Here is a 57671-nt window from a genome sequence, read left to right on the forward strand (position 1 = left end):
CCCTGCGTGAGCAGGGGCTGGGGCATGTAGACCCGCAATTTGGGCACGTCGTCGTCAGCGAAGAGTTTCAACTGCCTTCGGCGGCGGAGAATTTCTATAGGCCGACGGTTACCCATAGAACGCGACAAACGCTGTTGGCCGCTGCCCTGCATAACTTCGAAGCACACGAAGCTGAACCGTGGCTATTGCGCAAAGCGCACCTGGAGAACGAGAAAGGCGAAAAGCTGGCCATGACCTTCGAGCACTTCGTTCGCCTGTGCCGCTCACTGGACCTGGGCGGCAAGTATCAGACGCTGCTCAGGACGGTGCTCGAGCCCAAGGCTGGCCGTGGCCAGCCGGACGATCAAGCCCGCACGACAATAAAGCACCTTTTTGAAAGCGGCGTACGTACGCGCATGCAGGCAGCAGTTTACGAGGCCCGGTTCAAGGGGCAGCTGGACGAGCGGGATCTGCTTCGGCTGCGGCCGATGCTCGAAGCCCCTGCACTTGCACCCTATGGCAAGGGCACGCTGACAGCTCGCCAACTTTATCTGCTCGGCAAGTGCGTGACGGGGGTCATCACACTTGAGTGGCGCCCTGCTCCGGCTGAAGATATCGACGAAATCATCGTCTGGATACCCGATGCCGCCGAGCAAAGCCTGCGCTTTTACGACAGCTGGGACAGTGTTTACAACGACCTGGCCACTCGCCTCAAGCAGCAGTCATTCCGCCAGTTTTTCCGGCGTTTCATCACGGCACGGGACACAAGCGAGTTCACCAGGGAACTTGCACAACGGCTGGCAGCGTCGCCTGGAGCAATGAAACTGCAGCTCGACGGGCGAAACCTGCCCGTCAAGGGGAATGTGTTCGCATATGTACGGGGGCTATTGCTCGGGCGAATGTTCGATGATGCAGCCTACCTCGCTGTTCCAACGGACCTTGAAGATCGGCTGAGCAGGCACCGGCGCTTGCAGGACATGCTGAGTGCCGGGTTGGACCTGCTGGGGCTGGCAGCTTTGGTCGTACCGGTGCTCGGTGACCTGCTACTGGTCGTCAGCGCGGCGCAATTGCTCGATGAAGTCTATGAAGGCTATCAGGACTGGCAGCTAGGTAACCGCCAAGGAGCGCTGGAGCATTTGTTCAACATAGCCCAGGGCGTGGCGACCACAGGCCTGACTGCAGGGGCTCTGCACACTCTGAGACGAACACCTTTTGTCGACAGTCTTGCGCCAACGGTGTTGCCTGCCGGTGGCATCAGGCTGACCAGAAACCCCCGTTACCTGCCTGCCGAGGAAGATGTCTCGGTATTATTGGAAAGCCTGCAAGGGGAGCACTTTGCCGATACTTTGTCAGATCATGGCCGGATACTTCTACAGGCCACAGGCCTCAACGTGGACCAGTTGCGCCGACTTTGCCTGGAGAACGCTGCACCACCCGCGCGGCTGCTCGATCTCCACGACCGGATCAAGCTGCACCAGCAGGATCCAACCCTGAAAGGACACGCCTTCGAGCAGCAACTTCAGGCGTGGCAAACACCGCAATCTGCCGACCAGGCCAGGCTGATCGGGGTTTTCCGGGGTTTGTCACCAAGGGGTGCCCAGGAAATCATCGACCATAGTAGTACCGCCCAGATAGAACAGTTGCGAGTTTCCGGACGGATGCCACTGAGCATGGCGCAACATGCGCGGTGGTATGAAAGCGCCAGCCGTATTGATCGGGCTTGCCTTGGCTTGCGTCTGCAAACGTTGGCCAACACAGATAGCGACCTATTGGCGCTGCGCCTCATCGAACGGGACGCCCCATGGCCAGACTCCGTGCGAATAGAGTTACGCCAAGGCGCCCAGGATGGATTACTGATATTTGCCAGCCAGAGCGAGACCGCGCAGAACGTACGAACCATTGTCAAAAACACGCAAGGCTACGCCCTGGCAGGCGAAGATAGCCAGGGCAAGCCCTTGCTGGCAGCGGTCCTGGGGTGTCTGGACGACGAGCAGAAAACCCGCCTGGGAAACCGTAACCTGCAGCTCAAGCAATTACGTGACGTACTGGCCATGGCGGCCGAACAGGATCGCAACTCTACGGCTAGCCTGCTCGGCATTTCCGGCATCCGCGCAAATATCAGGCCGCCCCGGCGTTTCGCCGACGGCAGGCTGGCCTATGCACTCAGCGGCGGAGGTGAAAGCAGCCAGAGCGCTATTCGCCAAGGGATCCATCAAATATTCCCCACACTCTCCGAACTGCAACTGGACGCTTATCTGGAAGCGGTGCGCCAGCGCGGTGAGAGCTTGTGGGACCATTACCAGACGCTGCAACGCCAGCTTGCCGACCTGCGCGAAGCACTACAGATCTGGCAGGCCGATTGGCAATCGCCAATCGACGCCATTCGCAGACGCCGCATAGCCGATACCCTTCGCCGCAGTTGGCGGCGCAAACTGGTGGACGGCAACGACCAATATGAACTGACCATCGATGGCGAGCACATCGATGCGTTGCCAGACCTGCCGGAGGGTGTGGAATACCGACATGTGCGCCGGCTGACCTTGCGCAACATGCGCTTGCAACAGATCGACGCGCGGTTCCTCAGGCTGTTCCCCAACGTCGTGGACCTGGACCTCAGCGGCAACCGGCTGACTTTGGTCCCCGAGGGCATCGAGGCTCTCGGCCAGCTACGGCGCTTGAACCTGAGCAACAACCTGATTGCGCTGGATGCCGCAGGCAACAGCCGCCTGGCTCAACTGCGACGGCTGAACACGCTGATACTCAACAACAACCCGCTCAACGGCATGCCCGACCTCTCGGCCTTGGCACATGTGCGGGACCTGCACCTGCGAGCAACGGGACAGGCGGACATTGGCCTGGTCCACCAGAGCGTGGCGCTACGCGCCCATATCGACTTGCGCGACAACAGAATCAGCGAGCTGCAACGCGAGATGCGCGGCTTGCGCCTACGCCTGCAACGGATGAATCTGCACGACAACCCGTTGAGCGAAAGCAGCATCGAGTATCTGGACCAGGCACAAGGAGCCAGCGAAGCAGGTGCCCGGGGCAGCGCGTCGTATGTCCACGAGCCGATCGGTGAGGAGACCCGCGCGAACTGGGTAGCATCCCGAAACGAGCTGCTACGTGCAGAACGTGAGGCAGCCTGGGACCGCCTGAGCGAGGAGCCGGGTTCGGGAGGCCTGTTCAGATTTTTGGCTGACTTCGCCCAGAGCGAGGACTTCGAGGCCCATCCCCGGCATTATCGACGCCGCATCTGGCATATCCTTGAAGCCTGCGAAAACAACGAAGCGTTACGCGAGCAGGTGTTTCGCGAGGCCGACGGGCCGCGTACCTGCGAGGATCGCCTGTTGCTGCTGCTCAACCAGATGGAGGTGGGTGTGCTGGCCTTTCAGGGCATCGAAGGCGTGCCGGTTGCAATGAGAGAGAGCCGCCTGCTGTATCTGGGAGGCCAGTTGCACCGCCTGGACCTGCTTGACGATATTGCCAACCGCCACGTCCAGGCCCTGCGCGAAGCAGGGCGCCGAGTGGATGAAATCGAAGTTCGGCTTTTCTATCGCCTGCGGCTGACAGGGGCACTTGACTTGCCAGCACCACCGGATGAAATGCACTTCGCTTCATTCGCCCACGTGACAACGCGGGATCTGAACGCGGCAGAAATAGAAGTGCTGCAAACCTACAGTACCCTGTCGATGCTGGACGCGCTGGCAGGCCGCCCTTACTGGCAGAACTACTTGCGAGAAACCTATGCTGACCGCTTCGAGGCGATAGCACGGCCTTATCACGAGCGAATGGAAGCGCTCGAGGCACAAGCCATGGCCGGCCAGGAAGCAGGCTATGAAGACCGCGCCCGGAACCTGATGCGCGAACTTGCCGCCGAGGAATCAACGCTGATACGCACCCTCACTACCGAGGCTTGGGCGCGCTGGAACCAGTCGCCGCTAGAGCGGCTGATGCCCCTCTGAAATAGCGGACAGCGCTGCGATCAGGCCTCTCGTGACGGCGGCCTGATCGCCCCAGTGCTTGGTAGCCGGGGAACTGCAAATTCGTTCGGATTTCCGAACAGAAAACAGCAATTCATTCGGAATGGCGGATGAAACGTACCGTCACAAGATGAGCAATAAAGTTTGATTCCCAATGAATCCGCGGCGTTATGATCAATGTCAGGGCTTGGCACGACTCATGCTCTACACTTGGTAGCCGAATGCAATCGTTTATTTCTGTATTCGTTGAACGAAGAGTCCGCCAACGGCTCCATAAAAAAAACAAACACGTCGAGGAAAATTTGATGCGCATCGTTCGTCAATTGCTGGGCGCCGCCATCGCGGCCGCTGTGATCGCTTCGCCGGCCATGGCCGAGGAACTGACCGGCACCCTGAAGAAGATCAAGGATTCGGGCACCATCACGCTGGGCCACCGCGACTCCTCCATCCCGTTTTCCTACCTGGCCGGCAAGCCCGAGCCCGTAGGCTACTCGCATGACATCCAGCTGGCTGTCGTCGACGCCCTGAAGAAGCAGCTGGGCACGGACATCAAGGTCCGCTACAACCTCGTCACCTCCCAGACCCGCATCCCGCTGGTGCAGAACGGCACCGTGGACCTCGAGTGCGGCTCCACCACCAACAACGTCGAGCGCCAGCAGCAGGTCGGCTTCTCGGTCGGCATCTTCGAAGTCGGTACCCGCCTGCTGACCAAGGTCAAGGACGGTCAGCCGGCATACAAGGACTTCCCGGACCTGGCCGGCAAGAACGTGGTGACCACCGCCGGTACCACCTCCGAGCGCATCCTCAAGGCGATGAATGCCGACAAGCAGATGAAGATGAACGTGATCTCCGCCAAGGACCACGGTGAAGCCTTCAACATGCTCGAAAGCGGCCGCGCCGTGGCCTTCATGATGGACGACGCCCTGCTCGCCGGCGAAATGGCCAAGGCTCGCAAGCCGTCGGACTGGGTCATCACCGGTACCCCGCAGTCGTACGAAATCTATGGTTGCATGGTGCGCAAGGATGACGCGGCCTTCAAGAAAGCGGTCGATGACGCCATCGTTGGTTACTTCAAGTCGGGCGAAGTCAACAAGAGCTATGACAAGTGGTTCCAGCAGCCAATCCCGCCAAAGGGCCTGAACCTGCAGTTCCCGATGAGCGACGAGCTGAAGAAACTGATCGCCGAGCCGACCGACAAGGCTGCGGACGAGAAGAAGTCCTGACTCTCAGATAGTGGCCTGGTGCTCAACAGCACCAATCAATACTGCAGGCCACTCATTAGTGTCTAACCTTTCATCCGAGGGCGCCAAGCGCCCTCGGATGCTCGAAGGTGCCCGTGAAACGATCGTCTGAGGGGAAATCCCGATGAATTACAACTGGGACTGGGGCGTGTTCTTCAAGTCCACCGGCGTGGGCAGCGAAACCTATCTGGACTGGTACATCACCGGCCTGGGCTGGACCATCGCCATCGCCATCTCCGCCTGGATCATCGCCCTGCTGCTGGGCTCGGTCCTCGGTGTCATGCGTACCGTGCCGAACCGTGTGGTAGCAGGTATCGCCACTGCCTACGTGGAGCTGTTCCGCAACGTACCGCTGCTGGTGCAGCTGTTCATCTGGTACTTCCTGGTGCCGGACCTGCTGCCAGAAGGCCTGCAGGAATGGTTCAAGCAGGACCTCAACCCGACCACTTCGGCGCTGATCAGCGTGGTCATCTGCCTGGGCCTGTTCACCGCGGCCCGCGTGTGCGAACAGGTGCGTACCGGCATCCAGGCGCTGCCCCGGGGCCAGGAAGCCGCCGCCCGCGCCATGGGCTTCAGCCTGCCGCAGATCTACACCAACGTGCTGCTGCCGCAAGCCTACCGGATCATCATTCCGCCGCTCACCTCGGAATTCCTGAACGTGTTCAAGAACTCGTCGGTGGCGTCGCTGATCGGCCTGATGGAGCTGCTGGCACAAACCAAGCAGACCGCCGAATTCTCGGCCAACCTGTTCGAGGCCTTCACCCTGGCCACGCTGATCTACTTCACCCTGAACATGGGCCTGATGCTGCTGATGCGCATGGTCGAGAAGAAAGTCTCGGTGCCCGGCCTGATTTCCGTAGGGGGCAAATAAATGGACATGGATTTCAGCGAAATCATCCCGGCCCTGCCTGCCCTGTGGGAAGGCATGGTCATGACCTTGCAGTTGATGGTCATGGGCGTGGTCGGCGGCATTGTGCTGGGGACCATCCTGGCCCTGATGCGCCTGTCGTCGAGCAAGCTGCTGTCGAACTTGGCCGGCGCCTATGTCAACTACTTCCGCTCGATCCCGCTGCTGCTGGTCATCACCTGGTTCTACCTGGCGGTACCGTTCGTGCTGCGCTGGATCACTGGTGAAGACACCCCGGTGGGTGCCTTCACCTCCTGCGTGGTGGCATTCATGATGTTCGAGGCCGCGTACTTCTGCGAAATCGTCCGCGCCGGCGTGCAGTCGATCTCCAAGGGCCAGATGGGCGCCGCCCAGGCGCTGGGCATGACCTACGGCCAGACCATGCGCCTGATCATCCTGCCCCAGGCCTTCCGCAAGATGACGCCACTGCTTTTGCAGCAGAGCATCATCCTGTTCCAGGACACCTCGCTGGTATACACCGTGGGCCTGGTGGACTTCCTCAACTCGGCACGCTCCAACGGCGACATCATCGGGCGCTCCCATGAGTTCCTGATCTTCGCCGGTGTCGTGTACTTCCTCATCAGCTTCTCCGCTTCGTGGCTGGTCAAGCGCCTGCAAAAAAGGATCACCGTATGATTTCCATCAAGAACGTCAACAAGTGGTACGGGGACTTCCAGGTACTGACCGACTGCAGCACCGAGGTCAAGAAGGGTGAAGTGGTGGTGGTATGCGGCCCGTCGGGTTCGGGCAAGTCCACCTTGATCAAGTGCGTCAACGCCCTGGAGCCGTTCCAGAAAGGTGACATCGTGGTCGACGGCACCTCGATCGCCGACCCCAAGACCAACCTGCCCAAGCTGCGTTCGCGCGTTGGCATGGTGTTCCAGCACTTCGAGCTGTTCCCGCACCTGTCCATCACCGAGAACCTGACCATTGCCCAGCGCAAGGTGCTTGGCCGCAGCGAAGCGGAAGCGACCAAGAAGGGCCTGGCCCTGCTCGACCGTGTCGGCCTCGGTGCCCACGCCAAGAAGCACCCGGGCCAGCTGTCCGGCGGCCAGCAGCAGCGCGTGGCCATCGCCCGCGCCCTGTCGATGGACCCGATCGTCATGCTGTTCGACGAACCGACCTCGGCACTGGACCCGGAGATGGTCAACGAAGTACTGGACGTGATGGTCGAGCTGGCCCACGAAGGCATGACCATGATGTGCGTGACCCATGAAATGGGCTTCGCCCGCAAGGTGGCCAACCGCGTGATCTTCATGGACAAGGGCAACATCATCGAGGATTGCCAGAAGGAAGACTTCTTCGGCAACCCGAGCGCCCGCCACGAGCGTACCCAGCACTTCCTCAGCAAGATCCTGCAACACTGATTTTGCCTCACTGAAGCGGTCGGCGCCGCTGTCCTTTCGGGCAGCAGGCGCTGGTCGTGACAAGGCCACTGTGATGAAATGCGATCCTTCGCTTCTTCTCCCTGCCAAGCCTGCCGTGAAATCCCGCCTGCTCCGCCAATTGCTGTTGCCGCCGCTGATCATCCTGCTGATGGTCGGCCTGGGAATGGCTGGCTACCTGATCAGCGAGAGCAACGGCATCCGCACCCTCAGCGAAAACGGCGAGCGCCAGCTGGAGCTGCACGCGCGCACGGTCGAGAGCGAAATCAGCAAGTACACCTACCTGCCGAGCCTGCTGGAGCTGGAAGACAGCGTCTCGCACCTGCTCACCGACCCTGACGGTGGCTCGCGGCAGATCGTCAACGAATACCTCGAAGGCCTGAACCGGCGCAGCCGCAGCCGGGCCATCTTCGTCCTCGACACCAATGGCCGGGTCCAGGCCACCAGCAACTGGCGCGATGCCGACTCGTTTCTGGGTGAGGACCTGTCGTTCCGTGCCTACTTCCAGACTGCCGTGCGCGGCGAGCCCGGGCGTTTCTACGGTATCGGCAGCACCACCGGCGAGGCCGGCTATTACCTGGCCCACGGCCTGGAGGAACACGGCAAGATCATTGGCGTGGCCGTGATCAAAGTGCGCCTGGACACCCTCGAGGAGCGCTGGCAGCGTGCCCGCCTGGAAGCGTTCGTCAGCGACGAGAACGGCATCATCATCCTCTCCAGCGACCCGGCCCGGCGCCTGAAGTCGGTACGCCCACTGACTCCGCAGATCAAGGAGCGCCTGGCCCGTAGCCTGCAGTACTACTGGTGGCCGCTGAACGAACTGCAGCCCCTGGCCCGGGAAACCCTGGCCGATGGTGTGGAAAAGCTGACCTTCCCGGCCAACAGCGAAACCGCACAGGGCAAGGCCAGCGAAATGGCCTACCTGGCCCAGACCCGGCGCCTGGTCGACACGCCTTGGCACTTCACCCTGCTGACACCGCTGCAGGACCTGCGCCGCGAATCCATGGTACAGGGCGTGCTGGTGGGCGTTGCCTTCGCCTTGCTGGCGATCCTCGGCATTGCCTGGAACGAACGGCGCAAGGTCATCGCCACCCGCCTGGCAGCCCGCGAGGCCCTGCAGGAAGCCAACAGCCAGCTGGAGAGACGGATTACCGAACGCACGGCCGACCTGCGCGCCAGCAACGAGCGCCTTAAGGGCCAGATTCGCGAGCGCCGGCATGCCGAGCAGACCCTGCGCCACGCCCAGGACGAACTGGTACAGGCCGGCAAGCTGGCCGCCATCGGGCAGATGTCCACCAGCATCGCCCACGAACTGAACCAGCCGCTGGCCGCGCTGCGCACGTTGTCCGGCAACACCGTGCGCTTCCTCGAGCGTGGGGCACTGGAAACCGCCAGCACCAACTTGCGCACCATGAACGACCTGATCGACCGCATGGGCCGCATCACCGCCAGCCTGCGCTCGTTCGCCCGACGCAGCGACGACAGCGGCCAGGCCTCGCTGGCCAAGGCCGTGGACGCTACCCTGCAGGTGCTGGCCAACCGCATCAGCGCCTGCCACCTGCAATTGCACAATCAGTTCGAGGACCAACAGCTGGCCATCGACCAGACCCGCCTGGAGCAGATCCTGGTAAACCTGATCGGCAACGCCCTGGATGCCATGACCGCCCAGCCGCTTCCGCAACTGTGGCTGGAAGGCGAGCTGCAGGGCGACAAGTACCGTTTGCAGGTGCGCGACAATGGCCACGGCATCGATGCCGAGGCGCGCAAGCATCTTTTCGAACCTTTCTTCACCACCAAACCGGGCGAACACGGCCTGGGCCTGGGCCTGACCCTGTCGGCGAGCCTTGCCGCCGCCGCCAAGGGCAGCCTCAACGTCGAGCACCCCGCCAGCGGCGGCACGGCCTTCGTCCTGGCCCTGCCCTTGGTCTCACCCCCTAGCGAATCGGCAGAGCAACCATGAACCAAGCGCCTCTTACCGTCCTGATCGTCGAAGACGACCCGCATGTGCTGCTCGGCTGCCAACAGGCGTTGGCGCTGGAAGACATCGCCTGCGAAGGCGTGGGCAGCGCCGAGCAGGCGCTGGAACGCATCGGCGACGACTTCGCCGGCATCGTCGTCAGCGATATCCGCCTGCCGGGCATCGATGGCCTGGAGCTGCTCAACCGCCTCAAGGCCCGCGACCGCAGCCTGCCGGTGGTGCTGATCACCGGCCACGGCGATATCGACATGGCGGTCGGCGCGATGCGCAATGGCGCCTACGACTTCATGGAAAAGCCTTTCTCCCCGGAGCGCCTGGTCGATGTGGTGCGCCGCGCCCTTGAACAGCGCGGGCTGTCGCGCGAAGTGGTGGCCCTGCGCCGCCAGCTGGCCGAGCAAAGCAGCCTGGAGGGGCGCATCATTGGCCGCTCGCCAGCCATGGAGCACTTGCGCGAACTGATCGCCAACGTCGCCGATACCTCGGCCAACGTGCTGATCGAAGGCGAGACAGGTACCGGCAAGGAACTGGTCGCCCGCTGCCTGCACGACTTCAGCCGCCGCCAGGGCCAGCCGTTCGTGGCACTGAACTGCGGCGGCCTGCCGGAAAACCTGTTCGAAAGCGAGATTTTCGGCCACGAAGCCAACGCTTTCACCGGTGCCGGCAAACGCCGCATCGGCAAGATTGAACATGCCAATGGCGGCACGCTGTTCCTCGACGAGGTTGAGAGCATGCCGATCAACCTACAGATCAAGCTGTTGCGCGTGCTGCAGGAGCGCACCCTGGAGCGGCTGGGCTCGAACCAGAGCATTCCGGTGGACTGCCGGGTGATCGCGGCCACCAAGTCCGACCTGGATGCCATGGGCCAGAGCGGCCAGTTCCGCAGCGACCTGTATTACCGGCTGAACGTGGTTACCCTGGAGCTGCCGCCGCTGCGCGAGCGCCGCGAAGATATCCTGCAACTGTTCGAGCACTTCCTGCAGCAATCGGCACTGCGCTTCGACCGCGAAACGCCTGCGCTGGACAGCCAGACCTTGTCGCGCCTGATGGCCCACGACTGGCCGGGCAACGTGCGTGAACTGCGCAACGTCGCCGAACGCTATGCCCTCGGCCTGCCAGCGTTCAAGAAAGGCCCCAGCGGTGGTGCCAGCCAAGGCCTGGGCTTTGCCGAGGCGGTGGAAGCGTTCGAGCGCAACCTGCTCGGCGATGCCCTGCAACGCACCGGCGGCAACCTGAGCCAGGCCAGCCAGGAGCTGGGCATGGCCAAGACCACGCTGTTCGACAAAGTGAAGAAATACGGCCTCGGCTGACCTCAATCCAACCTGGAAAGACAACGTGGACCTGGTATTCAAAGCTGCCCTGGGCGCTGGCGTGGTGCTCCTGCTGGCGGTGCTGTCGAAAACACGCAATTACTACATCGCCGGGCTGGTGCCGCTATTCCCCACCTTTGCCCTGATTGCCCACTACATAGTTGGCAAGGGGCGCAGCATTACCGACCTGAAGACCACCATCCTGTTCGGCATGTGGTCGATCATTCCGTACTTCGTGTACCTCGCGACCTTGTATGTGCTGGTCGACCGCATGCGCCTGGAGGCATCGCTGGCGTTGGCCACGGTGGCCTGGCTGATGGCCGCCACCGTGTTGGTGACCTTGTGGGTGCGGATGCACTGAGGCCGGTCGGCTGACGCGGTCCGTGTAGGAGCGGCCTTGTGTCGCGATGGAGCGCGTAGCGGCCCCCGATTTCAGCTTCGCCGCGAATATTGCTGGGGCCGCCTTGCGGCCCTTTCGCGACACAAGGCCGCTCCTACAGGGGATCGCATCAGCCTGGAAGCATGGAAATTCACAGCCCTGCGATATGCGTGACATCCTGCCGATGTGCCTGCAGGTAGGGCAACACTGCCCCCAGCAACGGCGCCTTGAACGGCTCCTGAAAGCGGTGCGCCAACCCCGGTATCAAACGCAGTTGGCTACCCCGGATATGCGCGGCCAGATGCACACCATGCATCACCGGCAGCAACGGGTCGGCCGTGCCATGCACCACCAGGGTCGGCACCCGCAACTGGTTCAACAACTCGACCCTGCTCGGCTCGGCCAGTATCGCCATGATCTGGCGCTTGGCGCCTTCAGGATTGAACGCCCGGTCATAGGCCACGGCCGCCTGCTGCAGCAAGGCCGCACGGTCGTCACGCACCTCGGGGCTGCCCAGCGCCGCCAGCAGGTCGGCCTGCTGTTCGATGGCAACCTCGCGGTTCGGCGCGCTGCGCCGGGCCAGCAGCTGCACCAGCGCCGGATCCGGCGCCGGCAACCCCGCCGCCCCTGAACTGGACATGACCAACGTCAGGCTGCGCACGCGCTCGGGCGCCATGGCCGCCAGGTGCTGGGCAATCATGCCGCCCATGCTCACCCCCAGCACATGAAACTGGTGCACGCCCAACGCATCCATCAGGCGCAGTCCATCGTCCGCCATGTCGGTCAGCGTATAAGGCGCAGCTACCGGCAGGCCCAGCTTGTAGCGCAGCAGTTCGACCGTCAGGTTGGCCGACGGTGGCAGCTGGCTCCAGCGTGACAGGCCGACATCGCGGTTGTCATAGCGAATCACCCGAAAACCCTGGCGGCACAAAGCTTCGACCACGTCGTCCGGCCAGTGGATCAGCTGCCCGCCAAGGCCCATCACCAGCAGCAAGGCCGGGTCACGTGGCGCACCGACGCTCTGGTACACCAGGCTGACCGCGCCCAGCTCGGCCCGCTGCACCGGCACGTGGGCGTCACAACGCTGTTCAGCGAAACTCGCAGGTACGCCGAATACAAAGAAAAGAAGAAGCCAATAAGCCCGCATGAAGGAAACACCAGAATGCAAATCCCCAGTAGAGCGCGAGTCTGATGAATTCTGTTCGGGCGCGCTGCCACACTTCAGTGACAGTTTGATGACTCCCGCCAGGCGGTGCGGCCAAACGCCCAGTCGACAGGGGCAGCAACATGAGGGAAACTCAACTCACCCCCTGTTTCCTCAAGCCCACACACCGGAGTCAGCTGTGCTGGAGATCCGTCACCTGAAAACCCTTCATGCCCTACGCGAGGCCGACAGCCTGGTGGAGGCCGCCGAGCGCCTGCACCTGACCCAGTCGGCGCTGTCGCACCAGTTCAAGGAGCTGGAAGAGCGCCTGGGCCTGCCGCTGTTCGTGCGCAAGACCAAGCCAATCCGGTTCACCAGCGCCGGGTTGCGCCTGCTGCAACTGGCCGATGCCACCCTGCCGCTGCTTCGCGGCGCCGAACGTGACATCGCGCGCCTGGCCGGTGGCACCGCCGGGCGCCTGCACATGGCCATCGAATGCCACAGCTGCTTCCAGTGGCTGATGCCGACCATCGACCAGTTCCGTGACGCCTGGCCGGAGGTGGAGCTGGACCTGGCCTCCGGCTTTGCCTTCGCCCCACTGCCGGCCCTGGCCCGCGGCGACCTGGACCTGGTGGTGACCTCCGACCCGCTTGACCTGGCGGGCATCACCTACGTGCCGCTGTTCACCTACGAGGCGATGCTGGCGGTGGCCAACCAGCATCCGTTGGCCAGCAAGCCCTACATCGTGCCGCAGGACCTGCTTGACCAGACCCTGATCACCTACCCGGTGGAGCGCGATCGCCTGGACATCTTCACCCGCTTCCTGGAGCCGGCCGACATCGAGCCCGCCGCCGTGCGCACGTCGGAGCTGACGGTGATGATGATGCAACTGGTGGCCAGCGGCCGAGGCGTGTGCGGCATGCCGCACTGGGCGCTGCACGAGTACAGTTCGCGCGGGTACGTGAAGGGCAAGAGCCTGGGTGAAAAAGGCCTGTTCGCCACGCTTTATGCCGCCGTGCGCACCGACATGCTCGATGCGCCATACATGCGCGACTTCCTGCTGACGGCGAAGGACACCTCGTTCGCCACCCTCGATGGTGTCAGCGCGGTGCGCTGACGGCCTGGCGGTATAGCGGCAGGATCAGGTCGCGGGTCAGGGGTGCCAGCTGCATGGCGGGTACCTGGTCTGCGGCCAGCCACACCACCTCCTCGATCTCCGCAGCCGGCAGCACGGCTGCGGTGCTGTCGACACGGAACAGTTCGGCCTGTACCTCGAAGCCCGGCTCGTTGGCGGCCGGGGCGCTGAACTGGCCCAGGTGCACGGCCTGGGACGGGTCGATGTGCAGGCCCAGTTCCTCATGCAGCTCGCGCACCAGCGCCTGCACCGGGGTTTCGCCAGCATCGATCTTGCCACCGGGCTGCATGAAGGCCTGGGTCCCGCGTTTGCGTACCAGCAGGGTGCGGCCCTGGGGGTCGATCAACAGGGCGGCGGCGATGCGGATGGTGTTGGGCATGGGCTGGGCTCGCTTGAAACAATGGCCGGGGAGGATCCCATGAGGGTCCTGGCCTGACAAGGCCAGTGTTTCCTGCGCCGGCCCTTTCGCGGGCGCGCCCGCTCCCACAAGTCCTCCACAGCTCTTGAGAGCAACGCAGTACCTGTGGGAGCGGGCATGCCCGCGAAAGGGCCGGCACAGGACATAGCCGACCGGCCAGACGAACGGCCCCTTGCCAACCCGCCCCACACCCTCCATAACCAACACATGAACCTGCCCGCCAAACACCACCCGGTGCTCGAGCTGTTCCACCCCGCCGTGAGCACCTGGTTCCGTCGCCACTTCGCCACGGTGACCAATGCCCAGGCCCAGGCCTGGCCGTTGATCCATGCGGGCCAGTCGATGCTGCTGGCCGCGCCGACCGGCTCGGGCAAGACCCTCAGTGCGTTCCTGGCCGTGCTCGACGAACTGTTCCGCCAAGGCCTGGAGCGCCACGGCGAGCTACCAGCGCAAACCCAGGTGGTCTACGTTTCGCCACTCAAGGCGCTGTCCAACGATATCCGCCTGAACCTGCAAGCCCCGCTCGAAGGCATCAGCCAAGCCCTCGCGGACCAAGGCCTGAATGCCCCGCGCATCACCACCGCCGTACGCAGCGGCGACACCCCTCAAAAGGAGCGTGCCGCCATGCGCAAGCTGGCGCCGCACATCCTGGTGACCACCCCCGAATCGCTCTACGTGCTGATGGGCTCGGCTTCTGGCCGTGAAGGCCTGGCCAGCGTGCATACTGTAATCGTCGACGAAATCCATGCCCTGGCCGGCAACAAGCGCGGCGCTCATCTGGCACTGACCCTGGAGCGCCTGCAGGCCTTGTGCAACCGGCCGTTGCGGCGCATCGGCCTATCGGCCACGCAACGCCCGGTCGAGCGGGTGGCACAGTTCCTGGTCGGCAACGGCCGCCCCTGTGCAATCGTCGATGTCGGCCATGCTCGGCAGCGCGACCTGGCCATCGAGGTGCCGCCAGTGCCGCTGGGGGCAGTGATGGCCACCGATGTCTGGGGCCTGGTCTATGACCGCCTGGCCACCCTGGCGCGCGAACACCGCACCACCCTGGTGTTCGTCAACACCCGGCGACTGGCCGAGCGCATCACCCGCCACCTCAGCGACCGCCTGGGCAAGGAGACGGTTGCCGCGCACCACGGCAGCCTGGCCAAGGAGCTACGCCTGGATGCCGAACAACGCCTGAAGAATGGCCAGCTGCAGGTGCTGGTGGCCACTGCTTCGCTGGAACTGGGCATCGATATCGGCGACATCGACCTGGTCTGCCAGATCGCTTCGCCAGGTTCGATCGCGGCCTTGCTGCAGCGGGTTGGCCGCGCCGGACACCAGGTCGATGGCGTGCCCAAGGGGCGCTTGTTCCCGACCTCGCGCGATGACCTCATCGAATGCGTGGCCCTGCTCGACTGCATACGCCGGGGCGAACTGGACGAACTGCACATTCCACGGGCGCCGCTGGATGTGCTGGCCCAGCAGATCGTCGCCGAAGCCAGCAACCAGCCCTGGCACGAACAGGCCCTGTTCGACTGCCTGCGCCAGGCCACGCCATACGCCGAACTCGACCAGCAACATTACCAGGCCCTGCTGCGCATGCTCGCCGAGGGCTACAACGGCCGCCAGGGCGTGCGCAGTGCCTACCTGCACCGCGATGCGGTGAGCGGCATACTGCGTGGCCGACGCGGCAGCCAGCTGACCGCCCTGACCAGCGGCGGCACCATTCCCGACAACGCCGACTACGCCGTGCTGCTCGAACCGCAGGCGCTGAACATTGGCACCGTCAACGAAGACTTTGCCGTCGAGAGCATCGCCGGCGATATCTTCCAGCTGGGCAATGCCTCCTATCGCATCCTGCGGGTCGAGCCGGGCCGGGTGCGGGTGGAGGATGCCCAGGGCCTGCCACCTACCATCCCGTTCTGGCTGGGCGAGGCCCCGGGGCGCAGCGATGAGCTGTCTGCCGCAGTGGCCCGACTGCAGGCGCAGATCGACCAACAGCTGGCTGACAACAACCAGGCCGAGGTGCTGGCATGGTTGCAGGCTACCTTCGAACTGGGCGAAGGCGCCGCTGGCCAGCTGCTCGACTACCTGGCCCGCACCCGCGAAGTGCTCGGCGCCCTGCCCTCGCAGGACACGCTGGTGATGGAGCGTTTCTTCGATGAGTCCGGTGGTACCCAGTTGATCATCCATTCGCCTTACGGCAGCCGCATCAACCGCGCCTGGGGCCTGGCCCTGCGCAAGCGCTTCTGTCGCACCTTCAACTTCGAGCTGCAGGCGGCTGCCAGCGAAGACGCCATCGTGCTGTCGCTGTCTTCCAGCCACAGTTTCGAACTGGACGACGTGTGGCGTTACCTGAATAGCCGCAGCGCCGAGCCGATTCTTGTCCAGGCGCTGCTCGATGCCCCGCTGTTCGGGGTGCGCTGGCGCTGGAACGCCAGCGTGACCATGGCCCTGCCGCGCTTTGTCGGCGGTCGCAAGGTGGCGCCACAGATCCAGCGGATGAAAAGTGAAGACCTGATTGCCGCCGTGTTCCCCGACCAGATCGCCTGCCTGGAGAACATCGTCGGCGAGCGGCAAATTCCCGATCATCCGTTGGTCGAGCAAACACTCGACGACTGCCTGCACGAGGCGATGGACAGCGAAGGCTGGCTGGCGCTGTTGCGGCGTATGGAAAGCGGCACGGTGCGCCTGCTGTGTCGCGACCTGCCCGCTCCTTCGCCGCTGGCGGCAGCCATCCTCAATGCACGGCCCTATGCCTTCCTGGATGACGCGCCGCTGGAAGAACGGCGCACTCAGGCGGTGCTCAGCCGGCGCTGGAGCGAAGTGCAGAGCGGCGACGACCTGGGCGCGCTGGATGCCGATGCCATTGCCGCCGTCGCAGCCGAGGCATGGCCGCAACCGGGCAATGCCGATGAGATGCATGAAGCGTTGATGGGCCTGGGGGCCATCAGTCAGGACGAAGTGCAGGGCAATGCCAGCTGGGAGCTGCTGCTCAGGCAGTTGGCCAAGGCCGGCCGGGCCTTGCGCCTGGTGGATGAAAAACTGTGGCTGGCGCGTGAGCGGTTGAACCTGCTGCAGGTGCTGTATCCCGGCTCCAGGCTTGAGCCTGCGTTGCAGGTACTGCCAGGCTTCGATCAGGCCATCGAGCCGGACATTGCGCTGGTCGAACTGCTCCGAGCCCGCCTGAGCGGCCATGGCCCGCTGACCCGTGCGCAGATTGCGGCAGCACTTGGCAAACCGCTGCCGGCCATCGAACAGGCACTGGCCCACCTGGAGGCCGAAGGCTATGTGCTGCGTGGGTATTTCAGCCCCGGCGCAAGCGAATTGCAGTGGTGCGAGCGCCATTTGCTGGCGCGCATCCACCGCTACACGGTAAAACGCCTGCGCCGGGAGATCGAGCCGGTCAGCCTGCAAGACTTCATGCGTTTTCTGTTCGACTGGCAGCACCTGGCTGACGACACGCGCCTTCGCGGCCCGCAAGCCGTGACCGAGGTACTTGGCCAGTTGCAAGGGTTCCCGAGTGCAGCCGGAGCCTGGGAGGCCGAATTGCTGCCGGCACGTATCAAGGACTACAGCCCACACTGGCTCGACGATGCCTGCCGCAGCGGGCAGTTCGCCTGGAGCCGGCTGGCGGCAACCGTGTCGAGCAACACCTTGTCGAGCACACCGCTGGTGCTGCTGCCGCGCGAGCATCTTGGGTTGTGGCGCAGCCTTGCCCCCCTGCCAGCACTTGATAGCCTCGGCACACGGGCGCAACGCGTCCACGAGGTGCTGAACACACATGGCGCGCTGTTCTTCGACGAGCTGGCACACGACGCCCACCTGCTGCCCAGCGAACTGGAGACGGCGTTACAGGAGCTGGTAGGCGCAGGCCTGGTGGGGGCCGACAGCTTCACCGGCCTGCGCAGCCTGATCAACCCGGCGGCGAAACGCACAGCGCGCAACAGCCGGCGCGGCCACCCGCCGCTGTCCAGCAGCATGTCCCAGGCCGGGCGCTGGGCCTTGCTACGCAGGGGCGCTGTAGACGACAGCCAGCGCCTGGAGCACATCGCCCGGGCCCTGCTTCGGCGCTATGGCGTGGTTTGCTGGCGCCTGCTGGAGCGCGAAAGCGATGTGCTGCCGCCCTGGCGCGAACTGCTGCGCTGCTATCACCGGCTGGAAGCACGTGGCGAGATTCGTGGCGGGCGTTTCATTGCCGGGCTGGCCGGCGAACAGTTCGCCTTGACGGAGGCGGTGGGGCTGCTGCGGCAGGTTCGACGCCGTGAATTGGACGGGGCACTGGTGGTGGCAAGTGCCAGTGACCCGCTGAATCTGGTCGGGTCGTTGCTGCCAGGTGCGAAAGTGCCGGCGGTCAGTGGCAACCGTTTGTTGTATCGCGACGGAGTGCCGGTAGCGGTGCGGGTGGCCGGGCACTATTCGTACCTGGTCGAAGCGCCGGCACAAGAGCAGGAATGCTGGCGGCAGAAGCTGCTGCGCGACTCTATCTGAATCCCTTTATGCTGATTTCAGGCATGCACAGCACCTGTAGGAGCAGCCCTGTGCTGCGAAGAAGCCATTATTGACGAAGACAATGTGTTTCCCTACTGGCCTCTTCGCAGCACAAGGCTGCTCCTACAAAAGCCCGTCTTGGCCTGAAGACTATTGCCAGGCTTGGCGAGAATGATTTTCGCTACCCCGATTTTAATTTGCACAGCCGTGCAACTTGGCTATGTTCGGGGTTTGCCCCAGGCCCTGAGCCTGACCGCGCCATCGCAAGGACCCTGTATGAGCCTGTCACTTCTCAGCCGCTATGCCTTCTTCGCCGCCTGTGTGCTGTTCACCCTGGCGACCCTGCCCTTCATCCACCACGAATGGTTGTGGCCGTTCACCCTGAGCACCGCCATCCTCAGCCTGATCGGCCTGTTCGACCTGTTGCAGCAACGCCACGCGGTACGCCGCAACTACCCGATCCTGGGCAATATCCGCTATCTGGTCGAGGCCATTCGCCCGGAAATCCGCCAGTACCTGCTGGAGGCTGACAGCGACGCCCTGCCGTTCTCCCGCGCCCAGCGTTCGCTGGTGTACGCACGGGCGAAGAACGAAGCCTCGGACAAACCTTTCGGCACCCTGATCGACGTGTACGAGTCCGGCTTCGAATTCATCGGCCACTCCATGCGCCCGGCGCCCTTGGCCGACCCGGCAAGCTTCCGGGTCATCGTCGGCGGGCCTCAGTGCAGCCAGCCGTACTCGGCATCGATCTTCAACATCTCGGCGATGAGCTTTGGCTCGCTCAGCGCCAACGCCATCCGCGCCCTCAACCAGGGCGCCAAGCTGGGCAATTTCCACCATGACACTGGCGAAGGCAGCATCAGCCCCTATCACCGCGAACATGGTGGCGACCTGGTCTGGGAACTGGGCAGTGGCTACTTCGGGTGCCGCACGCCGGACGGGCGTTTCGACCCCGAACGCTTCGCCGCCCAGGCGCGCAGCCCGCAGGTGCGGATGATCGAGATCAAGATGAGCCAGGGCGCCAAGCCCGGCCACGGCGGCATCCTGCCCAAGCACAAGGTAACCCGGGAAATTGCCGAAACCCGAGGCGTGCTGATGGGCGAAGACTGCATATCACCGTCGCGCCACAGCGCCTTCTCCACCCCCATCGAGATGATGCGGTTCATTGCCCGACTGCGCGAGCTGTCTGGCGGCAAACCGGTAGGCTTCAAGTTCTGCCTGGGCCACCCATGGGAGTTCATGGGCATCGCCAAGGCCATGCTGGAAACCGGCATCCTGCCGGACTTCATCGTCGTCGACGGCAAGGAAGGTGGCACCGGCGCGGCGCCGGTGGAGTTCACCGACCACATTGGTGTACCGCTGCGCGAAGGGCTGCTGTTCGTGCACAACACCCTGGTCGGCCTGAACCTGCGCGACAAGATCAAGCTGGGCGCCAGCGGAAAGATCGTCAGCGCTTTCGACATTGCCAGCGTGCTGGCCATTGGCGCCGATTGGGCCAACTCGGCGCGCGGTTTCATGTTCGCCATCGGCTGCATCCAGTCGCAAAGCTGCCACACCAACAAGTGCCCGACCGGTGTCGCCACGCAAGACCCACTGCGCCAGCGCGCGCTGGTGGTGCCGGACAAAGCCCAGCGGGTGCTGAACTTCCATCACAATACCCTGCGCGCCCTGGCCGAAATGCTTGCGGCAGCAGGCCTGGAGCACCCGGCGCAGCTGGAGGCCAAGCACCTGGTACGGCGCATTTCAGCCACCGAGATCAAGCTGTTCTCACAGATGCATGTGTTCTTGAAGCCGGGTGAACTGCTGACTGGCGAGGTGAACGGGCAGTTCTATTCGCGCATGTGGCAATTGGCACGGGCCGACAGCTTCGAGCCGCACAGCGAGGTGGCGGCCTGATTGAACCTGGGGCTGCTACGCAGCCCATCGCGACACAAGGCCGCTCCCACAGGAGTACGCTATCTCTTGTGGGAGCGGCCTTGTGTCGCGAAAGGGCCGCAAAGCGGCCCCAGCCATTTCAGATCAGGAAGCAGTACTGGCTACACCCTGCGCGTCTTTCGGCGCCAGGCGAAACACGTAGTACAGCACCGTCAGCAGCACCAGGAACGCCGGGCCGATGTACAGCGCCACGCGGGTATCCTCGAAGTACGCCATCAGGCCGACCACCAGCACCAGGAAGGCCAGCGCCAGGTACGAGCTCAGCGGCCACAGCCACATGCGGTATTTCAGTGCCTTGCGTTCAGTGGCGCTGAGGCCTGCGCGGAACTTCAGCTGCGCCAGCAGGATCATCACCCAGGTCCAGATCGCGCCAAATGTGGCGATCGAAGTCACCCAGACGAAGACCTTTTCCGGCACCAGGTAGTTGGCCAGCACGCCCAGCAGCAGCGCGCCGATCGACAGCAGCAGCGCGTTGCGCGGCACGCCGTTCTTCGACGTACGGGCGAAGGCCGCCGGGGCCTGGCCGTTCTGCGCCAGGCTGTAGAGCATGCGCCCGGTGCTGAAGATGCCGCCGTTGCACGACGACAGCGCTGCAGTGATGACCACGAAGTTGATGATGCCGGCGGCGGTCTTGATGCCCAGGCGCTCGAAGGTCATGACGAACGGGCTGCCCTGGCTGCCGATTTCGTTCCACGGGTAAATCGACAGGATCACGAACAGCGCACCGACATAGAACAGCAGGATGCGCCAGAATACCGAGCCGATGGCCTGTGGAATGGTCTTTTGCGGGTTGCGTGCTTCACCGGCGGTCAGGCCGATCATTTCCACGCCCAGGTAGGCGAACATCACCATCTGCAGCGACATCAGCACGCCGGTCACGCCATTGGGCATGAAGCCGCCGTTGCTCCACAGGTTGGAGATACCTACTGCCACGCCGTCATTGCCGAAGCCAAAGGCAATGATGCCGATGCCGCCAAGGACCATGGCGATGATGGTGACAATCTTGATCAGGGCGAACCAGAATTCGAATTCACCAAAGGCCTTGACGGCCACCAGGTTGACCGCACCCATGCTGCCCAGCGCCGCCAGGGCCCAGATCCAGCGCGGTACGTCGGGGAACCAGATGCCCATGTAGATGGCCACTGCGGTGATTTCGGCAACGCATGTCACCAGCCACAGGAACCAGTAGTTCCAGCCGGTAAGGAAGCCCGCCAGCGGGCCGAGATAGTCCTGGGCATAACGACTGAACGAACCGGCGACAGGGTTGTGCACGGCCATTTCGCCAAGGGCGCGCATGATCACCAGAATGGCCAGGCCGCCGATGATGTAGGACAGCATGATGGCGGGGCCGGCCATTTCGATGGCCTTGGCCGAACCGAGGAAAAGACCGACACCGATACAGGCGCCCAGCGCCATCAGGCGGATGTGCCGTTCGCCCAGTTCGCGCTTGAGCGGGCCGCCTTCGGTGGCCTGGCCGTGGGCAGGGTGGTTGCCGACTGGCATAGCAATACAACCTCATTTTGTTATTGGATTTGACCTTCGTGCAGCACCGGCCAGGCCGATAGGCATGGCGTTGGCTTGCCGAGCTGGCCTTGTGGGCCGGCCCGTGTGCCGGAATAGAGCGCCCGGCAAGGCGAAGGGGGCGAGCAGTATAGGAAGACCGTTGCAGGGTTTTTCGCTGTATAAACAGGAAAATTCAGCAAGATCTCTGGGGCCGCTTCGCCCCATTCGCAGCACAAGGCTGCTCCTACAAAGGATACGCATTCCCCTAGAAAAGCAGCCTTGTGCTGCGAATGGGGCGCAAGCGGCCCCAAAATCGCCCGGCCAACATAGCAACATCGCCGTATGAAGAAACCCACACCAAAGCCGCATAGCCCTACGCCACTTTCCCGTCTCTTACAAATTTTTCACCTGACCCGCTCAACGTCTAAGCTTCAGACAAGCAAGACGAAAATACCTGGCCGGATAGAAGACTATGGGCGCACTGTGGCAATCGGAACCAAGCAGAACGGAAGCACCCGAGATACCTCCGGCCGAGACGCCACAACCCAAATCCCCCCGTCAGCGTCGGCTATGGTGGCGGCTGATCATCCTCATCCTGCTGGTGGCGCTGGTGGCCATCGGCTTCGCTGCGTATGACGAATTCCGCACCTCCAACCTGCAGTCGCGGGAATTCAGCAAGCTGGCCAGCACCCTCACCTATTCGCTGCAACCAGGCCCCAGCGATGCCATCGTGTACCCCGGCGAAGGGCCGTTCGATAAACGCCTGGGCTACAGCGCCCTGGGCGAATTCCTGCCGCGCCTGCTCAAGCGCGACTACCTGATCAGCGAGCAGGTGAGGTTCTCGCCGGCGTTGATGAACTACGTCGACCATGGGCTGTTCGCCCCCTATATCGAGAAAATCCAGGCTGGCCTGTCGATCACCGACTGCCGCGGCGACATGCTGTACCAGTACAACTACCCGCAACACCTGTACCCGGACTTTGCGGCGATCCCGCCGGTGATCGTCAACAGCCTGCTGTTCATCGAGAACCGCGACCTGCTCGACACCAAGGACCCACGCAACAACCCGGCCGTGGACTGGCCGCGCTTCGCCAAGGCCGCCTACAGCCAGGTGGCCAAGTACCTGGCCCTGCCCGGCCAGTCCGCTGGCGGCAGTACCTTGGCCACGCAGCTGGAAAAGTACCGCCATTCACCAGACGGCCTGACCGTTTCCGGCGCCGAGAAGATCCGCCAGATGATTTCCGCCAGCGTGCGTGCCTACCAGGGTGGCCCTGACACCACGGAGGCACGCCAGCGCATCGTGCGGGACTACCTCAACAGCGTGCCGCTGTCGGCAGTGCCTGGGCATGGCGAAGTACATGGCATGGCCGAGGGGCTGCGGGTGTGGTACGGCGCCGACTTCGACCAGGTCAACCAGGCCCTGAACTCCACCGCCAGCGACCCCGAGAGCATGGCCGCACGCGGCCTGGCCCTGCGCCAGGTGCTGTCGCTGATGATTGCCCAGCGCCGGCCGTCGCACTATCTGTCCAAAGGGCGGCTCGAACTGGCCGAACTGACCGACGCGCACATCCGCGTGCTGGCCGCCAACAAGATCATCGAGCAGCCACTGGCCGACGCTGCACTGGCCAGCAAGGCGGTATACCGCGACTGGGTGGCGCAACCGACCATCGTGCCGATCGTCACCAACAAGGGCATCAGCCTGGCACGCAACCGCCTGGCGGCCATGCTCAACCGCCCCCTGTACGACCTCGACCGGCTCGACGTTTCGGCCACCAGTACCCTGCAGTCCGACCTGCAGCTGCAGGTCAGCCAATACCTGAAAAACCTTGCCGACCCCGAATTTGCAGCGCAGATCGGCCTGATCGGCGAACGCCTGCTCACCGCCAAGACCACCGATCAGGTGAGCTACAGCTTCACCCTGTTCGAGCGCACCGCCGACGGCTCGCGGGTGCGGGTGCAGACCGACAGCACCGATCAGCCCTTCGACATCAACGAGGGCAGCAAGCTGGAGCTGGGCTCCACCGCCAAGTTGCGGGTGCTCACCACCTACCTGGAGATCATCGCCGAGCTGCACGACAAGTACGCCGGCAAGCCTGCCGCCGAATTGAAGAAAGTCGAAGTCGCCGAACTTGACCGTATCAGCCAGTGGTCGCTGGAATGGCTGGCGCAGAACAGCAAGAACCAGAGCCTGGACGCGATGCTCGATGCGGCGCTGGAACGCAAGTATTCGGCCAACACCGGCGAAGCCTTCTTCACCGGTGGCGGCATGCATGTGTTCAACAACTTCCGCAAGGAAGACAACAGCCGCAATCCAACCCTCAAGGATGCATTGCGCGAGTCGATCAACCTGCCGTTCATCCGCCTGATGCGCGACCTGGTGCGCTACGTGACCTACCAGCAACCGTACAACCGCGTGCCGCTGCTCAAGGACGACTCCGACCCGCGCCGCCAGGAATACCTGGCCCGTTTCGCCGACAAGGAAGGCACCAACTACCTGATGCGCTTCTGGAAGAAATACCAGCGCAAGACCTCGCAGCAGCGCCTGGACACCTTCCTCGACAGCATGCGCGTGACCCCACAACGGTTGGCGGCCGTGCACCGCTACCTGTTCCCCGAGGCTGGCCAGGAAACTTTCAACGCCTTCGTCCGCGCCCACCTCAAGGGTGACAAGATCGTCCTGGGCAAACTGACCGATGGCCGCCTGTCGGAGATGTACGACGCCTATGGCCCTGGCAAGTACGACCTGCCCGACCAGGGCTATATCGCCAAGGTCCACCCGCTGGACCTTTGGCTGCTGGGTTACCTGCTTAAGAACCCCGGTTCAACCTTGACCGAAATGGTCAATGCCAGCCGCTTCGAGCGCCAGGAGGTTTACGGCTGGCTGTTCAAGAGCCGCCATCAGGGCGCCCGTGACAGCCGCATTCGCACCATGGTCGAGATCGAAGCGTTCCTCGACATTCACCAGCGCTGGAAGCGCGTGGGCTATCCATTCGACCACCTGGTACCCTCGCTGGCCACCGCCATCGGCAGCTCGGGCGACCGCCCCGCCGCCCTCTCCGAACTGGTCGGCATCATCCAAAACGACGGCGTGCGCCTGCCGACCTTGCGGATCGACACCCTGCACTTCGCGGCCAATACGCCTTACGAGACCAAGCTGATCACCGACCCGGACCGGGGTGTGCGAATTCTGCCGGTCGAAGTGGCGCGCGCCCTCAAAGGCGCCATGTCGCAGGTGGTGGATGCCGGCACCGCGCGGCGTATTTCCGGCAGTTTCAAACTGCAGGACGGCATGCCACTGGTGATGGGTGGCAAGACCGGTACCGGTGACAACCGAATCGAAAGCTTTGGTGCCGGCGGCCGGCTGATCGGCTCACGCTCGCTGAACCGTACCGCCACCTTCGTGTTCTTCCTGGGCGACAACCACTTCGGCACCTTGACTGCGTTCGTGCCGGGGCGCTCTGCGGAGGCCTTCAAGTTCACCTCGGCGCTGCCAGTGCAGGTACTCAAGGGCATGGCTCCGATTCTCATGCCGTACCTGCAACCGGGCAATCCGAACGAGTGCAAGCCGCCGCAGGTGGCCATGCACACAGCCACGCCGCAAGAGGACACATCGAACAACTAGATGATAATCATCTGCAATTGAGGGCTTGTCTTCAGATATATCTTGAGTAATATCTTACGATATATCGCAAACGACGGAGCCCTGCCCCCATGCGCGAACATACCCCCCATGACCCCTTCGAGCGGCGCCCAGGTCGTGGCGAACGCGGCCCTCGCGTCTTCGCACCCGGCGACCTCAAGCTGCTGATGCTGGCTCTGCTCGCCGAGCAGCCAGGCCACGGCTACGACCTGATCCGACAGATCGAAAACCTGTTCGACGGCAGCTACAGCCCAAGCCCCGGGGTGATATACCCCACCCTCAACTTCCTGGAAGAGGCCGAGCTGATAAGCGGCCAGGTGCAGGGCAGCAAACGCCTCTATGCCATTACCGAAGCCGGCCGCACCGCCCTGGCCGAACAGGCCGTAGCACTGGACGGCGTGCGCATGCGCATCGAAGTCAGCAAGCGCGCCCTGCGTGGCCACGACCGCCCACCAGAGATTCATGAAGCGGTCGGTAACCTGCGCCACGCGCTGCACATGCACAGTGGCCGCTGGACACCGGAAGAAATCGAGCGGGTCCGCGACCTGCTCAACCACACCGCAAAGGCCATCGCCTCCGGGCCGGCCGAACCTGTCAGGGAGACACCCCATGAGTGACACCATTCACCGCGTGAACCACGAAATCCGCCAACGCCGCCTGCAGGTGCTGCGGGTCACCGAACTGACCCCACGCATGCGCCGCATCACCCTCGGGGGAGCCGAGCTGCAGGGCTTCACCAGCGTGGGCAGCGACGACCACATCAAACTGCTGTTCGCCGAAACGCCGGAGCAACAGCAGGCCATCGAGGCTCGTAACCTGGGTCGAGAGGGTGGCGCGCGGCCTACTATGCGCGAATACACGCCACGGCGCATCGATCTGGTGGCCAATGAGCTGGATATCGACTTCGTGCTGCACGGCGATGGCCCTGCATCCACCTGGGCCGCCCAGGCGGCCCCCGGGCAAACCCTGGACATCGCCGGGCCGCGGGCTTCGATGGTGGTGCCGGACATCTTCGACAGCTACCTGCTGATCGGCGACGAAACCGCCATCCCGGCCATTGGCCGCCGCCTGGAGGAGTTGCCAGCGGGCCGCCAGGTACTGGCGGTTATCCAGATCGAAGACGAGCAGGAACGCCAGCCACTGCCGAGCAAGGCGCAGGTGGAGGTGATCTGGGTACGTCGCCAACAGGATGACTTGCTGGCTCTGGTGAAGAACCTGACCTTGCCGCAAGGCCGGTTGTTTGGCTGGGTGGCACTGGAAAAAGCCCTGACCCGGCAGGCCAAGGCACTGTTGCTGGAGAAAGGTTTGCCTGAGGATGCGCTCAAGGCTGTGGCCTACTGGCGTGCCGACGGGACTGCGGACGACGAGTGATTGATTATTGCTGCCCCGGCCCTGTCGCCGGCAAGCCAGCTCCCACAGGTACCCCGCAGCGTTCAAGGGCTGCGCAATTCCTGTGGGAGCTGGCTTGCCGGCGATAGGGCCAGTGCAGGTCAACCCAACCTGTGCAGCCCCCGCCACCTGTCCAGCCCCAGCAACACCAGCCCAATCCCCCAGAACCCCGCCAACACCCCCAGGGCATTGAGCAATACCTGCCCATACCCCAGGCTCGCCACATCGATGAACGGGTAGGCATACACACCAATCTCGCTCCCCCGCCACAGCGCGTAGGCAAAATACGCCGCCGGGTACACCGCCCAGGCCAGCAGATGCCATAGCCGCAACCTGCCCTTGGGCACTTCGCACCACCAGTACAAGGCATATAGCACGGGCATCACATCGTGCAGCAACTCGTCCGCCAGCCATTGCCAGCCCTGCGGTTGCCACAAGTGACGCAACAGCACGCTGTAGGCCAATGCCACCAGCACGATGCTGGCGGCTACTGCGGAACTCACCGCAGGCGACAGGAAAAAACGTTTGGCACCGCCTTCCCGGCCAAACGCCGCATAACTGAGCACCGTTGCCACCAGGGTATTGGTCAACACGGTGAAATACCCGAACACATTGATCAGGCCACCTACCAGACTGGCCTGTTCCTGCCAACGTGCCAACAGCACCAGGTACACCTGCACGGCCAGGCCGAACCAACCCAGCACGGCCATGCCGGTCAGCCAGGGACGGCGCGGCATGTCAGGCCTGGCGCTGCAGCTTCACGTACAGCTGCTCGACCTTTTCCCGTGCCCACGGCGTCTTGCGCAGGAAGGTCAGGCTCGACTTGATGGTCGGGTTGCTCTTGAAGCAGCGCACATCGATGCGCTCGGCCAGGCCCTGCCATTGGTAGTGCGCCACCAGCTCGGTGAGGATCTGTTCGAGGGTCTTGCCGTGCAGCGCATTGTGTTGGGCCGTGCTCATGCCAGTGCTCCGTATGAAAGATGCGCACCTTACACGAGTGTAGTGGTGGTTGGATCAGGTGAGTCGACAGAAAAACCGCTGGCCAGGCGCAAAAACTCTGTGCTGAAATAGAGATGTTATATTGTAACAATAGAAAAACATCTGCCAAGGAACGCCCCATCCCCATGCTGTACACACCGCTTCGCCTCTCTCCCCTCGCCATCGCGCTGTGGCTGGCCGCATCACCCAGCCACGCCGTGGAACTCGATCCCCAGGTCATCACCGCCAACCCTTTGGGCAACAGCCAACTGGCCGCCCCCAGTACCGTGCTCGAAGGCGACAACCTGCTGCAACAGCAGCACGGCAGCCTTGGTGAAACCCTGAACAAGCAGCCCGGCGTCGCCTCCACCTGGTTCGGCCCAGGCGCCAGTCGCCCGGTAATTCGTGGCCTGGATGGCGACCGCATTCGCATCCTGCGCAATGGCGTCGGCGCCCTGGATGCTTCATCGCTGTCCTACGACCACGCCGTGCCGCTGGACCCGGTGACCGTTGACCGCGTCGAGATCGTCCGTGGCCCGGCTGCCCTGCTCTACGGCGGCAACGCCATCGGCGGCGTGGTCAATACCTTCGACAATCGAATCCCGGATGCTCCCATCGAGGGCATTCAAGGTGCCGGTGAACTGCGCTACGGCGGCGCCGATACCACCCGCAGCAGCGCAGGCAAGCTGGAGGCCGGCAACGGTACCTTCGCCCTGCACCTGGATGCCAACAGCCGCCAGTTCAACGACCTGCGCATCCCCGGTTACGCGCGCAGTTCCAAGGTGCGCGACGCCGACGAACCCGGTAGCAAGCACCGCCTGGAAAACAGCGACGGCCGCCAGGACGGTGGCGCCGTGGGTGGTGCCTACCATTGGGACCACGGTTACGCCGGCCTGTCGTATAGCCGTTACGACAGCAACTATGGCTCGGTGGCCGAGCCGGGTGTGCGCCTGGACATGAAGCAGGACCACTACGCCTTCGCCTCCGAGCTGCGTGACCTGGACGGCCCGTTCACTTCGGTCAAGGTCGATGCCGGTTACACCGACTACGAGCACCGCGAAATCGAAGAAGGCGAGGTTCACACCACCTTCAGGAACAAGGGCTATGAGGCACGTATCGAAGCCCGCCACCAACCGCTCGGGCCGGTAGAAGGCGTGATCGGCGCTCAGGTCAGCCGCAACGAGTTCTCCGCCTTGGGCGAGGAAGCCTTCGTCCCGCACACCGACACCGACAGCCTGGCGCTGTTCATGCTGGAGCAGTGGCAAGCCACCGAGCGCCTGAACCTGAGCCTGGGCGCACGCATGGAACACACCCGGGTCGACCCGGATGCCAAAGGCAACGAAAACTTCGCCGACGCTGACAGCGCCAGCAGCTTCAATGCCTTCAGCCTGTCTTCCGGGGCGGTGTACCAGCTCGACCCGATCTGGTCGCTGGCCGCCAACCTCGGCTACACCGAGCGCGCCCCGACCTTCTACGAGCTGTATGCCAATGGTGCCCACGTGGCCACTGGAGCCTTCGAGGTTGGCGATGCCAGCCTGAACAAGGAAAAAGCCATTTCCGCAGACCTGGCCCTGCGTTTCGACAACGGCACCCACAAGGGCAGTGTCGGGGTGTTCTACAGTCACTTCCGCAACTACATCGGCCTGATCGGCACCGGCAACATTCGCGAGGGGCATGACCACGACCATGACGAAGACGACCATGACCACGATCACGACCATGACGGTTTCCCGGAATACCAGTACCAGGGCGTGCGTGCGCGCTTCTATGGCATCGAGGCCCAGGACCGCTGGCAACTGGCCGAGAACCGTTATGGTAGCTTTGCCCTCGAGCTCTCCGGTGACTACACCCGGGCGAAGAACCTCGACAGTGGCGAGCCGCTGCCACGCATCGCCCCACTGCGCCTGAACAGCGGCCTGGTCTGGGAACTGGACCGCTGGCAGGCGCGGGTCGATGTGCAGCACGCTGCGTCGCAGCATCGCAAACCGGCCAACGAAACCAGTACCGATGGCTACACCACGCTGGGGGCCAGCGTTGGCTACCGCTTCGAAGTTGGCCAGAGCCAATGGCTGGCGTTTGTGCGCGGCGAGAACCTGACTGACCAGACCGTGCGCTATGCCAGTTCGATCCTGCGCGATATCGCCCCAGCGCCGGGACGCAGTGTGGAAGTGGGGCTGCGTACCACTTTCTGAAATTGCGGGGGCGCTTCGCGCCCCTTTCGCCGGCAAGCCAGCTCCCACCGGTATTGCTTCTGCCTCACCTGCAACGCGATCCTGTGGGAGCTGGCTTGCCGGCGATTGGGCTGCAAAGCAGCCCCTCTGCAGCCAATTGTTACCTGTCGAACAACAATCCACTGCGACAATTTGTCTTTTTTTCTTACAACTTCCCCTATATCCTCCCCGCCGCAAGCTGAATCGCTTCATCGAAACCATCTTGTTGCCATATCCATTGAAGGGCCCGCCCTTCGATGCGCTTGCCGTTTATTCAATAATCAAAAGATAGCGCTATCTCATGTTCCAACTGCCCAAAACCTGTTACATCGGCCTTGCACTCAGCGCCCTGGCGGCCCCCTCTGACGCCAGCGAAATGTTCGTCAAAGGATCCCCGTGGATGCTCGGCGACTGGGGTGGCACCCGCAGCGAACTGCTGGAAAAAGGCTACGACTTCACCCTCGGCTACACCGGCGAGATGGGCAGCAACCTGCATGGTGGCTTCGACCACGACCGCACAGCGCGCTACAGCGACCAGTTCACCTTCGGCAGCCACCTGGACCTGGAGAAGATCCTTGGCTGGCACGACACCGAATTCCAGCTGACCATCACCGAGCGTCACGGCGACAACATCAGCAACGACCGCATCAACGACCCGCGTGTCGGCGGCTTCACCTCGGCCCAGGAGGTATGGGGCCGTGGCGAAACCTGGCGGCTGACGCAGATGTGGATCAAGCAGAAGTACTTCGATGGCGCACTGGATGTGAAATTCGGCCGTTTCGGCGAAGGCGAGGACTTCAACAGCTTCCCCTGCGACTTCCAGAACCTGGCCTTCTGCGGTTCGCAGGTAGGCAACTGGGTAGGCGGCATCTGGTACAACTGGCCGGTCAGCCAGTGGGCCCTGCGCGTGCGCTACAACCTCAGCAATGCGCTGTACGCCCAGGTCGGCGTGTTCGAGCAGAACCCCTCCAACCTGGAGTCAGGCAACGGCTTCAAGCTCAGCGGCAGCGGCACCCAAGGCGCGGTAATGCCGATAGAACTGGTATGGAGCCCACAGGTCAATGGTCTGAAAGGGGAATATCGCGCCGGCTACTACTACAGTAATGCCAAGGCACAGGATGTTCTCAAGGACAGCAACGGCCAGCCCGCAGCGCTCAGCGGCGCCGCCTACCGCAGCAGTTCGAGCAAGCACGGCTTGTGGCTCGGCGCCCAGCAGCAGGTGACTTCGCTGGCGTCCGACCAGTCGCGTGGCCTGAGCCTGTTCGCCAACGCCACGATGCACGACAAGAAGACCAATGCCATCGACAACTATGTGCAGGCAGGACTGGTATACAAAGGGCCCTTCGACGCCCGCGCCAAGGACGACATCGGCTTCGCCCTGGCCCGTGTGCACGTCAACCCTGCCTATCGCAAGAACGCGCGCCTGGCCAACCAGGCCATTGGCACCGACGACTATGACAATCCAGGCTTCCTGCCGGTGCAGGACACCGAATACAGCACCGAGCTGTACTACGGCATTCACCTGGCCGACTGGCTCACGGTCCGCCCCAACCTGCAGTACATCCGCCACCCGGGCGGGGTGTCGCAGGTCGATGGCGCCCTGATCGGCGGCTTGAAGATCCAGAGCAGTTTCTAACCCCTTTTTGACCTGACGGAGAACCTACGATGAGCACTGAAGGTGCCAACAATGGAAGCCGCTGGCTACCGCGCCTGATCGGCGCGCTGCTGTTGCTGATGGGCCTGGCCCTGCTGGCCGGCGGCATCAAGCTGAGCCAGCTGGGCGGATCGCTGTACTACCTGATCGCCGGTATCGGCTTTGCCCTGTCGGGCATCCTGCTGCTGGCTCAGCGCCGCCTCGCCCTGGGCCTGTACGGCCTGGTACTGCTGGGCAGCACCGTGTGGGCCCTGCTCGAAGTGGGCCTGGATTGGTGGCAATTGGTGCCACGCCTGGCCATCTGGTTTGCCATCGGCGTGGTCCTGCTGCTGCCCTGGGCGCGTCGTCCACTGATCGGCCCGGCCAGCAAGGCCAACACTGCGCTGCTCGGCGTTGCAGTGGTCGCTTCGGGCGCCTGCGCCCTGGGCAGCCAGTTCACCCACCCCGGTGAAGTGTTCGGCGAACTGGGCCGCGACAGCAGCGAAATGGCCAGCGCTGCCCCGGCCATGCCCGACGGTGAATGGCAAGCCTACGGCCGCACCGAGCACGGCGACCGCTATTCGCCATTGCGCCAGATCACCCCGCAGAACGCCTACCGCCTGGAAGAGGCATGGCGCATCCGTACCGGTGACCTGCCGACCGAAAACGACCCGGTGGAGCTGACCAACCAGAACACCCCGCTTAAGGTCAACGGCATGCTCTATGCCTGCACTGCGCACAGCCGCTTGCTGGCCCTGGACCCGGACACCGGCGCGGAAATCTGGCGCTACGACCCGCAGGTCAAGAGCCCGGTCGGCACCTTCAAAGGCTTTGCCCACATGACTTGCCGCGGCGTTTCGTACTACGACGAAAACCGCTACGTCAGCCGCGACGGCAGCCCGGCACCGAAGATCACCGACGCCGGCCAGGCCGTGGCCCAGGCCTGCCCTCGTCGTCTCTACCTGCCGACTGCGGACGCCCGCCTGATCGCCATCAATGCCGATAACGGCAAGGTCTGCGAAGGCTTCGCCAACCAGGGCGTGATCGACCTTACTACCGGCATCGGCCCGTTCACCGCTGGTGGCTACTACTCCACCTCGCCAGCCGCGATCACCCGTGACCTGGTGATCATCGGTGGCCATGTCACCGATAACGAGTCGACCAACGAGCCATCCGGCGTGATCCGTGCGTACGATGTGCACGATGGCCACCTGGTGTGGAACTGGGACAGCAACAACCCGGACGACACCAAGCCACTGGCTCCCGGCAAGATGTACAGCCGCAACTCGGCCAACATGTGGTCTATCGCCAGCGTCGATGAAGACCTCGGCATGATCTACCTGCCACTGGGCAACCAGACCCCGGACCAGTGGGGCGCCGACCGCACGCCGGGCGCCGAGAAGTACAGCGCCGGCGTGGTCGCACTCGACCTGGCCACCGGCAAGGCTCGCTGGAACTACCAGTTCACCCACCACGACCTGTGGGACATGGACGTCGGCAGCCAGCCGACCCTGGTCCATCTGAAGACCGACGATGGCGTGAAGCCGGCAATCATCGTGCCGACCAAGCAAGGCAGCCTGTACGTGCTCGACCGCCGCGACGGTACGCCGATCGTGCCGATCCGCGAGATCCCCACCCCTCAAGGTGCGGTGAAGGGCGACCACACCTCGCCGACCCAGGCCCGCTCCGACCTCAACCTGCTCGGCCCTGAGCTGACCGAGCAGGCCATGTGGGGCGCCACGCCATTCGACCAGATGCTGTGCCGCATCCAGTTCCGCGAACTGCGTTACGAAGGCCAATACACTCCGCCGTCCGAGCAAGGGTCGCTGGTCTACCCCGGCAACGTCGGTGTGTTCAACTGGGGTAGCGTGTCGGTCGACCCGGTGCGCCAATTGCTGTTCACCTCGCCAAATTACATGGCCTTCGTGTCGAAGATGATCCCGCGTGAGCAGGTGGCCGAGGGCAGCAAGCGCGAAAGCGAGACCAGCGGCGTGCAGCCGAATACCGGCGCGCCGTACGCGGTGACCATGCACCCGTTCATGTCGCCACTGGGCGTCCCGTGCCAGGCCCCGGCCTGGGGCTATGTCGCCGCCATCGACCTGTTCACCAACAAGGTGGTGTGGAAGCACAAGAACGGCACCACCCGCGACAGCACCCCGGTGCCGATCGGCCTGCCGGTTGGCGTACCGAGCATGGGCGGTTCGATCGTCACCGCTGGTGGCGTCGGCTTCCTCAGCGGCACCCTGGACCAGTACCTGCGTGCCTATGATGTGAACAACGGCAAGGAACTCTGGAAAGCCCGCCTGCCTGCGGGTGGCCAGGCCACGCCGATGACCTACACCGGCAAGGATGGCAAGCAGTACGTGCTGGTGACTGCCGGCGGGCATGGCTCGCTGGGCACCAGGATGGGCGACTACATCATCGCCTACAAACTGGCTGAGTAAAGCTGCCGAGCCCCGCCAGCGGGGCTCACCCGCTGTACTTGCCTCATCGCCGGCAAGCCAGCTCCCTCAGGTACTTCACTAGCCTTGAAAGCAGTGGGTCACCAGTGGGAGCTGGCTTGCCGGCGATAGGGCCGGAACAGGCCACCAAAGATCCCCTTCCCTCCTGCCATCATCTACCATTGAAACCCATCCCCCCGCGCCCCATCTAAGCACCATAGTCATTCACGCAGGTGCCCCATGAGCGACCAGCAGGATTTCCCGGAACATCCCGACGAACACAGCGAAGTCGAACACACCACTCCCCAGGCCGAAACCGGCCACGCCCTCGCCCTGCCCGGCCAGCAACTGCCGGACAAGGTCTACGTGATACCGATCCACAACCGTCCATTCTTCCCGGCCCAGGTGCTGCCGGTCATCGTCAATGAAGAACCTTGGGCAGAAACCCTCGACCTGGTGGCCAAGTCGCCAGACCACAGCCTGGCCCTGTTCTTCATGGATACCCCGCCAGAGGACCACCGCCACTTCGATACCTCTGCGCTGCCGCAGTACGGCACGCTGGTGAAGGTGCACCACGCCAGCCGCGAAAACGGCAAACTGCAGTTCGTCGCCCAAGGTCTGACCCGGGTACGCATCCGTACCTGGCTCAAGCACCACCGCCCGCCGTACCTCGTCGAGGTCGAGTACCCGCGCCAGCCCGCCGAGCCGACCGACGAGGTCAAGGCATACGGCATGGCACTGATCAACGCGATCAAGGAACTGCTGCCACTCAACCCGCTGTACAGCGAAGAGCTGAAGAACTATCTCAACCGCTTCAGCCCCAACGACCCGTCGCCACTCACCGACTTCGCCGCCGCACTCACCTCGGCCACCGGCAACCAGTTGCAGGAAGTGCTCGACTGCGTCCCCATGCTAAAGCGCATGGAAAAGGTCCTGCCGATGCTGCGCAAGGAAGTCGAGGTCGCGCGCCTGCAGAACGAGATCTCGGCCGAGGTCAACCGGCAGATCGGCGAGCACCAGCGCGAGTTCTTCCTCAAGGAACAGCTCAAGGTCATCCAGCAGGAGCTGGGCCTGACCAAGGACGACCGCAGCGCCGACCTCGAGCAGTTCGAGCAGCGCCTCGAAGGCAAGACCCTGCCGGACCAGGCGCGCAAGCGCATCGACGAAGAAATGGGCAAGCTGGCCATTCTCGAAACCGGCTCGCCCGAATACGCCGTCACCCGCAACTACCTGGACTGGGCCACCGCCCTGCCCTGGGGCGTTTACGGCAAGGACAAGCTCGACCTCAAGCACGCGCGCAAGGTCCTCGACCAGCACCACGCCGGCCTCGACGACATCAAGGAACGCATACTCGAATTCCTCGCCGTGGGCGCCTGGAAAGGCGAGATCAGCGGCTCGATCGTGCTGTTGGTGGGCCCGCCCGGGGTAGGCAAGACCAGCATCGGCAAATCCATCGCCGAATCGCTCGGCCGGCCGTTCTACCGCTTCAGTGTCGGCGGCATGCGTGACGAGGCCGAAATCAAGGGCCACCGCCGCACTTACATCGGCGCCCAACCCGGCAAGCTGGTGCAGGCACTGAAGGACGTCGAAGTGATGAACCCGGTGATCATGCTCGACGAGATCGACAAGATGGGCCAGAGCTACCAGGGCGACCCTGCTTCAGCACTGCTGGAAACCCTCGACCCGGAGCAGAACGTCGACTTCCTCGACCACTACCTCGACCTGCGCCTGGACTTGTCCAAGGTATTGTTCGTGTGCACCGCCAACACCCTGGACTCTATCCCCGGGCCATTGCTCGACCGCATGGAAGTGATTCGTCTGTCCGGCTACATCACCGAAGAGAAATTGGCCATCGCCAAGCGCCACCTGTGGCCCAAGCAGCTGGAAAAGGCCGGCGTGGCCAAGACCAGCCTCGGCATCAGCGACAGTGCCCTGCGCGCGGTAATCGAAGGCTACGCGCGCGAAGCCGGAGTGCGCCAGCTGGAGAAACAACTGGGCAAGCTGGTGCGCAAGGCCGTGGTCAAGCTGCTGGAGAGCCCCGAAGCCAAACTGAAGATAGGCGCCAAGGACCTTGAAACCGCGCTAGGCATGCCCGTGTTCCGCAGCGAGCAGGTGCTGGCCGGCAAAGGCGTGATCACAGGCCTGGCCTGGACCAGCATGGGCGGCGCCACGCTGCCGATCGAAGCCACCCGCATCCACACCCTCAACCGCGGCTTCAAGCTGACCGGCAAGCTGGGTGATGTGATGAAAGAGTCGGCCGAAATCGCTTATAGCTACGTCAGTTCCAACCTCAAGCAGTTTGGTGGTGACCCAGGTTTCTTCAACGAAGCGTTCATTCATTTGCACGTGCCCGAAGGCGCCACGCCCAAGGACGGCCCGAGTGCCGGTATCACCATGGCCAGCGCCCTGCTGTCGCTGGCCCGAGACCAGGCGCCGAAGAAGGGCGTGGCCATGACCGGCGAGCTGACCCTGACCGGGCAGGTACTGCCGATTGGCGGTGTGCGTGAGAAGGTGATTGCGGCGCGCCGGCAGAAGATCTTCGAGTTGATCCTGCCGGAGCCCAACCGTGGGGACTATGAAGAACTGCCGGACTACCTGCGCGAAGGCCTGACCGTGCATTTCGCCAAGCGCTTCGCCGACGTGGCCAAAGTCCTGTTCTGAGCTGCTCCGGCCCCTTCGCGGGCTTGCCCGCTCCCACAGGGAAATCACAGTTTTCAAGTACTGTGCAATACCTGTGGGAGCGGGCAAGCCCGCGAAGAGGCCGGCACAGGCAACACAAATCTCCTCGATCATCGGTTATCCTCAGGCCATCGTCAGCCTCCGGAGCCAACATGACCGCCCCTCGTCTGCTCGTTCCCCTGAGCTTCGCCCTGATTTCCGCCTGCGCCCAACAGCCTACGCAACCCGTCGAACTGGACGCCGAAAGCGAATGCCCGACACGCCTGCAGGTTGGCCAGGTGCTGACCCTGAGCTTGCCCAGCAATCCATCCACCGGCTACCGCTGGCGCGTCGAGAACCCCGCCTCGAACGTGCTGAAAAGCCTCGGCCCGGAGGTGTACAACGCCCCCGAGGAAGACATGGTCGGCAGCGCTGGTGCCTCTACCTGGCGCTACAAGGCCAGCAGTGTCGGCACATCCCAGTTGCTGCTGCTTTACCAGCAACCCTGGGCCAAAGACGTCGCCCCGGTGCAGACCTTTGAATGCAAAGTTATCGTCCGTTAAGTGCAATCAGCTGCGGTCATATGCCATCTGAACCACTTTCAGGTACTCGCAGAGATCTTGCAACGCGGCCGTGCCATCCGGCAAAGCCATCGTCGGGTCGAGCTTTGCAGCTTGAGCCTGCCACTGCAGCTCCAACTTGCGAAGCTCTTGCAGCCACTCATTCTTCAGTGGCTCGACCCCGGCCAATGCCTTGACAGCATCGCGCTCATCCAGGGCGCTTTCCAAGGTATGCTGAACATGCCGCCGGTCATTCAGTGCCCCCTCGATTCTTGCATCAAGCCGGCTGCGGGCGTTACTCAAGTCACTGAATGTCTTGACACCTTCCAGCACATCAGCATGCTTGTGCAGCTTTTTCGTTGCCGCCTTGAGCACACTCGTATCGATTTTCGGATCCGTAATCAGGCCGATTATCTGGTCAATCTCGTCATCGTTCGGTATCAACCCCTTCAAGGCACTGGCAACAGAAGGCTTTTCCAATACCTCTAGAGCCGCAACAATATCCGCCTGTTTTTGCCGCAATTGAGCCAAACGCTCATCGAACGCCACTACTTGCTGCCTATGCAGGTCGACACGGCTTTCCAGTTCTGGCAATGCCTCGATCAAGGCGGCTAACGAGAAGAGTTCCAGACGCTGATTTTGCCTGACCAATACCGAGTGAAGCTGACTCAGACGGTTCAGAACAGTTGCCAACCTGTGGTGGGTCTCAGCACCTGGTTGGCTTGAAACAAACTGCCGATCCTCCAGCAACACGATAGCGCCTATCAGGCTTTCCTTGAAAGAACGCTCGACTGCCAGCAACAGCACTCGTAACTCACCAAGTTGCTCACGCGCCCGCGGGAGCACTTTCATGCCCCATGCGTCTTCAAGGCTGAATATCTGATCTTGCACTTGCTGCATGCGTACGAAGTCGGGCACAGCGGCTTTGATATCTACTACGTCCATGTCAGGCATCCTCATACTCTTCAACGAGTTCATCAAACAGTTCAGACAAGGTGTGGCAGATGCTCCCTATTTTCCCCCAAGGTCTGATGACTTCCGAAAAATCATGAACGAACGCCTCCAGCTGCATTATGTCCTTCAACTCTTTTGCTTCGTTTACCGAGTTATTGGCGTATGAGGCCATGAACAACCAGAGGTCCGCCAGACGCCGGGTTGCCGATGACAGGTCCTTGCACCTGAACTGCAGGTCCCTGACCAAGGTTGAGATACGCTCGAAGTCCTGAAGGGCCGGCAAGAGTTTGGCCATTTCTTTCGCCAGCTCATCACGCTTCTCGATCAGCGCATTCTTTTCTGCCCGAATGCTTTCGGCTTTGGAACCGAAAACGCCTCCGGTCACGGCTACACCAATCGGTCCGAACAAAAGCCCGGTGAATGCATAGCCCACGTTGGCAGAATAATCGGACGCCAGCTGATCGATCTTTTCATCCCATTCATCGAGTTGCTGCCGCTTTTGCATGACGACTTCACTGGAGGCCTTTTCGTCGAAATGCGTGATCAAGCGCCCCAGGCGAGGCTTGATCTCGCGTTTGATTTCACCATTGAACCAATTGGCGCGGGTATCGACTTCTTCGATCCGGCGCCGAGTGCCTTCGATCTCCCTTACCAATTCGGTAATACCAGGTGCCAGTACTCTGCTTAGCTGTGCCTGCTCATCTTCACTCAACGCCGTGGTATATACGTCGTCACCCTGTTCGGCCCTGGAGCTCTTGATCGCTAGAAACACATCACTGTTTTCCAAATTGTTCAATAGTGTGCTGCCACGCTGTACCAGGCTTTCGGCAAACAGTTCAATTTCCGGACCCAGCTGCTTGATGCTTCGCTCGAGCTCGTCCCATACATCGATATGCCTGTGTAACGCACGATAAAGCTCATACACAAGTGAAGCGTCCAGCCTCAAGGCTGCATAATCAACTTCCTTTTCGACCTGGCCCAAGGTACGCGGCAAATGGTTCACCACATTGGCATACCTCTTTATTGCTTTCAGATTCTCCGCAGTCAACAAGCTGCCTGCTTGCTGACCATTGCTCAATCGGCTTCCAAGGAACTCGAAATAGCGCTTCGGCAGCACTTTAACTTTGCTAAGTGGATCCATTTCATCTACGGTGTACTTTTCCTGGTCAGTTGCGACAGCCATTACTCACCTCAAGATATTGACAACAGCATGCAAATTCATGCATTTGAATTTTGTTTGTTCTCCAGTCTCGATACTGTCGCTTTGATAAAGTAACGATGTGGGAAACTTCGCTTTAGTCTGGGGTAACCGTCCGGCCCTCCTGAAGCATTGCCATGGCAAGACGCGTGGCCTTTGGCTAAAATGCGCCTCCGTTTCACCCTGTATCGAGCCCACCGTGAGCAAACAACCCGACCGCCTTTTCGCCCAGCCCCTGGAGCAAGTGCCCGACTTCGTCTTCAACGAGGATGTGGTGCGTGTGTTCCCGGACATGATCAAGCGCTCGGTACCGGGCTACCCGACCATCGTCGAGAACCTCGGCGTGCTGGCCGCGCGCTTTGCCCAGCCGCACACCGCGCTGTACGACCTGGGTGCGTCGCTGGGTGCCGTTACCCAGTCTCTGCGCCGCCATGTGCGCAGTGACGGCTGCCGGGTGATCGCCGTGGACAACTCCACGGCGATGGTCGAGCGTTGCCGCCAGTACCTCACCGCCCAAGACTCGATGTTCCAGGAACTGCTGCCGGTGCAGGTGCTGGAAGCCGACATCCTGGCCCTGCCCTTCGAGCCCGCCTCGGTGGTGGCGATGAACTTCACCCTGCAATTCATCGCCCCCGACCAGCGCCTGGAGCTGCTCAGCCGTATTCGCCAGGCGCTGTTGCCCGGTGGTGCGCTGATCCTCTCGGAAAAACTGCGCTTCGCCGATCATGAACAGCAGGACCTGCTCAATGAGCTGCACCTGGACTTCAAACGTGCCAATGGCTACAGCGAACTGGAAATTGCCCAGAAGCGCAGCGCCATCGAGAACGTTATGAGGCCCGACACCCTCGAAGCCCACCAGGCGCGCCTGCGCTCAGCCGGCTTCTCGAAGGTGGTGCCCTGGTTCCAATGTCTTAACTTCGCCTCTTTGATTGCCCTCCCATGATCGATCTGTCCCCCCTCGTCCGCCGCCTGGCGGGTACGCCTCTGGCTTCCTGGTCGCAAGGCCTGCAAGCGCAACTGGAAGCCAAGCTGGAAAAGGGCCACGGTGACCTCGACCGTTGGCGCGGTGCGCTGGAAGCCCTGCCCGCCCTGCAACCGAGCGAAATCGACCTGGTCAATGGGCTGCGCCTGGACTGCGATTGCGACGATGCCACCCGTGCGCAGATGCGCCAGGCACTGATGGGCCTGTCGCCTTGGCGCAAAGGGCCATTCGACCTGTTCGGCGTGCATGTGGACACCGAATGGCGTTCGGACTGGAAATGGTCCCGGGTCGGCCCGCACCTGGATCTCAAGGGCAAGCGCGTGCTCGACGTGGGCTGCGGCAACGGTTACTACCAGTGGCGCATGCTCGGTGCCGGTGCCGACATGGTGATTGGCGTCGATCCCAACTGGTTGTTCTTTTGCCAGTTCCAGGCCGTCCAGCAATACCTGCCAGAGCTACCCGCCTGGCATCTGCCCTTCGCCCTGGAAGACCTGCCGGCCAATCTCGAAGGTTTCGACACGGTGTTTTCCATGGGGGTGTTCTATCACCGTCGCTCGCCCATCGAACACCTGCTGGCGCTCAAGGACTGCCTGGTCAAGGGCGGGGAACTGGTGCTGGAAACCCTGGTGATCGAGGGTGACGAAAACCAGGTGCTGGTACCTGAGGACCGCTATGCACAGATGCGCAACGTCTGGTACCTGCCGTCGGTGCCGGCACTGGAACGCTGGTTGCGCCGTGCCGGTTTCAGTGAGGTGCGTTGCGTCGACGTAAGCGTGACCAGCGTCGAGGAACAGCGCAGCACCGAGTGGATGCGCTACCAGTCACTGGGCGACTTCCTTGACCCGAACGACCACAGCAAGACCATCGAAGGCCTGCCGGCCCCTCGCCGCGCCACCCTGCTGGCGCGCAAATAAAAAAGGCGCCCGGATGGGCGCCTGAATACACCTGCGCCGAGGAGCTGTCACGGCGCAGGTGCTGTCACTCAATCCTTGGCCAACTCGCGGGCCTTTTGCTGCGCTTTGCGCTCACGCTCGGCAACGGCCTGTTGCTTGTCGCCATGCAGGCGCTGCTGGTCTTCGCGGAACGCTTGCCAGAATTGTTTCGAACGTTCCGCGCCGCCCTCGGCATAAACACTGGCGCTGCCCAGGGCAAGGGTGGCCAACAGCAGGTATTTGGTCAGGTTCATCGTGGTTGCCTCGTGATAACCGATCAGACAGCGCCATCCTAGCGAGGGCTGGCTAACGGCAAGGTGAGGCGGGGATTACAGTCTTGCAATGTGGCCTTGTTTTACCTGTTCGGGCCCTATCGCCGGCAAGCCAGCTCCCACAGGATCACCACAGGTTTTGAAAACTATGCAGTACCTGTGGGGGCTGGCTTGCCGGCGATAGGGCCCGAACAGACAGCCAGATAACAGCAGCATTACAAATCCGTTATCTGCGCCGCACGCCCTTACTCATGCCGTAACATCCTGCGCCTTGACCCTGATGCCACTACAGGGTCGAGAATCGTCCCCTTTCATCACACCGAGCCCACCCATGCGCCTACTGATCATCGAGGACGAACTGCGTACTGCCGACTACCTGCAACAGGGCCTGCGCGAGAACGGCTACGTGGTCGACTGCGCCCACACCGGCACCGATGGCCTGCACCTGGCACGCCAGCAGCCGTACGACCTGGTCATCCTCGACGTCAACCTGCCCGAACTCGATGGCTGGACCGTGCTGCAGCGGCTACGCGCTGAATCGGCCACGCGCATCATGATGCTTACCGCCCACGGCCGTCTGGCAGACCGGGTCAAGGGCCTGGACCTGGGTGCCGACGATTACCTGCTCAAACCTTTCGAGTTCCCGGAACTGCTGGCCCGCATCCGCAGCCTGCTGCGCCGTAACGACCAGCAATTGCAGCCCAGCACTCTGCGCGTCGCCGATCTGGAGCTGGACCCCGGCCGCCACCGCGCCTACCGCGCCGGCCAGCGTATCGACCTCACCGCCAAGGAATTCGCCCTGCTGCACCTGTTGATGCGCCAGACCGGCGAGGTGCTGTCGCGCACTCAGATCATCTCGCTGGTGTGGGACATGAACTTCGACTGCGACACCAATGTGGTCGAGGTTTCGATCCGGCGCCTGCGGGCAAAGATCGACGACCCGTTCGACAACAAGCTGATCCATACCCTGCGTGGCGTCGGCTACGTGCTCGAGGCACGCTTTTGAAAAACGCGAGCCTGTCACTGCGCCTGGGTTTGAGCGTGACGCTGATGGGCGCCGCACTGGTGCTGCTGCTGGCCTGCCTTGCCGTGTTCGCCCTCGATCACGAACTGGACAGCCGAGCACGCAAGGACCTGGCGCGCAAGATGCTGCAGGTCGAGCACAACCTGCGCGTCGACCTGCGTAGCGAAGATCTGGGCAGCCGCGCCCATCCCTTGCTCGACCTGGTGATGGGGCACGATAACCTCAGCCTCAGCGTGCTGGCCCTCGAAGGCCGCCACCCGCACCTGCTCAGCCTGGGGCCAGCGCTGGAATCGCAGGTAGGCGAGCTGCGCACTGGTGCCCGCCTGGCCTTTCATGCGTGGCGCGACAGCAATGGCAACCAGATACTCACCGTGACCCGGCTGATGCGCCTGCGCGACGACACCCCGGTCAAGGTAATGATGTCGCTCAACCGCGCCGACGACAACGCCCTGCTGCAGGCCTACCTGCACTCCACCTTGCTCGCGCTGCCGCTGCTGCTGTTACTGATCGGGGCCGGTGCCTGGTGGCTGATGCAGCGCGGCCTGAAGCCACTGCGGCACTTCCGGCGCATTGCCGGGCGAGTGTCGGCCCAGGACCTGCAACATCGCCTGCCCGCTACCGGCCTGCCGCTGGAACTGGCAGAGCTGGCCAGCAGCATCAACGTGATGCTCGACCGCCTCGATCAGGGCGTCAGACAGCTGTCACAGTTCTCCGATGATCTGGCCCATGAACTGCGTACACCGTTGAGCAATCTGATGGGCAAGGCGCAAGTGACGCTGGCCCGCGAACGGGACAACGCGAATTACCGGGAAGTGCTGGAAGACAGCATCGAAGAACTGACCCGGCTCAACCGCATCATCAATGACATGCTGTTCCTCGCCCAGGTCGACCAACCCCAGGCCCAGGTCGCGCTCAAGCCCATGGCATTGGCCGACGAGACGGCGCGGGTTGTCGAGTTGTTTGCGTTCAGTGCCGAGCTGAAAGGGGTTGAGTTACGTGTGCATGGCTGGGGGACGGCGCAGGGAGATCGGCTGATGTTTCAGCGGGCACTGTCGAACCTGTTGAGCAATGCCATTCGGCACTGCCCCGATGACAATCCTGTGGAACTGCGTATCGAGCGCATGGGCAGCGAAGTTCGGCTTTCGGTGGAAAACCAGGGGCCTGGTATTGCTGAAGAACACCAGTCGCGCTTGTTCGAACGGTTTTACCGGGTGGGTTCGGGGCGCTCGCGGCTCGAGGGAGGGACCGGGTTGGGGCTGGCGATCGTGAAATCGATCATGCAGTTGCATGGTGGGCGGGTCGAGGTCAGCAGCAGCCCCTTGGGACCTACTCGGTTTACCCTGGTGTTTCCTGCCGATTGATCGGCTGCCTGTACCGGCCTCTTCGCGGGTAAACCCGCTCCCACAGGGGATCGCACACGCCTCAGGCCTGTAGGGTACCTGTGGGAGCGGGTTTACCCGCGAAGAGGCCGGTACAGGCGACCAGCGGTTAGCGCGAAGCCGCCACGATCAGCGCCTTCATCTCGGCCACTGCGGCCTTGAAGCCGACGAACAGCGCATGCGCCACCAGCGCATGGCCGATGTTCAGCTCATTGATGCCTTTGATTGCCGCCACCGCCTCAACGTTGTGGTAATGCAGCCCGTGGCCGGCATTGACGATCAGCCCCTGCCCCACGCCAAACGCCACGCCATCGACGATACGCTTGAGTTCCTCGGCCACTTCGGTCGGGGTCTCGGCATCGGCGTAACGCCCGGTGTGCAGCTCGATGGCAGGCGCGCCAACGCGACGCGATGCCTCGATCTGCCGCTCGTCGGCATCGATGAACAGCGACACTTCAGCACCGGTACGCGAAAGGCGCTCAACCGCAGCCTTGATCCGTGCTTCCTGGCCCGCCACGTCCAGGCCGCCTTCGGTGGTCAGTTCCTGACGTGTTTCGGGTACCAGGCAGATATGCGCCGGGCGGATCTTCTCGGCAAAGGCCATCATCTCTTCGGTGACGCCCATCTCGAAGTTCATGCGGGTCTGCAGTACATCCTTGAGCAGAACCACGTCACGCTCCTGGATGTGCCGGCGGTCTTCACGCAGGTGCACGGTAATACCATCGGCGCCTGCTTCCTCGGCATCCAGGGCAGCCTTGACCGGATCAGGGTAACGCGTGCCCCGAGCCTGGCGCAGGGTCGCCACGTGGTCGATGTTTACGCCGAGAAGCATGCGGTTGCTGTGAGTCACGAAAGGCTCTCCTGAAGATTTAGCCCCACAGCATACGTCGTGATCAGCGCTTGCGAAACAGTTCCCGGCTGACCAGCGGTTTTGCCCCCAGATGAACCGCCAATGCCTGGCGCATCAGGCGCTTGGCAGCGAGCAAGGCACCTGGGGCATCCCAGTCGGCTTCGGCCAGGGCCGCCAGTTCACTGCCGCGGAACAGCCCAGGTTGCACCAGCTCGACCCGCTCCAGGCCGGCATCCACTCGCAAGCGGTACAGGCCATCGGCCGCGATCGGCTGGTCATTGACGTCGTGGTGCAACGAAAACGCATAACCGAGCTCGTCCAACAGCCGCCATTCGAAGGAGCGCAGCAGCGGCTCCAGCGGGCGACCGGCGGCCAAGGCTTGCAAGGTCAGGGTGTAGTGTTCGAACAGCGCCGGAAAAGGCGCTTCGGCTGGCAGCAGGCGCATGAGCAGTTCGTTGAGGTACAACCCGCTGAACAGGGCATCGCCATGCAGCCAGGCGGCGATGCCGGCACTGTCCATGCGACCGACATTCTTCAGCTCGCCACGCCCACGCAGTTCCAGCTCCAGCGGCACGAACGGCCGCACCAGGCTGCCACCCTTGCCACGCGCACGGCGCAGCACGGCGCGCATGCGCCCTTGCGGGGTGAAGAAGTCCACCAGCGCACTGGTTTCTTTGTAGGCACGGCTGTGCAGCACGTAGGCTGGCTGGCCGACAGGTTGTTCCATGGAAAATACGTGCCCCAGGGGTTGCACTGGCCCTTGTAGGAGCGGCCTTGTGTCGCGATAGGGCTGCGCAGCAGCCCCAGCAATTTATGCTGCGAAGCTGAAAATCCGGGGCCGCTTTGCGGCCCTGTCGCGACACAAGGCCGCTCCTGCAGAGACCGGCCGTGCGAGGCTTAGAGGTCGCCGTAGCCCAGCGAACGCAGGGCGCGCTCGTCATCGGACCAGCCGCCTTTCACCTTGACCCACAGATTGAGCATGACCTTGGAGTCGAACAGCACCTCCATGTCCTTGCGCGCCTCGGAGCCGATGCGCTTGATGCGCTCGCCCTTGTCGCCAATGATGATCTTTTTCTGGCCGTCGCGCTCGACCAGGATCAGCGCATGGATGTGCAGCACATGGCCCTGCTGCTTGAATTCTTCGATTTCCACGGTGATCTGGTACGGCAATTCCGCACCCAGCTGGCGCATGATCTTCTCGCGCACCAGTTCGGCAGCCAGGAAGCGGCTGCTGCGGTCGGTGATCTGGTCTTCGGGAAAGAAGTGTTCGTTCTCGGGCAGGTGCTTGGCGATCTGTGCTTCCAGCGCCTGCAGGTTGTGCCCCTGCTGCGCGGAAATAGGCATCACTTCGGCGTTCGGCAACTGTTCCTGCAGCCATTGCAGGTGCGGGATCAATTCGGCCTTCTCTTCCATGCGGTCGGTCTTGTTGACCGCGATGATCAGTGGGCCTGTCACGTACTGCACGCGCTCCAGCACCAGTTGGTCCTCGTCGGTCCATTTGGTGCGGTCGACCACGAAGATCACCACGTCGACGTCCTTCAGGGCCGCCGAAGCATTGCGGTTCATGTAGCGGTTCAAGGCCTTGTCGTTGGCCTTGTGCATACCGGGGGTATCGACGTAAATCGCCTGCACGTCACCCTCGGTCTTGATGCCGAGCATGTTGTGGCGGGTGGTCTGCGGCTTGCGAGAGGTGATCGCCAGCTTCTGGCCGAGGATGTGGTTGAGCAGGGTCGACTTGCCCACGTTCGGGCGGCCGACAATGGCCACGTAGCCGCAGCGGGTCGGGTTGCTATCAGTCATTGCCATTCTCCACGCCCAAGGCGATCAGTGCAGACGCGGCGGCGACTTGCTCGGCAATACGCCGGCTAACGCCCTGGCCACGGCTCTTGTTGTTCAGCAGCACTACTTCGCATTCGACGAAGAAGGTCCGGCAGTGCGGTTCGCCCTGGATATCTACCACTTCGTAACGCGGCAGCTCACAGCTGCGCGACTGCAGGAACTCCTGCAGGCGGGTTTTCGGGTCCTTGTTGGTATCGACCAGGGTCAGGCCTTCGAACTCATCGGCCAGCCAGGCCAGCACGCGCTCCCGGGCCGTTTCCATGTCGGCGTCCAGGTAGATGGCGCCAATCAGCGCCTCCAGGGCGTCGGCCAGGATCGACTCGCGGCGGAAGCCACCGCTCTTGAGCTCACCCGAACCCAGGCGCAGGTGATCGCCCAGATCGAAACCACGGGCCAGGCGGGCCAGGGTCTCACCCTTGACCAGGCGCGCGCGCAAGCGCGACAGCTGGCCTTCGCGGGCCTGCGGGAAGCGCTCGAACAGCGCTTCGCCGGCGACGAAGTTGAGAATGGCATCACCGAGAAACTCCAGGCGCTCATTGTTGCGCCCGGCGTAACTGCGATGGGTCAGTGCCAGGAGCATCTGGTCCTGGTTCTTGAAGGTATAACCGAGCTTTCGCTCCAGACGGGCAAGGGGAGCACTCATGCAGCCACCCGTTCGTTGTTCAACGCGTTGTTCAAATCAACATCCTGAAAGACTGTTTGGCTGTGGCCCGCCGCGATGTGCGGCGAATCTCCCGATCCCTGAGAACACAGCCTATGTCAGAAATGCATTCGGCGCTGCCTGCTGGCCAGCGCCGATGGGTATCAATGGATCAGACCGACCCGCGACAGGTTGGGCAGGTGGCTGAGCTTGGGCTCAGGCCAGCTCATCCACACCGCGAAGGCCTTGCCGACGATGTTCCGGTCCGGAACCATGCCGTGCAGTTCCTTCGGGATGTTAGGGTCATCCCAGTAACGGCTGTCGTTGGAGTTGTCGCGGTTGTCGCCCATCATGAAGTAATGGCCCGCCGGCACGGTCCACTGCTGGTCCGGCGGCATGCGGTAACGGCTCATTTCCTTGCGGATCAGGTGTTCGGCTTCGCCGAGCTTTTCCTTGTACAGCTGGGCGCTGCCCAGAGTGCCCGGCTCGGTGCCCACCAATTGTTCTGCAATCGGCTGGCCGTTGACGAACAACCGCTTGTCGCTGGTGTAGCGCACCACATCGCCTGGCAGGCCGACCACACGCTTGATGTAGTTGACGTTCGGGTCGCTCGGGTAGCGGAACACCATCACATCACCGCGTTGCGGGTCACCCACCTCGATGACCTTCTTGTCGATCACCGGCAGGCGAATACCGTACGAGAACTTGTTCACAAGGATGAAGTCGCCCACTTCCAGGGTCGGCTTCATCGACCCCGAAGGGATCTGGAACGGCTCGACCAGAAACGAACGCAGCACCAGCACGATGAACAGCACCGGGAAGAACGACTTGCCATACTCGACCAGCAACGGTTCCTTGCCCAGGCGCTCGACCACCGCCATCTCGGGCTGGCTGACGCTGCCCTGGTAGTTGGCGATTGCCGCACGCCGGCGCGGGGCCAGGAACAGCAGGTCGATCAAGCCCAGCAGGCCGCAGACGAAGACGGCGATGACTAGCAACAGCGGGAAATTTAGCGACATAGGACCTAGCTATCCAACCTGAGCACGGCGAGGAAGGCTTCCTGTGGAATCTCCACGTTGCCCACCTGTTTCATGCGTTTCTTACCGGCCTTCTGCTTCTCCAGCAGTTTCTTCTTACGGCTGACGTCACCACCGTAGCACTTGGCCAGTACGTTCTTTCTGAGCGCCTTGACGGTTGTCCGCGCGATGATCTGGCCGCCGATAGCTGCCTGGATCGCCACGTCGAACATCTGCCGAGGGATCAGTTCCTTCATCTTCTCGGTCAACGCACGGCCTTTGTAGGCCGCGTTGTCGCGGTGCACGATCAATGCCAAGGCATCGACCTTGTCGCCGTTGATCAGTACATCCAGCTTGACCAGGTTGGCCGACTGGTAGCGATCGAAATGATAGTCCAGCGAAGCATAGCCGCGGCTGGTGGACTTGAGGCGGTCGAAGAAGTCCAGCACCACTTCGTTCATCGGCAGGTCGTAGCGCACCTGCACCTGGCTGCCGAGGAACTGCATGTCGCGCTGCACGCCACGCTTCTCGATGCACAGGGTGATGACGTTGCCCAGGTGTTCCTGCGGCACCAGGATGGTGGCGGTGACGATCGGCTCGCGGAAGTCGGCGACCGCCGAGACATCTGGCAGCTTCGACGGGTTGTCGACGGTGATGGTCTCGCCGGTTTTCAGTTCCAGCTCGTAGATCACGCTTGGCGCCGTAGTGATCAGATCCAGGTCGTATTCGCGCTCCAGGCGCTCCTGGATGATCTCCATGTGCAGCATGCCGAGGAAGCCGCAACGGAAGCCGAAGCCCAGGGCGTCGGAGCTTTCCGGCATGTATTGCAGCGACGAGTCGTTCAGGGTCAGCTTCTGCAGCGCATCGCGGAAGTCCTCGAAGTCGTCGGAGCTGACCGGGAACAGTCCGGCGTAGACCTGCGGCTGGATTTTCTTGAAGCCTGGCAGCACTTCGACCTCAGGGGTCGAGGACAGGGTCAGGGTGTCACCGACCGGGGCACCGTGGATGTCCTTGATGCTGGCGATGATGAAGCCCACTTCGCCGGCCTTCAGGTCGGCAGTCTGGGTGTGTTTCGGGGTGAACACGCCCACGCTGTCGACCAGGTGCACCTTGCCGGTGGACTTGACCAGGATCTTGTCGCCTTTCTTGACGCGGCCGTGGCGCACGCGCACCAGAGAGACCACGCCCAGGTAGTTGTCGAACCAGGAGTCGATGATCAGCGCCTGCAGCGGCGCCTCGATATCGCCTTCCGGCGCGGGGATGGTCTGTACCAGGCGCTCGAGAACCTCGTCGACGCCCATGCCGCTCTTGGCACTGCAGGCCACGGCGTCGGTGGCGTCGATGCCGATGATCTTCTCGATCTCGTCCTTGACGCGATCCGGATCGGCCTGGGGCAGGTCCATCTTGTTCAGTACCGGCATGACCTCAAGGCCCTGCTCGATGGCGGTGTAGCAGTTGGCAACGGACTGGGCCTCGACGCCCTGGCCGGCATCCACCACCAGCAGCGCACCTTCACAAGCCGCCAGCGAACGCGAAACTTCGTAGGTGAAGTCGACATGGCCGGGGGTATCGATGAAGTTCAGCTGGTAGACCTTGCCGTCCTGCGCCTTGTAATTGAGCGTGACGCTGTGGGCCTTGATGGTGATACCGCGCTCACGCTCCAGGTCCATGGAATCGAGCACCTGGGCTTCCATCTCGCGTGCCGACAGGCCACCGCACATCTGGATGAAACGGTCGGCCAGCGTCGACTTGCCATGGTCGATGTGGGCGATGATGGAGAAATTGCGGATATGACTCAAATCACTCACGGGTCAACACTCGAAAAGGCTGCGAGCCGGACGCCCGCCGAAAAATAGCCGGGAATTGTACCTTAAGCTGCCGGGATATGGGAGATTCCTCTATCGGGCTGTACACAGCATTCACCCCCGCAATTGTGAACTTTCATGAAAAAGGGCAGCCGAAGCTGCCCTTTTTTCCTTGCCAGACCGCTTATTCAGCCAGCTTGAAGGTAATGAAGCTGGCACGGCCCTGACGCAGCACGCGCATCGACACCGAACGGTTCTTCGGCAGTTCCTTGGCGATTTCGGTGAATTCCTTCGCCGAACCGATGGCCTGGTTGTTCAGGTGGCTGATCACGTCACCCGGGCGCAGGCCGATCATCGCGGCCGGGCCATCCTGGACTTCCTTGATGACCACGCCGCCCTTGAGTTCCAGGGCTTTTTTCTGCTCGGCGGTCAGGTCGGCCACCGAAACGCCCAGGCGGTTGCTGCTGCGCTCGGCGCTGCCTTCGGCGGCGGTACCGATGTCGGCATCGTCGTCCGGCAGTGCACCAACACTGATATCGAGGTTCTGGCGCTTGCCGTTGCGGATGATCTCCAGCTTGGCCTTTTCGCCATCCTTGAGGCTGCCGACCAGATGCGGCAGGTCAGCCGACATGACGATCGGCTGGCCGTTCATGCTCAGGATCACATCACCCACCTGCAGGCCGCCCTTGGCTGCCGGGCCGTTTTCCAGCACCTGGGCCACCAGGGCACCGGCCGGCTTGTCCAGGCCGAACGATTCAGCCAGGTCCTTGTTGACTTCCTGGATCACCACGCCCAGCCAGCCGCGGCTGACCTTGCCGTCTTTCTTCAATTGATTGGAGACATCGATCGCCACATCGATCGGGATGGCGAACGACAGGCCCATGAAACCACCGGAACGGGTGAAGATCTGCGAGTTGATACCCACCACTTCGCCGTTCATGTTGAACAGCGGGCCGCCCGAGTTGCCCGGGTTGATGGCCACGTCCGTCTGGATGAACGGTACGTAGGTATCGTTGGGCAAGGTACGGCCCTTGGCGCTGACGATACCTTTGGTCACCGAATGGTCGAAGCCGAACGGCGAACCGATGGCCAGCACCCACTCGCCCACCTTGAGCTTCTCGGAATCACCCAGTTTGACGGTCGGCAAGTTCTTGCCCTCGACCTTGAGCAGGGCCACATCGGTGCGCGGGTCGGTGCCTACCAGCTTGGCCTGCAGCTCGCTGCGGTCCGACAGGCGGACGATGATCTCGTCGGCATCCGCTACCACGTGGTTGTTGGTCAGCACGTAGCCATCGCTGGAAATGATGAAGCCCGATCCCAGCGACTGGGCCTCGCGTTGGCGGTCGCCACGCGGCGAGCGAGGCTGCTGCGGCATGTTGCGCTCGAAGAACTCGCGGAACATCGGCGGCAGGCCTTCCAGGTCGGGCATCTGCCCGGCAGCCATGCGGCGGTCAGGCAGTTTCTGCTTGGTACTGATGTTGACCACTGCGGGCGAGGCCTGCTCGACCAGGGTAGTGAAGTCCGGCAGGGCTTCCTCGGCCTGTGCGCTGAGCACCTGGCCGAGCATCAGCACGGCGGCGAACATCGATAGGTAGGATTTCAAGCGTGGTATTGACATACGGCTCCCGTCACAACGAGCGGTAGTTTAGAAAGGCCCCTGCACAAAGCAGGAAAGGCCAGGCTCCAAGAAGCCTGACCTATAGAAAATTTGCCGATGGATTGCAAATGACAATGCTTTAATTTCATTTCAGAGGCATGTCCGCACGCCTTGGCATAACCCACACGCCAGGCCCGCAAATGCGCGCCATCACTGGCGCGCCTGGCCATCCTGGGGGCGCATCGACAGCGCCACACGCTCTGCGGTACCCAGCGGAATCTCGCCGACCACAGTGACCATCACCTTGCCCTTGGGCGTGTTCAACCGACGCGAAACAGCCGAAGTCGGGCCAAGCTGGGTGCGCATGTCGGTCCCGCCCTCATCCTTTACCGACTCGAGAAACACCGAGAAGCGCGCCAGGCCATCGTCGTACATCAGGCTGCTGACCGTGCTGTCGTTCTTGGGGTCGCGGCGGACCGAGCTGTTGACCAGTTCGAAACCAGGCGGCAGCCAGTCCGAACGCCAGCCGGCGACCGTGTCATTGGCGGCAGCGACCACATGCGGCACCGGCTTGCACGCAGCGCTGGCGCGCAGGTCGTCGTCGCTGGGTGCGTCAGTATCGAGACGGGTCATCTGGAAGCGCTCCAGCAACTGCCCCTTGTCGTTGATCATCAACGAGCGCAGCGGCAGTCCGGTAGTACGGTCCAGGTGCAATTCGAAGGCATAGCGGTGCTGATCGCGCGGGCTGAGCGTCACGATCACGGCATCGCGCCCGGCGACCCGCGACTTGCCCGCAACGCTCAAGTCATACCAGCCCATGAGTTTCAGCGGATCCAGCACACGCTGCGCGGTGTCCGGGGGCGTCGCAACACCACTGGCCAAGGCCCCGCTGACGCACTCTACCTTGCCGTCCACGCGCACGATCTCCTGGGCGGCGCCATCGAGTTGCAACAGCCGCTCGCTGACCTTGCCGTCGTCGACCCTGTGCCAGATCTCGTGGGAAGAGAAACTGCCGTTGCGTTCGTAGACAAAAGAGCCTTGGTAGCTCTGCTTTTGCTCGGCCTGTGCCAGCTTGCTAAGCCACTCGCTCGCCTCGGGCGAGGAATTGGCCGCCAACGCTGGCACCGTCATGCAGCTGCCAATCAGCAGCGACAGGAGAGGTAGCGCGCGCATGATCCTCCTTACTTAACGGTTTTCCAGGCTGGCGGCGCGGGCATACGGCAATGCGGTTTCAGTGCCCTTGAGCGCAGATTCCTGGGCATGCTGGCGCAGGTAGCCTGGCAGACGCTGGTCCCAGCCGGCCTGGTTCTGCAGCACGCCGTTGGCCATCGGCCCGGTCGGTTGCTCACTGCTCTCACTATAGCCTGCCAAAACGGCAGGGCCTTGTGCTTGTGGCACACTCAGACCCTGCTGGGCAGGTTGCTGGGCAGCAAGCTCGGCACCAGTGATCTCGTCCTGGTTGTACATGCGTACACCAGCCAGGACTGCCACGGTAACCGAGGCAGCTACCGCCAGGCGGCCAATGCTGCGCCATGGCCCTTTCTTGGCCTTGGCCGGCACGGCTTCGTCAGCCAGCGCTGCAGACACCGCCGAGGCGATATCCAGGTTGGGCAGCAGCAGCTCCTTGTGCATCGCTGCGCGGGCAACCTGGTAACGCGACCAGGTGGCACGGGTTTCAGCATCGTCTACGGCGTTCAAAACACGACGCAGTTCAAGCTCGTCCGCTTCGTTATCCATCACCGCGGACAGCGATTCCTGCAAAGCTTCACGACTCATGGCGGTTCCTCTCTTGGCTGTCGCCGCTGTCTCAGGTTTCCTGCAACAAAGGTTGCAGGGCTTTGTCTATTGCCTCCCGAGCGCGGAAGATTCGAGAGCGCACGGTACCCACCGGACACTGCATGACACTGGCAATGTCTTCGTAACTCAGCCCATCGAACTCGCGCAGGGTCAGTGCCGTGCGCAGGTCTTCGGGCAGTTGCTGGATGGTGCGATGGACAGTGCCTTCGATTTCATCCCGCAACAACGAGCGCTCTGGGGACTCGAGATCCTTGAGACCATGATCGCCGTCGTAAAACTCCGCATCCTCGGAGCTCACATCACTGTCTGGCGGCCGTCTTCCACGGGACACCAGGTAGTTCTTCGCCGTGTTGATGGCGATGCGGTACAGCCACGTATAGAACGCACTGTCTCCGCGGAAATTGCCAAGCGCACGGTAGGCCTTGATGAAGGCTTCCTGTGCTACATCCTGGGCCTCGTGGGTGTCGTGAACGAACCGCACGATCAACCCGAGAATCTTGTGCTGATACTTCAGCACCAACAGATCGAACGCTCGCCTGTCGCCGCGCTGAACGCGCTCGACAAGCTGCTGATCCTCTTCCTGGGTTAGCATGAACACTCCTCAGTGAACTCGAAGGAGCGTTGCATCAGCCATCGTTCAGGCTTGCAACCATAGACTCGGGCTTTGCGCAAAAGTTCTCCCCTCCAAGCAAGTTTCCTGCAGCCCTTGGTCGGCTTGCACGGAAGACGCGGCACGGACACGGCCGGCTACGTCGATAATCAGGTTTCGAGTACGCAGGGACAGCCCGGACAGGCCTGCCGCCCTGCGTCGCCGCAGCAGTTGTGGCGCGTGGGCAGCCTTCATAGGATTTCCCGCCATGTCGGAAAGTTCCCACAAAGGTTGCAGCGACCAGGCAAGTGGCATGGAAATTGGCCACCCGGGGCTGCTATAAAGGCAACCCAGCCGGTTTCAACGATAGTTTCACAATGCCATCGGCGCGTGACTATTGTGCCGCGCCCCTTCCAAAGAATACTAGTGTCCCGACATGAGCCAACAATTCCAACATGATGTCCTGGTGATCGGCAGCGGTGCCGCCGGTCTCAGCCTGGCACTGAACCTTCCCAGCCACCTGCGAGTCGCCGTGCTCAGCAAGGGCGACCTGGCCAACGGCTCGACCTTCTGGGCCCAGGGCGGTGTCGCGGCAGTGCTGGACAATACCGACACCGTGCAGTCGCATGTCGAGGACACCCTGAATGCCGGCGGCGGCCTGTGCCATGAAGACGCCGTGCGCTTCACCGTCGAGCACAGCCGCGAAGCCATCGAGTGGCTTATCGAGCAAGGCGTGCCCTTTACCCGTGACGAACACTACAGCGTCGACGACGGTGGCTTCGAGTTCCACCTGACCCGCGAAGGCGGCCATAGTCACCGGCGTATCATCCACGCTGCCGATGCCACCGGCGCAGCCATCTTCACCACGCTGCTGGAGCAGGCCCGCCTGCGCCCGAACATCCAGTTGCTGGAGCAGCGCGTGGCAGTCGACCTGATTACCGAACGTCGCCTCGGCCTGCCCGGCGAGCGCTGCCTGGGTGCCTATGTGCTCGACCGCAACACCGGCGAGGTTGACACCTTCGGTGCGCGTTTCACCGTGCTGGCCACTGGCGGTGCAGCCAAGGTCTACCTGTATACCAGCAACCCCGATGGTGCCTGCGGCGACGGCATCGCCATGGCCTGGCGGGCCGGCTGCCGGGTGGCGAACCTGGAGTTCAACCAGTTTCACCCGACTTGCCTGTACCACCCGCAGGCCAAGAGTTTCCTGGTCACCGAAGCCCTGCGCGGCGAAGGTGCCCTGCTGCGCCTGCCCAATGGCGAGCGTTTCATGCCACGCTTCGACCCCCGCGAAGAACTGGCCCCGCGCGACATCGTGGCCCGCGCCATCGACCACGAGATGAAGCGCCTGGGCGTGGACTGCGTGTACCTGGACATCACCCACAAGCCGGTCGACTTCATCAAGAGCCACTTCCCGACCGTGTACGAGCGCTGCCTGGCCTTCGGTATCGACATCACCCGTCAGCCGATCCCGGTGGTACCGGCCGCGCACTACACCTGCGGCGGGGTGATGGTCGACGACCGCGGCCACACCGACGTACCGGGCCTGTACGCCATAGGCGAAACCAGTTTCACCGGCCTGCATGGCGCCAACCGCATGGCCAGCAACTCGCTGCTGGAATGCTTCGTCTATGGCCGTGCCGCCGCGGCCGACATCCAGGCGCACCTGGATGAAGTGGTGATGCCCAAGACCCTGCCCGGCTGGGACGCCAGCCAGGTCACCGACTCGGACGAGGACGTGATCATTGCGCACAACTGGGACGAACTGCGGCGCTTCATGTGGGACTACGTCGGCATCGTGCGCACCAGCAAGCGCCTGCAGCGAGCGCAGCACCGCATTCGCCTGCTGCTGGATGAAATCGACGAGTTCTACAGCAACTACAAGGTCAGCCGCGACCTGATCGAATTGCGCAACCTGGCGCAGGTGGCCGAGCTGATGATCCTGTCGGCCATGCAGCGCAAGGAAAGCCGCGGGCTGCATTACACCCTGGATTACCCGGGGATGCTGGACGAGGCCAAGGACACCATTCTCAGCCCGATCTGAAATCGGTGTCGCGGCCTTCGCGGGCGCGCCCGCTCCCACAGGAATCCCACTGCCTTGCAGGCTTGCGCAGTACCTGTGGGAGCGGGCAGGCCCGCGAAGAAGCCAACTCGGTATGGTTTTATGCCCGGCTCACCCCTGCCCACCTGCGCCGGCTGAACTTCAACCGCACCCGCAAGCGCCGGTGCTCATCAGCCCCCAGCGCATCCAGTGGCACGCATTGGCTCTCCCCCAACCAGCGCCCCGCCCGCACAAAGCGCAACACCACCAGCCCAGGCAACGCCAAGCTATCCCGGCACAAGCGCACCGGCTGCCAGCCACGGGCACGGCTGAACACCTGCCAACCACGCACATCACGGCGCAGGCCGACAACGGCATGCTCATGCGTCAGCAGAATACTTCGGGGAATGGCCCAGACAGCGTGGGCAATACAGGCGGCAACAACAGCAAAGGCTGACCACCAGGGGAGCGGGCTCGCCCATGCGGCGAACCACGCCAGTACCTGGCACACCAGGTAGACCGCCAGCAGCAGGCGCGAGCCTTGCCAGCGGCACTCGAAGCATTCACTTGGGCTGGACACGGTCCAGGATGATGCGGACCATGCGCTGCAACTCCGGGTCTTCGGACTCGGTGCGCTCCATGAACCAGCCGAACATGTCCTGATCCTCGCAGCTCAACAGACGCACGTAGAGTTCGCGGTCGGTCTCGTTGAGCGTGGGGTAGACTTCCTGGGTGAAAGGCACCAGCAGTACGTCCAGTTCCAGCATGCCGCGGCGGCTGTGCCAGAAAAGCCGGTTGAGTTCAGTTTGTTCGACCATGGGGCCCTCCTCGAATGGCCCGCCAGTATACAGCCAGGCGAGCGAAGCGACACCGGGCGTTGGTCTAGTCACCTACCTATTTTGTTACCAGCGTTCTATGATGGCCGCCAGTCTTTAGCCACCGCGATGACCCATGGCCGATTCCGCTTTCTTCTGCCCCCTGTCCCACGAGGGCATCCTCGCTGTCCGCGGCTCCGATGCAGGCAAGTTTCTGCAAGGCCAGCTGACCTGCAACATCAACTACCTCAGCCTGGAGCACGCCAGCCTCGGCGCCCGCTGCATGGTCAAGGGGCGCATGCAATCGAGTTTCCGCATCCTGCCCGAAGGCAACGGCTACCTGCTGGCCATGGCCAGCGAGCTGCTCGACGCCCAGCTGGCCGACCTCAAGAAGTACGCCGTGTTCTCCAAGGCGACGCTGACCGATGAAAGCGCTGCCTGGGCACGCTTCGGCCTGCAAGGCGGCGATTCGGCGCTGCAGGCCCTGGGCCTTGATGTGCCCGCGGCAGCCGGCAGCACCGTGCGTCACGACGGGTTGATTGCCATCGCCGTGTCCACCGGCCGCGTCGAACTGTGGGTACCTGCGGACAACGCCGACAGCGTTCGCCTGGCGCTGGCCGCCGCGCTGCCAGAAGGCAGCCTCGACGACTGGCTGCTGGGGCAGATTC

45 protein-coding genes (2 of these 45 running past the window's edge) are annotated in these 57671 nt (G+C 62.7%); 25 read left to right on the forward strand and 20 right to left on the reverse strand.

The features are described from left to right. From V3314_RS24520 to V3314_RS24555, 8 genes are all read left to right on the forward strand, one after another. Window positions 1-3941: the 3' portion of an NEL-type E3 ubiquitin ligase domain-containing protein gene (locus V3314_RS24520; RefSeq protein WP_338459741.1), read on the forward strand. It extends 208 nt beyond the left edge of the window; the window shows 3941 of its 4149 coding nt (coding positions 209-4149); the start codon falls outside the window, past its left edge; its stop codon occupies window positions 3939-3941. 323 nt (window positions 3942-4264) lie between these two features. Further along, complete coding sequence (locus V3314_RS24525; protein ID WP_025340398.1) at window positions 4265-5182, forward strand: glutamate/aspartate ABC transporter substrate-binding protein; 918 nt, start codon at window positions 4265-4267, stop codon at window positions 5180-5182. A gap of 142 nt (window positions 5183-5324) precedes the next feature. After that, window positions 5325-6071: an amino acid ABC transporter permease gene (locus V3314_RS24530; protein ID WP_046614762.1), complete on the forward strand. Its 747-nt coding sequence runs from the start codon at window positions 5325-5327 to the stop codon at window positions 6069-6071. Continuing rightward, window positions 6072-6743, forward strand: coding sequence for an ABC transporter permease subunit (locus tag V3314_RS24535; protein ID WP_043206507.1), 672 nt, complete (start codon window positions 6072-6074; stop codon window positions 6741-6743). Then, entirely contained in the window at window positions 6740-7474 is a 735-nt protein-coding gene (locus V3314_RS24540; RefSeq protein ID WP_003258023.1) for an amino acid ABC transporter ATP-binding protein, read from the forward strand. The genes V3314_RS24535 and V3314_RS24540 overlap by 4 nt, the downstream gene beginning before the upstream one ends. Before the next feature lie 73 nt (window positions 7475-7547). Beyond that, a complete protein-coding gene (locus V3314_RS24545; protein WP_046614763.1) occupies window positions 7548-9452 on the forward strand; it encodes an ATP-binding protein in 1905 nt (634 codons plus the stop codon). A gap of 47 nt (window positions 9453-9499) precedes the next feature. Next, complete coding sequence (locus V3314_RS24550) at window positions 9500-10777, forward strand: sigma-54 dependent transcriptional regulator (RefSeq protein ID WP_230385126.1); 1278 nt, start codon at window positions 9500-9502, stop codon at window positions 10775-10777. 25 nt (window positions 10778-10802) lie between these two features. Beyond that, window positions 10803-11138, forward strand: a complete 336-nt coding sequence (locus V3314_RS24555) for a GlpM family protein (protein ID WP_046614765.1) — start codon at window positions 10803-10805, stop codon at window positions 11136-11138. Between the two features lie 169 nt (window positions 11139-11307). Here the strand turns inward: V3314_RS24555 and V3314_RS24560 are convergent, their stop codons facing one another. Continuing rightward, window positions 11308-12303 carry an alpha/beta hydrolase gene (locus V3314_RS24560; protein ID WP_046614766.1) on the reverse strand — a complete coding sequence of 332 codons (996 nt, stop codon included), beginning with the start codon at window positions 12301-12303 and terminating at the stop codon, window positions 11308-11310. Window positions 12304-12499: 196 nt separating this feature from the next. On the opposite strand from V3314_RS24560, the gene metR reads away from it, so the two are divergent. Then, window positions 12500-13417 carry a transcriptional regulator MetR gene (metR, locus tag V3314_RS24565; protein WP_338459742.1) on the forward strand — a complete coding sequence of 306 codons (918 nt, stop codon included), beginning with the start codon at window positions 12500-12502 and terminating at the stop codon, window positions 13415-13417. Here metR and V3314_RS24570 read toward each other — a convergent pair. Continuing rightward, window positions 13401-13814, reverse strand: coding sequence for an NUDIX domain-containing protein (locus V3314_RS24570; protein WP_046614767.1), 414 nt, complete (start codon window positions 13812-13814; stop codon window positions 13401-13403). The two genes, metR and V3314_RS24570, sit on opposite strands and share 17 nt — an antisense overlap. A 246-nt stretch (window positions 13815-14060) precedes the next feature. On the opposite strand from V3314_RS24570, the gene V3314_RS24575 reads away from it, so the two are divergent. Next, complete coding sequence (locus V3314_RS24575; protein ID WP_338459744.1) at window positions 14061-18329, forward strand: DEAD/DEAH box helicase; 4269 nt, start codon at window positions 14061-14063, stop codon at window positions 18327-18329. Between the two features lie 276 nt (window positions 18330-18605). Further along, entirely contained in the window at window positions 18606-20225 is a 1620-nt protein-coding gene (locus V3314_RS24580) for an FMN-binding glutamate synthase family protein (RefSeq protein ID WP_153671574.1), read from the forward strand. A gap of 123 nt (window positions 20226-20348) precedes the next feature. On the opposite strand, the gene V3314_RS24585 is transcribed toward V3314_RS24580, so the two are convergent. Next, the gene (locus V3314_RS24585) at window positions 20349-21767 is read right to left on the reverse strand and encodes an amino acid permease (RefSeq protein ID WP_046614770.1); all 1419 of its coding nucleotides are present in this window, start codon (window positions 21765-21767) and stop codon (window positions 20349-20351) included. Window positions 21768-22239: 472 nt separating this feature from the next. Between V3314_RS24585 and V3314_RS24590 the strand changes: the two genes are divergently transcribed. From V3314_RS24590 to V3314_RS24600, 3 genes are all read left to right on the forward strand, one after another. Further along, entirely contained in the window at window positions 22240-25389 is a 3150-nt protein-coding gene (locus V3314_RS24590; RefSeq protein ID WP_338459745.1) for a transglycosylase domain-containing protein, read from the forward strand. Window positions 25390-25478: 89 nt separating this feature from the next. Then, on the forward strand, window positions 25479-26024 hold the full coding sequence (locus tag V3314_RS24595) for a PadR family transcriptional regulator (protein ID WP_046614772.1): 546 nt from the start codon (window positions 25479-25481) through the stop codon (window positions 26022-26024). Further along, window positions 26017-26778, forward strand: a complete 762-nt coding sequence (locus V3314_RS24600) for a siderophore-interacting protein (RefSeq protein WP_046614773.1) — start codon at window positions 26017-26019, stop codon at window positions 26776-26778. The genes V3314_RS24595 and V3314_RS24600 overlap by 8 nt, the downstream gene beginning before the upstream one ends. A 119-nt stretch (window positions 26779-26897) precedes the next feature. Here the strand turns inward: V3314_RS24600 and V3314_RS24605 are convergent, their stop codons facing one another. Together V3314_RS24605 and V3314_RS24610 are read right to left on the reverse strand one after the other, a co-directional pair. Further along, window positions 26898-27533: a Pr6Pr family membrane protein gene (locus V3314_RS24605; RefSeq protein ID WP_046614774.1), complete on the reverse strand. Its 636-nt coding sequence runs from the start codon at window positions 27531-27533 to the stop codon at window positions 26898-26900. A 1-nt stretch (window position 27534) separates the two neighbouring features. After that, a complete protein-coding gene (locus tag V3314_RS24610; protein WP_003252112.1) occupies window positions 27535-27756 on the reverse strand; it encodes a VF530 family protein in 222 nt (73 codons plus the stop codon). Window positions 27757-27920: 164 nt separating this feature from the next. Between V3314_RS24610 and V3314_RS24615 the strand changes: the two genes are divergently transcribed. From V3314_RS24615 to V3314_RS24635, 5 genes are all read left to right on the forward strand, one after another. Next, window positions 27921-29966, forward strand: coding sequence for a TonB-dependent receptor (locus tag V3314_RS24615; protein WP_284386002.1), 2046 nt, complete (start codon window positions 27921-27923; stop codon window positions 29964-29966). 319 nt (window positions 29967-30285) lie between these two features. Next, the gene (locus V3314_RS24620; protein ID WP_338459746.1) at window positions 30286-31620 is read left to right on the forward strand and encodes a carbohydrate porin; all 1335 of its coding nucleotides are present in this window, start codon (window positions 30286-30288) and stop codon (window positions 31618-31620) included. A gap of 29 nt (window positions 31621-31649) precedes the next feature. After that, window positions 31650-34061: a glucose/quinate/shikimate family membrane-bound PQQ-dependent dehydrogenase gene (locus tag V3314_RS24625; RefSeq protein WP_046614777.1), complete on the forward strand. Its 2412-nt coding sequence runs from the start codon at window positions 31650-31652 to the stop codon at window positions 34059-34061. Between the two features lie 237 nt (window positions 34062-34298). Beyond that, window positions 34299-36719: an endopeptidase La gene (lon, locus tag V3314_RS24630; protein WP_338459748.1), complete on the forward strand. Its 2421-nt coding sequence runs from the start codon at window positions 34299-34301 to the stop codon at window positions 36717-36719. Between the two features lie 170 nt (window positions 36720-36889). Next, window positions 36890-37279, forward strand: a complete 390-nt coding sequence (locus V3314_RS24635) for a protease inhibitor I42 family protein (RefSeq protein ID WP_338459749.1) — start codon at window positions 36890-36892, stop codon at window positions 37277-37279. Between the two features lie 6 nt (window positions 37280-37285). Here V3314_RS24635 and V3314_RS24640 read toward each other — a convergent pair whose 3' ends face one another. Together V3314_RS24640 and V3314_RS24645 are read right to left on the reverse strand one after the other, a co-directional pair. Further along, window positions 37286-38221, reverse strand: a complete 936-nt coding sequence (locus V3314_RS24640; RefSeq protein WP_085601577.1) for an alpha-xenorhabdolysin family binary toxin subunit B — start codon at window positions 38219-38221, stop codon at window positions 37286-37288. A 1-nt stretch (window position 38222) separates the two neighbouring features. Beyond that, on the reverse strand, window positions 38223-39413 hold the full coding sequence (locus tag V3314_RS24645) for an alpha-xenorhabdolysin family binary toxin subunit A (protein WP_284385999.1): 1191 nt from the start codon (window positions 39411-39413) through the stop codon (window positions 38223-38225). Between the two features lie 214 nt (window positions 39414-39627). On the opposite strand from V3314_RS24645, the gene cmoA reads away from it, so the two are divergent. Beyond that, window positions 39628-40371, forward strand: coding sequence for a carboxy-S-adenosyl-L-methionine synthase CmoA (cmoA, locus tag V3314_RS24650; protein WP_196188293.1), 744 nt, complete (start codon window positions 39628-39630; stop codon window positions 40369-40371). Next, the gene (cmoB, locus tag V3314_RS24655; protein ID WP_085601580.1) at window positions 40368-41324 is read left to right on the forward strand and encodes a tRNA 5-methoxyuridine(34)/uridine 5-oxyacetic acid(34) synthase CmoB; all 957 of its coding nucleotides are present in this window, start codon (window positions 40368-40370) and stop codon (window positions 41322-41324) included. The genes cmoA and cmoB overlap by 4 nt, the downstream gene beginning before the upstream one ends. Before the next feature lie 68 nt (window positions 41325-41392). On the opposite strand, the gene V3314_RS24660 is transcribed toward cmoB, so the two are convergent. Beyond that, window positions 41393-41596, reverse strand: coding sequence for a hypothetical protein (locus tag V3314_RS24660; RefSeq protein WP_108481787.1), 204 nt, complete (start codon window positions 41594-41596; stop codon window positions 41393-41395). A gap of 349 nt (window positions 41597-41945) precedes the next feature. Between V3314_RS24660 and V3314_RS24665 the strand changes: the two genes are divergently transcribed. Then, window positions 41946-42620: a heavy metal response regulator transcription factor gene (locus V3314_RS24665; RefSeq protein WP_003258489.1), complete on the forward strand. Its 675-nt coding sequence runs from the start codon at window positions 41946-41948 to the stop codon at window positions 42618-42620. After that, complete coding sequence (locus V3314_RS24670) at window positions 42617-43999, forward strand: heavy metal sensor histidine kinase (protein ID WP_196173693.1); 1383 nt, start codon at window positions 42617-42619, stop codon at window positions 43997-43999. Before V3314_RS24665 ends, V3314_RS24670 begins: the two co-directional genes overlap by 4 nt. A gap of 127 nt (window positions 44000-44126) precedes the next feature. Here V3314_RS24670 and pdxJ read toward each other — a convergent pair whose 3' ends face one another. The 10 genes from pdxJ to rpoE form a co-directional block, all read right to left on the reverse strand. Next, window positions 44127-44867, reverse strand: coding sequence for a pyridoxine 5'-phosphate synthase (gene pdxJ / locus V3314_RS24675; RefSeq protein ID WP_015271593.1), 741 nt, complete (start codon window positions 44865-44867; stop codon window positions 44127-44129). 43 nt (window positions 44868-44910) lie between these two features. Next, window positions 44911-45594, reverse strand: coding sequence for a DNA repair protein RecO (recO, locus tag V3314_RS24680; RefSeq protein WP_108481306.1), 684 nt, complete (start codon window positions 45592-45594; stop codon window positions 44911-44913). Between the two features lie 170 nt (window positions 45595-45764). Then, the gene (era, locus tag V3314_RS24685; protein WP_015271595.1) at window positions 45765-46667 is read right to left on the reverse strand and encodes a GTPase Era; all 903 of its coding nucleotides are present in this window, start codon (window positions 46665-46667) and stop codon (window positions 45765-45767) included. Then, window positions 46660-47349: a ribonuclease III gene (gene rnc / locus V3314_RS24690; protein ID WP_003258487.1), complete on the reverse strand. Its 690-nt coding sequence runs from the start codon at window positions 47347-47349 to the stop codon at window positions 46660-46662. Before rnc ends, era begins: the two co-directional genes overlap by 8 nt. A gap of 161 nt (window positions 47350-47510) precedes the next feature. After that, window positions 47511-48365: a signal peptidase I gene (gene lepB / locus V3314_RS24695; RefSeq protein ID WP_046614787.1), complete on the reverse strand. Its 855-nt coding sequence runs from the start codon at window positions 48363-48365 to the stop codon at window positions 47511-47513. Between the two features lie 5 nt (window positions 48366-48370). Continuing rightward, window positions 48371-50170 (reverse strand): translation elongation factor 4, encoded by a 1800-nt coding sequence (lepA, locus tag V3314_RS24700; RefSeq protein ID WP_025340425.1) that lies wholly within the window; start codon window positions 50168-50170, stop codon window positions 48371-48373. Between the two features lie 181 nt (window positions 50171-50351). Beyond that, window positions 50352-51785, reverse strand: a complete 1434-nt coding sequence (locus V3314_RS24705; RefSeq protein ID WP_046614788.1) for a DegQ family serine endoprotease — start codon at window positions 51783-51785, stop codon at window positions 50352-50354. Between the two features lie 189 nt (window positions 51786-51974). After that, window positions 51975-52937, reverse strand: a complete 963-nt coding sequence (locus tag V3314_RS24710; RefSeq protein WP_046614789.1) for a MucB/RseB C-terminal domain-containing protein — start codon at window positions 52935-52937, stop codon at window positions 51975-51977. Between the two features lie 12 nt (window positions 52938-52949). Next, the gene (locus V3314_RS24715) at window positions 52950-53540 is read right to left on the reverse strand and encodes an RseA family anti-sigma factor (protein WP_013973999.1); all 591 of its coding nucleotides are present in this window, start codon (window positions 53538-53540) and stop codon (window positions 52950-52952) included. A gap of 31 nt (window positions 53541-53571) precedes the next feature. After that, window positions 53572-54153, reverse strand: a complete 582-nt coding sequence (gene rpoE / locus V3314_RS24720) for an RNA polymerase sigma factor RpoE (RefSeq protein WP_003252049.1) — start codon at window positions 54151-54153, stop codon at window positions 53572-53574. A 433-nt stretch (window positions 54154-54586) separates the two neighbouring features. Between rpoE and nadB the strand changes: the two genes are divergently transcribed. Beyond that, a complete protein-coding gene (gene nadB / locus V3314_RS24725) occupies window positions 54587-56191 on the forward strand; it encodes an L-aspartate oxidase (protein ID WP_046614790.1) in 1605 nt (534 codons plus the stop codon). A gap of 118 nt (window positions 56192-56309) precedes the next feature. On the opposite strand, the gene V3314_RS24730 is transcribed toward nadB, so the two are convergent. Continuing rightward, window positions 56310-56768 (reverse strand): protein YgfX, encoded by a 459-nt coding sequence (locus V3314_RS24730; protein ID WP_338459751.1) that lies wholly within the window; start codon window positions 56766-56768, stop codon window positions 56310-56312. Beyond that, entirely contained in the window at window positions 56752-57006 is a 255-nt protein-coding gene (locus tag V3314_RS24735) for a succinate dehydrogenase assembly factor 2 (RefSeq protein ID WP_003252043.1), read from the reverse strand. The genes V3314_RS24730 and V3314_RS24735 overlap by 17 nt, the downstream gene beginning before the upstream one ends. Window positions 57007-57139: 133 nt before the next feature. Here V3314_RS24735 and V3314_RS24740 point away from each other — a divergent pair, with 133 nt between their 5' ends. Continuing rightward, window positions 57140-57671: the 5' portion of a folate-binding protein YgfZ gene (locus V3314_RS24740; RefSeq protein WP_046614792.1), read on the forward strand. The gene runs 410 nt beyond the window's last position; the window shows 532 of its 942 coding nt (coding positions 1-532); it begins with the start codon at window positions 57140-57142; its stop codon lies off the right edge, out of view.

The organism is Pseudomonas sp. TE3-3-F2023, assembly GCF_036784815.1.
Lineage (GTDB): Bacteria > Pseudomonadota > Gammaproteobacteria > Pseudomonadales > Pseudomonadaceae > Aquipseudomonas > Aquipseudomonas pudica.

Excerpts from the sequence above, each read along its gene's own strand:
- V3314_RS24665 (WP_003258489.1), top strand. The coding sequence starts at position 41,946 with ATGCGCCTACTGATCATCGAGGACGAACTGCGTACTGCCGACTACCTG.
- V3314_RS24540 (WP_003258023.1), top strand. The coding sequence starts at position 6,740 with ATGATTTCCATCAAGAACGTCAACAAGTGGTACGGGGACTTCCAGGTA.
- V3314_RS24710 (WP_046614789.1), bottom strand. The coding sequence starts at position 52,937 with ATGCGCGCGCTACCTCTCCTGTCGCTGCTGATTGGCAGCTGCATGACG.
- V3314_RS24735 (WP_003252043.1), bottom strand. The coding sequence starts at position 57,006 with ATGGTCGAACAAACTGAACTCAACCGGCTTTTCTGGCACAGCCGCCGC.
- V3314_RS24545 (WP_046614763.1), top strand. The coding sequence starts at position 7,548 with ATGAAATGCGATCCTTCGCTTCTTCTCCCTGCCAAGCCTGCCGTGAAA.
- V3314_RS24580 (WP_153671574.1), top strand. The coding sequence starts at position 18,606 with ATGAGCCTGTCACTTCTCAGCCGCTATGCCTTCTTCGCCGCCTGTGTG.
- V3314_RS24635 (WP_338459749.1), top strand. The coding sequence starts at position 36,890 with ATGACCGCCCCTCGTCTGCTCGTTCCCCTGAGCTTCGCCCTGATTTCC.
- lon (WP_338459748.1), top strand. The coding sequence starts at position 34,299 with ATGAGCGACCAGCAGGATTTCCCGGAACATCCCGACGAACACAGCGAA.
- V3314_RS24715 (WP_013973999.1), bottom strand. The coding sequence starts at position 53,540 with ATGAGTCGTGAAGCTTTGCAGGAATCGCTGTCCGCGGTGATGGATAAC.
- V3314_RS24625 (WP_046614777.1), top strand. The coding sequence starts at position 31,650 with ATGAGCACTGAAGGTGCCAACAATGGAAGCCGCTGGCTACCGCGCCTG.
- cmoB (WP_085601580.1), top strand. The coding sequence starts at position 40,368 with ATGATCGATCTGTCCCCCCTCGTCCGCCGCCTGGCGGGTACGCCTCTG.
- lepB (WP_046614787.1), bottom strand. The coding sequence starts at position 48,365 with ATGTCGCTAAATTTCCCGCTGTTGCTAGTCATCGCCGTCTTCGTCTGC.
- V3314_RS24640 (WP_085601577.1), bottom strand. The coding sequence starts at position 38,221 with ATGGACGTAGTAGATATCAAAGCCGCTGTGCCCGACTTCGTACGCATG.
- era (WP_015271595.1), bottom strand. The coding sequence starts at position 46,667 with ATGACTGATAGCAACCCGACCCGCTGCGGCTACGTGGCCATTGTCGGC.
- V3314_RS24605 (WP_046614774.1), bottom strand. The coding sequence starts at position 27,533 with ATGCCGCGCCGTCCCTGGCTGACCGGCATGGCCGTGCTGGGTTGGTTC.
- V3314_RS24620 (WP_338459746.1), top strand. The coding sequence starts at position 30,286 with ATGTTCCAACTGCCCAAAACCTGTTACATCGGCCTTGCACTCAGCGCC.
- rpoE (WP_003252049.1), bottom strand. The coding sequence starts at position 54,153 with ATGCTAACCCAGGAAGAGGATCAGCAGCTTGTCGAGCGCGTTCAGCGC.
- V3314_RS24645 (WP_284385999.1), bottom strand. The coding sequence starts at position 39,413 with ATGGCTGTCGCAACTGACCAGGAAAAGTACACCGTAGATGAAATGGAT.
- recO (WP_108481306.1), bottom strand. The coding sequence starts at position 45,594 with ATGGAACAACCTGTCGGCCAGCCAGCCTACGTGCTGCACAGCCGTGCC.
- V3314_RS24615 (WP_284386002.1), top strand. The coding sequence starts at position 27,921 with ATGCTGTACACACCGCTTCGCCTCTCTCCCCTCGCCATCGCGCTGTGG.
- V3314_RS24595 (WP_046614772.1), top strand. The coding sequence starts at position 25,479 with ATGCGCGAACATACCCCCCATGACCCCTTCGAGCGGCGCCCAGGTCGT.
- nadB (WP_046614790.1), top strand. The coding sequence starts at position 54,587 with ATGAGCCAACAATTCCAACATGATGTCCTGGTGATCGGCAGCGGTGCC.
- V3314_RS24660 (WP_108481787.1), bottom strand. The coding sequence starts at position 41,596 with ATGAACCTGACCAAATACCTGCTGTTGGCCACCCTTGCCCTGGGCAGC.
- V3314_RS24590 (WP_338459745.1), top strand. The coding sequence starts at position 22,240 with ATGGGCGCACTGTGGCAATCGGAACCAAGCAGAACGGAAGCACCCGAG.
- V3314_RS24705 (WP_046614788.1), bottom strand. The coding sequence starts at position 51,785 with ATGTCAATACCACGCTTGAAATCCTACCTATCGATGTTCGCCGCCGTG.
- V3314_RS24610 (WP_003252112.1), bottom strand. The coding sequence starts at position 27,756 with ATGAGCACGGCCCAACACAATGCGCTGCACGGCAAGACCCTCGAACAG.
- V3314_RS24560 (WP_046614766.1), bottom strand. The coding sequence starts at position 12,303 with ATGCGGGCTTATTGGCTTCTTCTTTTCTTTGTATTCGGCGTACCTGCG.
- V3314_RS24570 (WP_046614767.1), bottom strand. The coding sequence starts at position 13,814 with ATGCCCAACACCATCCGCATCGCCGCCGCCCTGTTGATCGACCCCCAG.
- rnc (WP_003258487.1), bottom strand. The coding sequence starts at position 47,349 with ATGAGTGCTCCCCTTGCCCGTCTGGAGCGAAAGCTCGGTTATACCTTC.
- V3314_RS24575 (WP_338459744.1), top strand. The coding sequence starts at position 14,061 with ATGAACCTGCCCGCCAAACACCACCCGGTGCTCGAGCTGTTCCACCCC.
- V3314_RS24585 (WP_046614770.1), bottom strand. The coding sequence starts at position 21,767 with ATGCCAGTCGGCAACCACCCTGCCCACGGCCAGGCCACCGAAGGCGGC.
- V3314_RS24525 (WP_025340398.1), top strand. The coding sequence starts at position 4,265 with ATGCGCATCGTTCGTCAATTGCTGGGCGCCGCCATCGCGGCCGCTGTG.
- V3314_RS24600 (WP_046614773.1), top strand. The coding sequence starts at position 26,017 with ATGAGTGACACCATTCACCGCGTGAACCACGAAATCCGCCAACGCCGC.
- V3314_RS24530 (WP_046614762.1), top strand. The coding sequence starts at position 5,325 with ATGAATTACAACTGGGACTGGGGCGTGTTCTTCAAGTCCACCGGCGTG.
- V3314_RS24535 (WP_043206507.1), top strand. The coding sequence starts at position 6,072 with ATGGACATGGATTTCAGCGAAATCATCCCGGCCCTGCCTGCCCTGTGG.